The organism is Ensifer adhaerens (genome assembly GCF_002940685.1).
Classification (GTDB): Bacteria; Pseudomonadota; Alphaproteobacteria; order Rhizobiales; family Rhizobiaceae; genus Ensifer; species Ensifer adhaerens_E.
Genome location: NZ_PNFP01000004.1, coordinates 113,041 through 168,994 on the forward strand (window position 1 = coordinate 113,041; position 55,954 = coordinate 168,994).

Annotated in this window: 55 protein-coding genes, 1 tRNA gene and 1 riboswitch (1 of these 57 cut by a window edge); of the genes, 28 read left to right on the top strand and 28 right to left on the bottom strand. The window is 62.6% G+C overall.

Features of this window, described 5'->3' with window-relative positions; all coding sequences use genetic code 11:
• Positions 1-283 precede the first annotated feature (283 nt).
• Together C1A35_RS09160 and trxB are read right to left on the bottom strand one after the other, a co-directional pair.
• Positions 284-1,180 carry a LysR family transcriptional regulator VtlR gene (locus C1A35_RS09160; protein WP_104664357.1) on the bottom strand — a complete coding sequence of 299 codons (897 nt, stop codon included), beginning with the start codon at positions 1,178-1,180 and terminating at the stop codon, positions 284-286.
• A 116-nt stretch (positions 1,181-1,296) separates the two neighbouring features.
• Positions 1,297-2,271 (bottom strand): thioredoxin-disulfide reductase, encoded by a 975-nt coding sequence (gene trxB, locus C1A35_RS09165; protein WP_104664032.1) that lies wholly within the window; start codon positions 2,269-2,271, stop codon positions 1,297-1,299.
• Positions 2,272-2,908: 637 nt separating this feature from the next.
• Between trxB and C1A35_RS09170 the strand changes: the two genes are divergently transcribed.
• The 3 genes from C1A35_RS09170 to C1A35_RS09180 are packed head-to-tail and all read left to right on the top strand — an operon-like array spanning position 2,909 to position 5,240.
• Entirely contained in the window at positions 2,909-3,379 is a 471-nt protein-coding gene (locus tag C1A35_RS09170; protein ID WP_043614306.1) for an Lrp/AsnC family transcriptional regulator, read from the top strand.
• Positions 3,380-3,388: 9 nt separating this feature from the next.
• The gene (locus C1A35_RS09175; RefSeq protein WP_104664033.1) at positions 3,389-4,210 is read left to right on the top strand and encodes a glycosyltransferase family 2 protein; all 822 of its coding nucleotides are present in this window, start codon (positions 3,389-3,391) and stop codon (positions 4,208-4,210) included.
• Between the two features lie 7 nt (positions 4,211-4,217).
• Positions 4,218-5,240, top strand: a complete 1,023-nt coding sequence (locus C1A35_RS09180; RefSeq protein WP_104664358.1) for a glycosyltransferase — start codon at positions 4,218-4,220, stop codon at positions 5,238-5,240.
• A gap of 43 nt (positions 5,241-5,283) precedes the next feature.
• Here C1A35_RS09180 and C1A35_RS09185 read toward each other — a convergent pair whose 3' ends face one another.
• Entirely contained in the window at positions 5,284-6,342 is a 1,059-nt protein-coding gene (locus C1A35_RS09185) for a glycosyltransferase family 4 protein (protein WP_104664034.1), read from the bottom strand.
• Positions 6,343-6,427: 85 nt separating this feature from the next.
• Positions 6,428-6,904: a transcription elongation factor GreA gene (greA, locus tag C1A35_RS09190; protein ID WP_104664035.1), complete on the bottom strand. Its 477-nt coding sequence runs from the start codon at positions 6,902-6,904 to the stop codon at positions 6,428-6,430.
• A gap of 294 nt (positions 6,905-7,198) precedes the next feature.
• Here greA and C1A35_RS09195 point away from each other — a divergent pair, with 294 nt between their 5' ends.
• Positions 7,199-8,692, top strand: coding sequence for an MFS transporter (locus tag C1A35_RS09195; RefSeq protein ID WP_104664036.1), 1,494 nt, complete (start codon positions 7,199-7,201; stop codon positions 8,690-8,692).
• A 56-nt stretch (positions 8,693-8,748) separates the two neighbouring features.
• Here the strand turns inward: C1A35_RS09195 and C1A35_RS09200 are convergent, their stop codons facing one another.
• Positions 8,749-9,084, bottom strand: coding sequence for a hypothetical protein (locus C1A35_RS09200; protein ID WP_199772896.1), 336 nt, complete (start codon positions 9,082-9,084; stop codon positions 8,749-8,751).
• A 135-nt stretch (positions 9,085-9,219) separates the two neighbouring features.
• Positions 9,220-12,711 carry a carbamoyl-phosphate synthase large subunit gene (carB, locus tag C1A35_RS09205; RefSeq protein ID WP_104664037.1) on the bottom strand — a complete coding sequence of 1,164 codons (3,492 nt, stop codon included), beginning with the start codon at positions 12,709-12,711 and terminating at the stop codon, positions 9,220-9,222.
• A gap of 521 nt (positions 12,712-13,232) precedes the next feature.
• Here carB and ypfJ point away from each other — a divergent pair.
• The gene (gene ypfJ, locus C1A35_RS09210) at positions 13,233-14,168 is read left to right on the top strand and encodes a KPN_02809 family neutral zinc metallopeptidase (RefSeq protein WP_104664038.1); all 936 of its coding nucleotides are present in this window, start codon (positions 13,233-13,235) and stop codon (positions 14,166-14,168) included.
• 59 nt (positions 14,169-14,227) lie between these two features.
• Here the strand turns inward: ypfJ and C1A35_RS09215 are convergent, their stop codons facing one another.
• Positions 14,228-15,220, bottom strand: a complete 993-nt coding sequence (locus C1A35_RS09215) for an aldo/keto reductase (RefSeq protein ID WP_104664039.1) — start codon at positions 15,218-15,220, stop codon at positions 14,228-14,230.
• Positions 15,221-15,340: 120 nt separating this feature from the next.
• Here C1A35_RS09215 and C1A35_RS09220 point away from each other — a divergent pair, with 120 nt between their 5' ends.
• The 3 genes from C1A35_RS09220 to C1A35_RS09230 all read left to right on the top strand — a co-directional run bounded on the left by C1A35_RS09220 (position 15,341) and on the right by C1A35_RS09230 (position 19,288).
• Positions 15,341-16,249, top strand: coding sequence for a LysR family transcriptional regulator (locus tag C1A35_RS09220; protein WP_104664040.1), 909 nt, complete (start codon positions 15,341-15,343; stop codon positions 16,247-16,249).
• A 168-nt stretch (positions 16,250-16,417) separates the two neighbouring features.
• Positions 16,418-17,731 (top strand): TCR/Tet family MFS transporter, encoded by a 1,314-nt coding sequence (locus C1A35_RS09225; protein WP_104664041.1) that lies wholly within the window; start codon positions 16,418-16,420, stop codon positions 17,729-17,731.
• A 144-nt stretch (positions 17,732-17,875) separates the two neighbouring features.
• Entirely contained in the window at positions 17,876-19,288 is a 1,413-nt protein-coding gene (locus C1A35_RS09230) for an MATE family efflux transporter (protein ID WP_104664042.1), read from the top strand.
• Between the two features lie 140 nt (positions 19,289-19,428).
• On the opposite strand, the gene C1A35_RS37075 is transcribed toward C1A35_RS09230, so the two are convergent.
• Both C1A35_RS37075 and C1A35_RS37080 read right to left on the bottom strand, forming a co-directional pair.
• Positions 19,429-19,557, bottom strand: coding sequence for a hypothetical protein (locus tag C1A35_RS37075; RefSeq protein WP_255380878.1), 129 nt, complete (start codon positions 19,555-19,557; stop codon positions 19,429-19,431).
• A gap of 11 nt (positions 19,558-19,568) precedes the next feature.
• Positions 19,569-19,691, bottom strand: coding sequence for a hypothetical protein (locus C1A35_RS37080; RefSeq protein ID WP_272939258.1), 123 nt, complete (start codon positions 19,689-19,691; stop codon positions 19,569-19,571).
• Positions 19,692-19,918: 227 nt separating this feature from the next.
• On the opposite strand from C1A35_RS37080, the gene coaD reads away from it, so the two are divergent.
• From coaD to tgt, 5 genes are all read left to right on the top strand, one after another.
• A complete protein-coding gene (gene coaD, locus C1A35_RS09235; RefSeq protein ID WP_104664043.1) occupies positions 19,919-20,413 on the top strand; it encodes a pantetheine-phosphate adenylyltransferase in 495 nt (164 codons plus the stop codon).
• Positions 20,414-20,447: 34 nt separating this feature from the next.
• Entirely contained in the window at positions 20,448-21,020 is a 573-nt protein-coding gene (locus C1A35_RS09240; RefSeq protein WP_104664044.1) for a peptidylprolyl isomerase, read from the top strand.
• Positions 21,021-21,042: 22 nt separating this feature from the next.
• The gene (locus C1A35_RS09245; protein ID WP_034791362.1) at positions 21,043-21,552 is read left to right on the top strand and encodes a peptidylprolyl isomerase; all 510 of its coding nucleotides are present in this window, start codon (positions 21,043-21,045) and stop codon (positions 21,550-21,552) included.
• A gap of 73 nt (positions 21,553-21,625) precedes the next feature.
• On the top strand, positions 21,626-22,708 hold the full coding sequence (gene queA, locus C1A35_RS09250) for a tRNA preQ1(34) S-adenosylmethionine ribosyltransferase-isomerase QueA (protein ID WP_104664045.1): 1,083 nt from the start codon (positions 21,626-21,628) through the stop codon (positions 22,706-22,708).
• Entirely contained in the window at positions 22,709-23,839 is a 1,131-nt protein-coding gene (tgt, locus tag C1A35_RS09255) for a tRNA guanosine(34) transglycosylase Tgt (protein ID WP_104664046.1), read from the top strand.
• Positions 23,840-23,864: 25 nt separating this feature from the next.
• Here tgt and C1A35_RS09260 read toward each other — a convergent pair whose 3' ends face one another.
• From C1A35_RS09260 to C1A35_RS09270, 3 genes are all read right to left on the bottom strand, one after another.
• Positions 23,865-24,287 (bottom strand): DUF4864 domain-containing protein, encoded by a 423-nt coding sequence (locus tag C1A35_RS09260; protein WP_104664047.1) that lies wholly within the window; start codon positions 24,285-24,287, stop codon positions 23,865-23,867.
• Between the two features lie 280 nt (positions 24,288-24,567).
• On the bottom strand, positions 24,568-25,365 hold the full coding sequence (locus tag C1A35_RS09265) for an SRPBCC family protein (RefSeq protein ID WP_104664048.1): 798 nt from the start codon (positions 25,363-25,365) through the stop codon (positions 24,568-24,570).
• Positions 25,366-25,376: 11 nt separating this feature from the next.
• Entirely contained in the window at positions 25,377-25,997 is a 621-nt protein-coding gene (locus tag C1A35_RS09270; protein WP_104664049.1) for a helix-turn-helix domain-containing protein, read from the bottom strand.
• A 167-nt stretch (positions 25,998-26,164) separates the two neighbouring features.
• Here C1A35_RS09270 and C1A35_RS37260 point away from each other — a divergent pair, with 167 nt between their 5' ends.
• The 3 genes from C1A35_RS37260 to C1A35_RS09285 all read left to right on the top strand — a co-directional run bounded on the left by C1A35_RS37260 (position 26,165) and on the right by C1A35_RS09285 (position 28,659).
• Entirely contained in the window at positions 26,165-26,647 is a 483-nt protein-coding gene (locus C1A35_RS37260; RefSeq protein WP_158665029.1) for a GNAT family N-acetyltransferase, read from the top strand.
• A 114-nt stretch (positions 26,648-26,761) separates the two neighbouring features.
• Positions 26,762-27,232, top strand: a complete 471-nt coding sequence (locus tag C1A35_RS09280; protein WP_104664051.1) for a hypothetical protein — start codon at positions 26,762-26,764, stop codon at positions 27,230-27,232.
• A 479-nt stretch (positions 27,233-27,711) separates the two neighbouring features.
• Positions 27,712-28,659, top strand: coding sequence for a phosphoribosylaminoimidazolesuccinocarboxamide synthase (locus tag C1A35_RS09285; protein ID WP_104664360.1), 948 nt, complete (start codon positions 27,712-27,714; stop codon positions 28,657-28,659).
• A 32-nt stretch (positions 28,660-28,691) separates the two neighbouring features.
• Here C1A35_RS09285 and C1A35_RS09290 read toward each other — a convergent pair whose 3' ends face one another.
• Genes C1A35_RS09290 through metG form a run of 3 tightly spaced genes read right to left on the bottom strand, consistent with a single transcriptional unit; the run spans position 28,692 to position 31,875 of the window.
• Positions 28,692-29,525, bottom strand: a complete 834-nt coding sequence (locus C1A35_RS09290; RefSeq protein ID WP_104664361.1) for an MBL fold metallo-hydrolase — start codon at positions 29,523-29,525, stop codon at positions 28,692-28,694.
• Between the two features lie 4 nt (positions 29,526-29,529).
• Positions 29,530-30,309, bottom strand: coding sequence for a TatD family hydrolase (locus tag C1A35_RS09295; RefSeq protein ID WP_104664052.1), 780 nt, complete (start codon positions 30,307-30,309; stop codon positions 29,530-29,532).
• A gap of 12 nt (positions 30,310-30,321) precedes the next feature.
• Positions 30,322-31,875, bottom strand: coding sequence for a methionine--tRNA ligase (gene metG / locus C1A35_RS09300; RefSeq protein WP_104664053.1), 1,554 nt, complete (start codon positions 31,873-31,875; stop codon positions 30,322-30,324).
• 178 nt (positions 31,876-32,053) lie between these two features.
• Between metG and C1A35_RS09305 the strand changes: the two genes are divergently transcribed.
• Complete coding sequence (locus C1A35_RS09305; RefSeq protein WP_104664054.1) at positions 32,054-32,359, top strand: pyrophosphatase; 306 nt, start codon at positions 32,054-32,056, stop codon at positions 32,357-32,359.
• Here the strand turns inward: C1A35_RS09305 and C1A35_RS09310 are convergent.
• From C1A35_RS09310 to C1A35_RS09325, 4 genes are all read right to left on the bottom strand, one after another.
• The gene (locus tag C1A35_RS09310; protein ID WP_440271513.1) at positions 32,354-33,382 is read right to left on the bottom strand and encodes a DNA polymerase III subunit delta'; all 1,029 of its coding nucleotides are present in this window, start codon (positions 33,380-33,382) and stop codon (positions 32,354-32,356) included. The two genes, C1A35_RS09305 and C1A35_RS09310, sit on opposite strands and share 6 nt — an antisense overlap.
• Positions 33,379-34,059: a dTMP kinase gene (gene tmk / locus C1A35_RS09315; RefSeq protein WP_440271516.1), complete on the bottom strand. Its 681-nt coding sequence runs from the start codon at positions 34,057-34,059 to the stop codon at positions 33,379-33,381. The genes C1A35_RS09310 and tmk overlap by 4 nt, the downstream gene beginning before the upstream one ends.
• Positions 34,060-34,273: 214 nt before the next feature.
• Positions 34,274-35,434 carry a D-alanyl-D-alanine carboxypeptidase family protein gene (locus tag C1A35_RS09320; RefSeq protein ID WP_104664056.1) on the bottom strand — a complete coding sequence of 387 codons (1,161 nt, stop codon included), beginning with the start codon at positions 35,432-35,434 and terminating at the stop codon, positions 34,274-34,276.
• 63 nt (positions 35,435-35,497) lie between these two features.
• Positions 35,498-36,532 (bottom strand): septal ring lytic transglycosylase RlpA family protein, encoded by a 1,035-nt coding sequence (locus C1A35_RS09325; RefSeq protein ID WP_104664363.1) that lies wholly within the window; start codon positions 36,530-36,532, stop codon positions 35,498-35,500.
• Between the two features lie 310 nt (positions 36,533-36,842).
• On the opposite strand from C1A35_RS09325, the gene C1A35_RS09330 reads away from it, so the two are divergent.
• From C1A35_RS09330 to C1A35_RS09350, 5 genes are all read left to right on the top strand, one after another.
• Positions 36,843-36,932, top strand: a tRNA-Ser gene (locus tag C1A35_RS09330).
• 98 nt (positions 36,933-37,030) lie between these two features.
• A complete protein-coding gene (locus tag C1A35_RS09335) occupies positions 37,031-37,699 on the top strand; it encodes a CBS domain-containing protein (protein WP_104664057.1) in 669 nt (222 codons plus the stop codon).
• Between the two features lie 217 nt (positions 37,700-37,916).
• Positions 37,917-40,373 carry a phosphoketolase family protein gene (locus tag C1A35_RS09340; RefSeq protein WP_199772897.1) on the top strand — a complete coding sequence of 819 codons (2,457 nt, stop codon included), beginning with the start codon at positions 37,917-37,919 and terminating at the stop codon, positions 40,371-40,373.
• Between the two features lie 119 nt (positions 40,374-40,492).
• On the top strand, positions 40,493-41,812 hold the full coding sequence (locus C1A35_RS09345) for a glucoamylase family protein (protein ID WP_104664059.1): 1,320 nt from the start codon (positions 40,493-40,495) through the stop codon (positions 41,810-41,812).
• 25 nt (positions 41,813-41,837) lie between these two features.
• Positions 41,838-43,511: an ABC transporter ATP-binding protein/permease gene (locus tag C1A35_RS09350; RefSeq protein WP_104664060.1), complete on the top strand. Its 1,674-nt coding sequence runs from the start codon at positions 41,838-41,840 to the stop codon at positions 43,509-43,511.
• A gap of 205 nt (positions 43,512-43,716) precedes the next feature.
• Here the strand turns inward: C1A35_RS09350 and C1A35_RS37085 are convergent, their stop codons facing one another.
• Positions 43,717-43,842, bottom strand: coding sequence for a hypothetical protein (locus C1A35_RS37085; RefSeq protein ID WP_256364280.1), 126 nt, complete (start codon positions 43,840-43,842; stop codon positions 43,717-43,719).
• Between the two features lie 197 nt (positions 43,843-44,039).
• Positions 44,040-44,282 (bottom strand): hypothetical protein, encoded by a 243-nt coding sequence (locus C1A35_RS09355; RefSeq protein WP_104664061.1) that lies wholly within the window; start codon positions 44,280-44,282, stop codon positions 44,040-44,042.
• Between the two features lie 233 nt (positions 44,283-44,515).
• Here C1A35_RS09355 and C1A35_RS09360 point away from each other — a divergent pair, with 233 nt between their 5' ends.
• Positions 44,516-45,427 carry a DnaJ C-terminal domain-containing protein gene (locus C1A35_RS09360; protein ID WP_104664364.1) on the top strand — a complete coding sequence of 304 codons (912 nt, stop codon included), beginning with the start codon at positions 44,516-44,518 and terminating at the stop codon, positions 45,425-45,427.
• Positions 45,428-45,430: 3 nt separating this feature from the next.
• Positions 45,431-45,745 carry a chaperone modulator CbpM gene (locus tag C1A35_RS09365; protein ID WP_104664062.1) on the top strand — a complete coding sequence of 105 codons (315 nt, stop codon included), beginning with the start codon at positions 45,431-45,433 and terminating at the stop codon, positions 45,743-45,745.
• Here C1A35_RS09365 and C1A35_RS09370 read toward each other — a convergent pair.
• Positions 45,742-46,170, bottom strand: a complete 429-nt coding sequence (locus tag C1A35_RS09370) for a nuclear transport factor 2 family protein (protein WP_104664063.1) — start codon at positions 46,168-46,170, stop codon at positions 45,742-45,744. The two genes, C1A35_RS09365 and C1A35_RS09370, sit on opposite strands and share 4 nt — an antisense overlap.
• Before the next feature lie 206 nt (positions 46,171-46,376).
• On the opposite strand from C1A35_RS09370, the gene C1A35_RS09375 reads away from it, so the two are divergent.
• Positions 46,377-46,736 (top strand): hypothetical protein, encoded by a 360-nt coding sequence (locus tag C1A35_RS09375; RefSeq protein ID WP_104664064.1) that lies wholly within the window; start codon positions 46,377-46,379, stop codon positions 46,734-46,736.
• A gap of 21 nt (positions 46,737-46,757) precedes the next feature.
• Here the strand turns inward: C1A35_RS09375 and C1A35_RS09380 are convergent, their stop codons facing one another.
• Together C1A35_RS09380 and C1A35_RS09385 are read right to left on the bottom strand one after the other, a co-directional pair.
• Positions 46,758-47,735 (bottom strand): DUF1775 domain-containing protein, encoded by a 978-nt coding sequence (locus tag C1A35_RS09380; protein WP_104664065.1) that lies wholly within the window; start codon positions 47,733-47,735, stop codon positions 46,758-46,760.
• Between the two features lie 96 nt (positions 47,736-47,831).
• Positions 47,832-48,221: a hypothetical protein gene (locus C1A35_RS09385; protein WP_104664066.1), complete on the bottom strand. Its 390-nt coding sequence runs from the start codon at positions 48,219-48,221 to the stop codon at positions 47,832-47,834.
• Between the two features lie 163 nt (positions 48,222-48,384).
• A riboswitch (glycine riboswitch) is annotated at positions 48,385-48,472 on the top strand.
• Between the two features lie 141 nt (positions 48,473-48,613).
• Between C1A35_RS09385 and gcvT the strand changes: the two genes are divergently transcribed.
• The 3 genes from gcvT to gcvP are packed head-to-tail and all read left to right on the top strand — an operon-like array spanning position 48,614 to position 52,996.
• On the top strand, positions 48,614-49,753 hold the full coding sequence (gene gcvT, locus C1A35_RS09390) for a glycine cleavage system aminomethyltransferase GcvT (RefSeq protein ID WP_104664067.1): 1,140 nt from the start codon (positions 48,614-48,616) through the stop codon (positions 49,751-49,753).
• A 16-nt stretch (positions 49,754-49,769) separates the two neighbouring features.
• Entirely contained in the window at positions 49,770-50,132 is a 363-nt protein-coding gene (gcvH, locus tag C1A35_RS09395; protein ID WP_065777164.1) for a glycine cleavage system protein GcvH, read from the top strand.
• Positions 50,132-52,996: an aminomethyl-transferring glycine dehydrogenase gene (gcvP, locus tag C1A35_RS09400; RefSeq protein WP_104664068.1), complete on the top strand. Its 2,865-nt coding sequence runs from the start codon at positions 50,132-50,134 to the stop codon at positions 52,994-52,996. The genes gcvH and gcvP overlap by 1 nt, the downstream gene beginning before the upstream one ends.
• 140 nt (positions 52,997-53,136) lie before the next feature.
• Here gcvP and C1A35_RS09405 read toward each other — a convergent pair whose 3' ends face one another.
• The 4 genes from C1A35_RS09405 to C1A35_RS09420 form a co-directional block, all read right to left on the bottom strand.
• Positions 53,137-53,565: a response regulator gene (locus tag C1A35_RS09405; RefSeq protein WP_337441993.1), complete on the bottom strand. Its 429-nt coding sequence runs from the start codon at positions 53,563-53,565 to the stop codon at positions 53,137-53,139.
• 11 nt (positions 53,566-53,576) lie between these two features.
• Positions 53,577-55,082, bottom strand: a complete 1,506-nt coding sequence (locus C1A35_RS09410; RefSeq protein WP_158665030.1) for a sensor histidine kinase — start codon at positions 55,080-55,082, stop codon at positions 53,577-53,579.
• Between the two features lie 95 nt (positions 55,083-55,177).
• The gene (gene sufA / locus C1A35_RS09415) at positions 55,178-55,570 is read right to left on the bottom strand and encodes a Fe-S cluster assembly scaffold SufA (RefSeq protein ID WP_104664071.1); all 393 of its coding nucleotides are present in this window, start codon (positions 55,568-55,570) and stop codon (positions 55,178-55,180) included.
• Positions 55,571-55,669: 99 nt separating this feature from the next.
• A protein-coding gene (locus C1A35_RS09420) for an SUF system Fe-S cluster assembly protein (RefSeq protein WP_104664072.1) crosses the window boundary here: on the bottom strand, positions 55,670-55,954 show its 3' portion. 96 nt of this gene lie beyond the right edge of the window; 285 of the gene's 381 nt are visible here — the last part of the coding sequence; the start codon falls outside the window, past its right edge; the stop codon is at positions 55,670-55,672.

The following is a 55,954-nucleotide window of genomic DNA, read 5'->3' on the forward strand; positions in this document are numbered from 1 at the left end:
AAGGTAATTAAACCTCCAGAGGGGAACAGCTGCTGCGGTGGCACTGGGAGGAGAAGCCACCAAAGATGCATCAGCTGAGTTTGGTATGCTGCTTTTTTGGGCGCGCAACAATCATTTTCTGTGCATGACAGCCATGCCATGCGCGCATCCCTGCCTATTTCTGCATCGCACAATAAAAATGCGCCGCACAACAAAGGCGGCGCATTCGTGATATCACAGTAAAAACAGACAGTTGGTGGCTTTTCGGAGAAATGCTCAGAAAATGAGCATTCGCCAGAGTGGCCTAGAAGTTCCAGTTCCGGGCCTTGGCGACGATGTAGTCGCGGAAGACCTTGAGCTTGGCGGCGTTCTTCATCTCGTCCGGATAGCAGAAATAGGTATCGAACGACGGGATGTCGGCGCTGATCGGCAACTGGATGAGTCCCGGGTCGCGGCCGACGATATAGTCGGGCAGCATGGCGACGCCGATGCCGAGCAGGCAGGCGCGCTTGATCGATGTCTGGCTGTTGATCTGCAGATGCGAGATGCGCGGATTGTCGGAATCGCGGCCGGCGATTTCGAGCCAGTTCACGTCGAGCAGATAGTTCGGCGCCGGCTCGCCGAAGGTGATGATGCGGTGGTTGTCGAGGTCCTCGACCGATTGCGGCTCGCCATATTTGTTGATGTAGGAGGGCGCGGCGTAGACGTGCATGTGCACGGTAAACAGCTTGCGCTGGATGAGATCCGACTGTTGCGGCTGGCGCAGGCGGATCGCACAGTCTGCGTGGCGCATGTTCACGTCCAGTTCCTCGTTGTCGAGGATGAGCTGAACCTGCACATCCGGGTGCAGCGACATGAATTCCTGGATCTTGTCGGTGAGCCAGCCCTGGCCGAGACCGACCGTGGTGGTGATGCGCAGCTTGCCGCTCGGCTTGTCGGTGGTCTCGCTGAGCTGGACCTTGACGCTTTCGAGCTTCATCAGCACTTCATGCGCGGTGCGGTAGAGGATCTCGCCCTGTTCGGTGAGGATCAGGCCGCGCGCATGGCGGTGGAACAGCTTGATGCCGACATCCTGCTCCAGCGAGCTCACCTGCCGGCTGATCGCAGACTGCGAAAGATGAAGCTTGTCTGCCGCATGGGTGAACGACCCAGCCTCCGCCGCCGCGTGAAAGATGCGCAGTTTGTCCCAGTCCAGCGACATGAAGTCCCCCATATGAAACCACTCCGGGAGACGGGGCTTTGTCTTCCGGGCGTGGCTGATGCATCTGTTCCCACACGGGCGAGGTGCCTGAGCGGCACCACCCCGATTCGCAGCTTCTATTCGGCTGCAATTGCGACGGGCATATGACCCGCCAGGTATTTCTCGGCCTCGAGCGCCGCCATGCAGCCCATGCCGGCGGCCGTAACCGCTTGACGGTAAATGTCGTCCGTCACGTCACCTGCGGCAAAAACGCCGGGCACGTCGGTCGCCGTCGAATCGGCCGCGGTCCACAGATAGCCGTTGGACTTCTGCCGAAGCTTGCCTTTGAAAAGCTCGACCGCCGGCGCATGGCCGATCGCGACGAACACGCCGTCGGTGACCATGTCGGAGGTTTCGCCGGTCTTGGTGTTGCGCAGCTTCACGCCGTTGACCGAAGCGGGCATCGGCGGCTTGGCCGGAGCGCCCAGATATTCGATGACCTCGTGGTCCCAGATCACCTTGACGTTCGGTTTGGCGAACAGGCGCTCCTGCAGGATCTTCTCGGCACGGAAGGAATCGCGGCGATGAACGACCGTGACCGTCTTGGCGAGATTGGCGAGGTACAGAGCCTCTTCCACGGCCGAGTTGCCGCCGCCGACGACGATCACGTCCTTGTTGCGATAGAAGAAGCCGTCGCAGGTGGCACAGGCCGAGACGCCGAAGCCCATGAAGGTCGGCTCTGTCTCGATGCCGAGCCACTTGGCCTTCGCGCCGGTGGCGATGATGAGCGCGTCCGCCGTCCAGTCCGTACCGCTATCGGTCTTGATACGGAACGGACGGACCGACAGGTCGACATCGGTGACGAGGTCGTTGACGATCTCGGCGCCGACATGGGTCGCCTGCTTCAGCATCTGTTCCATCATCCACGGGCCCTGGACCGGATCGGCATAGCCCGGGTAATTTTCGACGTCCGTGGTGATCATCAACTGGCCGCCCTGTTCCATGCCGGCAATCAGCACTGGCTCGAGCATGGCGCGCGCCGTGTAGATGGCAGCCGTATAGCCAGCCGGGCCGGAGCCGATGATCAGCACTTTCACGTGACGGGCAGTCATAGTCTTGTCCTTCGCTCACGGGGAGAGGAAACGCTCTCGTCCGATTCCATTGCGTCAATGGGAAATAGTTCCATAGTTTAGGTATTCCCTACCACGACTTTCAAGGGCGTCCGCCCTGATACACACAAGTGCTTGAGCGCCGAGCCCAGTTTTGCCACCAGATGACGCGTTTGTGCACCACGTTCGGCAATCGGTTCCGTTTTGCCGAGCCACGCGCCGTAACCGTTGCCGCAGCGCCGCAGCGGGCCGCTTCTGGCGGTGGCGGATGATTTTTGCGGCCCGCTGGGCACGGGCCATGCCATTTTCCCGCGAATAGTCGGCGGGACTGCTTGTTGTCCAGCGGGTTTGGCGATATTTCACGCGGATTCACTTTGCTGGAGAAGCATATGGGGTTGAATGCCGGCCGTGCTTGGTTCCACTGCGAACGCACTGCGCTCGGCCACGCACCGACTGGGGACGACCTTGCCCTCGAAGAGCGCGCCTTGCCGAGAATCTCGACCGAGATGATCGCGGCTGCGCCGGGATAGGGACGCATCAGTCGACGTGCCCGCCATCGGAGCAACCTCACCATCAGCAGACACAGGTTTTCGACTTTGCCCTCGCGCACAAAGTCACCACGCAAAAAGGACGAACGTTCATGACGAAACAAGTCGAGCTCGACGCAATCGATCTCAAGATCCTTCGCGAGCTCCAGCGTGATGGCCGGATGACCAATGTCGATCTCGCCCAAAGGGTCGGCATCTCCGCGCCGCCGTGCCTGCGCCGTGTACGCAAGCTCGAAGAGACCGGGGTCATCAAGGGCTACCACGCGCTCCTGAACGCACCGGCCCTCGGCTTCGATCTCGTCGCTTTCTGCATGGTCGGCCTGAAGCGCCAGTCGGAGGCCGATCTCAAGGCTTTCGCGGCCGCGACCGCCGAATGGCAGATCGTCCGGCAGGCCTGGACGGTTTCCGGCGAAAGCGACTTCCTCTTGCATTGTGTCGCCGAGAACCTGACGACTTTCCAGGATTTCGTCATCGAGGTGCTGACGGCCAACGAACGGGTCGACACGGTGCGCACGATGCTGACCATTCGCCAGGTCAAGGACATCGGCCTCGTTCAGATCTGAGGCCCGCCCATGAGCAAGCTGCCGCTGTCCGCCTTCATCATCTGCCAGAACGAAGAAGCCTATCTCGGCAATTGCATCGAGAGCCTCGAGCAATGCGCGGAAATCGTCATCGTCGATTCCGGTTCGACCGACGGGACGCCGGCGCTCGTCCAGTCCTATATCGACAAGGGCTGGCCGATCCGCTTCCTCCATGAACCCTGGCGCGGCTACGCCGGCCAGAAGCAGTTCGCCCTCGATCAGTGCACGCAGCCCTGGTGTTTCAACATCGATTCCGACGAGCGTCTCGATGAACCGCTGAAGGCATTGCTGCCGTCGTTGCTCGATGCCCCGGCGGAGACGGTCGGCTGGCGCGTTGCGCGCAGGCCCTACCTCATCGGCTATGGCTATACGCCGGAGCGGGCGCATGAACGGCGGAACCTCCGGTTGATCCGCCAGGGCAGGGGTCGCTACGACCTCAATCAGAAGGTCCATGAGGGGATCGTGCCGGACGGCGCCGTCGGGGCGGCAGCCAAGGGAAGTCTGCTGCACTATCGGCCGCTGGTCATCGACGAGCAAATCCTCAAGGAAAACAAGTATTCGACGCTCAAGGCCGACCAGCAGTTTGCCGCCGGCAAGTCCGCGCGCCCCTACAAGATGCTGTTCAGCCCGCCGCTCTATTTTCTGCGGCTCTACTTCCGCAACGGCCTGTGGCGCTGCGGTTTTCCAGGTTTCATTGAGGCGATGACGGGAGCAGTGTACGCTTTCCTCACCGCCGCCAAGATCTATCAGAGGCACGCGCTGAAACGCCGTCCGAACCATGACGACATGGATCGGCGGCAGAACCAGCGGTGAGATTTCCATGAAAGTCATGCATTTTCACTTCGGCAAGGACGGCGGCGCAGAGCGCTTCTTCGTCCATCTTGTCAACGCGCTCGGCGAGCGCGGCGTCGAGCAGACCTCCGTCATCCGCCACGGCCGCATCTGGAAGAAGGACATCGAGGGCGCGACGCGCATCATCGAAAGCAATTTCCGCAACCTGTCGCTCGACCGGATCCTCCTGCCGATGAAAGTCAGCAGCATGGCGCGCCGCGAAAAGCCGGACGCGCTTTTCGCGTGGATGCCGCGCGCGAGCCGGCTGCTGCCGAACTACAAGGGCTGCATCAAGATCTCGCGTCTTGGCGATTATCCGCTGCGCCTCGACTATTTCCGCAACACCGATTGCCTTGTCTGCAACACGCCCGGCATTGCCGAGCATGTGCGCAAGATCGGCTGGACCCGCGATGTCGAAGTCATCTCGAATTTTACGGGAACCGAACGGGTCGCGCCGATCAGCCGTGCCACGCTCGACACCCCTGAGAACGCGCCGGTCGTCATGTCGATGGGACGCTTCGTTCCGCGCAAGGGCTTTCACACCTTGATCCAGGCGATCGCCAAGGTGCCGGACGCCTATCTCTGGCTGGTTGGCGACGGCGAGGAACGCGCAAACCTGGAGAAGCTCGCAGCCGATCTCGGCGTGGCCAAGCGCGTGCGTTTTGCCGGCTGGCAGAAGGATACGCGGCCTTTCCTCGCCGCCTCGGACATTTTCGTCATGGCCTCGAGCCATGAGCCGCTCGGCAACGTCGTTCTCGAGGCCTGGGCCCAAGGGACGCCGGTGGTTTCCAGCCGTTCGGAAGGGCCGCAATGGTTCATGCGCGACGGCGAGAACGGCTTGCTGGTGGATATCGGCGACGCCGACGGCTTCGCCCAGGCGATCGACCGCATCGCCGGCGACGCGTCGCTGGGGGAACGTCTTGCCGAACGCGGCCACGAGACGCTGATGAGCCAGTTCTCCAAGCAGGCAATTACCGACGCCTACCTCAAGCTTTTCGCCTCGAAGCGCTGAGGCGAGCTCGAACCTGCGGCTGCCATGGCTTAATGGCAGCCGGTCAAGAGCGCATCAGGCGTTCATAGACGGCGTTGATGGCGCGAGCTTCGCCCTCGATCGCAAACGATGCGCAGGTCAGTCCCAGGCCGTTGGCGCCGGCAATTGCCCGGCGACGATCATCGTCCATGAAGCCGGCCGTCGCCTCGACCATGGCCTGCAGGTCGTTGGCGGCGATGATCGTTCCGGTTTCCTGCTCGCCGACGACGACCAGTTCCGAAAATGCGCCGACATCGGTCGCGACAACCGGCACGCCCGTTGCCATCGCCTCGAGCGGCGTCAGGCCAAAGCCCTCCCAGCGCTGCGGCGCGATGAAGAGGTCGAGCCCGCGGTACCAGTCCGGAATATTGGTGTGTTCGCCGACGAAGCGGATGCGATCCGTCAGGCCGGCCTTGGCGACCCGCTCCTTCAGTTCGTTCTCGAACGCCACATGCGGGCCGGTCGCGCGACCGGCAACGATGGCGCTCCAGCCCGGCCGGCATGGCAGAAGCGCGATCATGCTGTCGACGAAGAGGTCGGTACCCTTCTGCTTGCGGACCCGTCCGAAGCAGCCGACGTATTTTTGGGTAGGGTCGAGCCCGAGTGCGGCCTTGGCCGCCGCTGTATCGGCCGGCGGCTGGAAGCGCTTGGTGTCGATACCGTGCAGGATGACGGTGTTCGGTACCTCAAGATATGCGGCGGTCTTGCCGCTGGTCGCGATCACCGCATCCATCCTGGAAATCAGGAACTTGCTCCAGCCGGTATGGCGGCGCTGCGATGCGGAGGTGAAGACGATCTTCAGCTTCATGCCGATCAGATCGCGCAGCACGATCGCCGGCAGCATCTCGACATTGCGGCGCGCATGCCAGACACGGCATGGCCGACCATCCGGCGCGTTCCACAGGTGCCAAAGGTCGCGGAAGCGGATCGAGGGCAGGGTGTCCGGCAGGCCCGGACCGAGCACGGCGATTTTTTCGCCGAGCGCGCGCTGGATCGGAATCAACTGGATGATGGTGGACGTCACGCCCGAGAGGCGGCGCTTGAAATTGGGAGCGATGACCTCGACGTTCCGGATATCGGCCACGACAGCGCACTCCTTGCGCGAGCAACGATCGTCTTTTGAAAAGGAGAAACGGGGCGAAGGCAGGCTTCGCCCCGGCCGGGGCTGATCAGCCCCAGTTGACGGCGAGAATTTCGTAGGCCTTGGAACCGCCAGGGGCGTTCACTTCGATGGAATCGCCGACTTCCTTGCCGATCAGCGCGCGCGCGATCGGCGACGAGATCGAGATGCGGCCAGCCTTCACGTCGGCTTCCTGGTCGCCGACGATCTGGTAGGTCTTTTCCTCTTCGGTATCTTCGTCGACGAGCTTGACCTTGGCGCCGAACTTGATCTTCGAACCGGACATCTTCGTGAGATCAATGACTTCCGCGCGGGCGATCAAGTCTTCGAGCTCGGTGATCCGGCCCTCATTGTGGCTCTGCGCTTCCTTGGCAGCGTGGTACTCGGCATTTTCCGACAGGTCGCCATGTGCACGGGCTTCGGCAATCGCCTCGATGATTCGCGGTCGTTCTTCCTGCTGGCGCCAGCGCAGCTCCTCCTGCAGGTTGACGAATCCGCCCTGTGTCATCGGCACTTTTTCGACCATTTCAATGTCCTTCATCAAGCACGAGGCGCCGCCCTTTGGGCGGCGCCAACGCAAAAGAAAACGGTCTCCGGCGAGCAAACGCCGGAACCGTCCGAAACTTCGAACCTTCGTTATAGCAGAAACGGAAGCGCGAAAGCCAGATATTTCGCCATCGTCCACCGAACCCTGCAAGGCGGTTACAACTTGCGGAGGAGGCGCGCGGCTGGCAATCTCGGGAGAAAGGGCTTTACCTCAACCGTGGTTGAGGTCGTAACACAGGTGTTCCTGAAAGATGACAACGAGGGAACGTTAGGCATGGTTCTGGCGAAGGACGACACCAAGGCAAGCGAAAGCAAGACCGCGCCTGAGGAGGACGGCCGCTGGAGCGAACTGCTGCGGCCGGACTATCTTGCGACGACGGCGGCCCTCTGTCTCGGGGTCGCGCTCTTTGCCTTCAACGAATTTTTCGTCGCGACGGCGCTGCCCACGGCCGTCGAAGAGATCGGCGGCGCCACAATACTTTCCTGGGCCGTCACGCTCTATCTCGTCTTCGCCATTCTCGGTGGCGCCGTCGCCGCCAATCTCAAGGCGCGGTTCGGCGCGCGCACCACGCTTATCGCTGCGGCCATCGTCTTCGTCGTCGGCACCATCATCGCGACCGCCGCCGGCAGCATGCCGCAGGTTCTCGCCGGTCGCGTGTTCCAGGGGTTCGGAGAGGGCATCATTGCCGCGATCTGCTACGCGCTCATCCCGGAGCTCTTTCCTGCCCGGCTGGTGCCGAAGGTCTTCGGAGCGGAAGCGATCGTCTGGGCCACGGCCGCCTTCGGCGGGCCGCTGGTGTCCGGCTTCCTGACGGAGCATTGGTCGTGGCGGGCTGCTTTCGCCGTCAACATCCCCGCAACGGCCATCTTCGTTGCCCTCGTGCTGGCGATCGTGCCGGCCCGCAAGGCGGCAACGACCGTCAAGCCGCGTCCAATTCCGCTCATGCGCTTGACCGTCGTCGGCACCGGAATCCTGTTGATATCGGTGTCGAACACGGCGGGCAGCATTCCCCTGATGACCGCCGCGCTGGCGACAGCGCTGACGATCCTCTGGGCGGCCGTCGCCACCGATCGGCGGGCGGAGCATTCGATCCTGCCCGCCGGAGCGTTCGCACTGACCAAGCCACTCGGCACCGGCCTTTGGGTCGTCTTGCTGATGCCGCTCGCGCAGGCGTCCGGTTCGATCTATCTCATTTATGGCCTGCAACATGTCTGGAGCTTCAGCCCCACCGCCGCCGGCTTTGCCGGTGCGCTGATGGCGATCTCCTGGAGTTTGACCGCAATCCTCGTTGCAAGCCTGCGCTCGCACGATCTGCGCGTGAAACTGATCCCGACGGGACCTGCGCTTCTCAGCCTCGGGCTTGCCGGCCTGATGATCGCCTTCGCGATCGACGACTTCCGGCTGGTCTTCCCGAGCCAGATCGCGGTCGGGGCCGGCTTCGGCATATCCTGGGGAACGCTCAGCCAGCTGATGATGGACGTCTCATCGCGCGGCGAAAGGGACAAGACCTCGGCATTTCTGCCGACATTGCAATCGGCGGGCTACGCGATCGGTGCGGCGATCTGCGGACTGACCGCAAATCTTCGCGGGTTCGACGAAAATGCCGACATCGCGACGATGCGTGGCGCCTTGTTCACAGTCTTCGTCGTCGCTTGCCTGATCTCGACGGCATCGCTCTATCTCGGCCTCAGAACCGTGCGGCTGGCGGCCCGCCGATCGCGGCATGATCGGGCCAGAATTGCTGCCCAGGCGTTCGCGGGAGACTAGTCACGGAGCGAGCAAGCGCGCGGGAGGTTCGAGCGCTTTGCTCGGGGACGCCGCTTTCAGGCCGCAGCGGGGAGTGGCGCGCCAATGTGGCGGCGGCCGAGCAGCGCGCGCTGTTCGGCGCCCCGGCCGATGGAGGGCACGATTGTCGCCAGCAGCCTGCGGTTGCTGGAGCGGACCTGGACCTTCAGCGAGCCGTAGTCGGCATCGCGACCGATCTTGTCCGCGATCCGCTGACCGTAATAGAGGGCCGACCCTTCGTCGAAATGGCTGATACCGTCTTCATCGACGAAGTGCTCGTCGCCCCACAGCAGATCAAAGAAATAGAGTTGCACGATCTTGCCCCATGTCGCACCCGCCGGCGAAGTCGCCGTTCTCTCTGTGCGCAGGGTCATAGAAACATGTGCTGGGGGAACGCAGGCTGAACCGGCCGTTCATGCGGCGTTCAGCGGAGGGCGCCGGCTGTCGAAGCGCACGCCGGGAAAGAGGCAAGAGGCGGCGCGCGAGGTTTTCGCGCGCCGCAATTGTCGTTAGGCCTTGAAGTAGCTCTGCAGCGGGCGCACCTCGAGGCTGCCGGCCTTCAGCGCCTTGATCGCATGGGCGGCGGCTTCGGCACCGGACATGGTGGTGTAGTAGGGCACCTTCTGCATTAGCGTCGCGCGGCGCAGAGACTTGGAGTCCGAGATCGCCTTGTTGCCGTCGGTCGTGTTGATCACGAGCTGGACATGACGATTGCGGATCGCGTCCTCGACGTGCGGACGGCCTTCCTGGACCTTGTTGATCTTGGTGGCGGCAATGCCGTGTTCACCGAGGAAGCGGGCCGTGCCGCCCGTCGCCATGACCTTGAAGCCGATGTCGACGAGAATGCGGATCGCCGGCAGCACCCGGGTCTTGTCCTCGTCGCGCACCGAAACGAACACCGTTCCGTCACGCGGCAGGTCGACGCCGGCGCCGAGCTGCGACTTGGCGAAGGCCAGTGCATAGTCAGTGTCGAGGCCGATGACTTCACCGGTCGAGCGCATCTCCGGGCCGAGCAGCGTGTCGACGCCCGGGAAACGCGCGAACGGGAACACCGCTTCCTTGACGGCGATGTGCTTGAGGTTGCGCGGATCAGGCTTTTCGCCATAGGCGGCGATCGCCACGTCGAGCGCTTCACCGGTCATCACGCGGGCGGCGATCTTGGCGATCGGCGCGCCGATGGTCTTGGCGACGAAGGGAACGGTACGTGAGGCACGCGGGTTGACTTCGAGCACGTAGATTGTGCCGTCCTTGATCGCGAACTGCACGTTCATCAGGCCGCCGACATTGAGCGCCTTGGCAAGGGCTGCCGTCTGGCGTTCGAGTTCATCGACCATGGCCGTGTCGAGCGTATGCACCGGCAGCGAGCAGGCGCTGTCGCCCGAGTGAATGCCGGCTTCCTCGATGTGCTCCATGATGCCCGAGACGAAGACGTCCTTGCCGTCGCACAGGCAATCGACGTCCACTTCCGTGGCGTTCGTCAGGTAGCTGTCGAAGAGCAGCGGGTTCTTGCCGAGCAGCGTGTTGATCTGGCCGGTCTTGTCGTTCGGGTAGCGCTGCTTGATGTCCTCGGGAACGAGTTCCGGCACGGTGTCGAGCAGGTAGGTCTGCAGCATGCTTTCCGAATGGATGATCTGCATGGCGCGGCCGCCGAGAACGTAGGACGGGCGCACGACCAGCGGGAAGCCGATCTCGGCAGCGACGAGGCGGGCCTGCTCGACCGAATAGGCGATGCCGTTGTTCGGCTGGTTGAGATCGAGCTTCATCAGAAGCTTCTGGAAGCGGTCGCGGTCTTCGGCAAGGTCGATCGCGTCGGGCGCGGTGCCAAGGATCGGGATGCCGTTCTTTTCCAGCGCTTCTGCGAGCTTCAGCGGCGTCTGGCCACCGAACTGCACGATGACGCCGACGAGTTCGCCCTTTTCCTGCTCGGCACGCATGATCTCGATCACGTCTTCGGCCGTCAGCGGCTCAAAGTAGAGGCGATCGGAGGTGTCGTAGTCGGTGGAAACCGTCTCCGGGTTGCAGTTGATCATGATCGCTTCATATCCGGCATCCTTCAGCGCGAAGGCGGCATGGCAGCAGCAATAGTCGAACTCGATGCCCTGACCGATGCGGTTCGGGCCACCGCCGAGGATGACGACCTTCTTGCGGTCGGAGACTTCGGCCTCGGAACGGGCTGCGCCGACGAAGGGGGTCTCGTAGGTCGAGTACATATAGGCGGTCGGCGAGGCGAATTCGGCAGCACAGGTGTCGATGCGCTTGTAGACCGGGCGGACGTTCAGCGCATTGCGCAGTTCGGCCACTTCCTTCGGGCGCTTGCCGCCGAGCGTGGCGAGACGCGCGTCGGAGAAGCCCATCGCCTTCAGCATGCGCAGGTTCTCGGCATCCTGTGGCAGACCGTGCTCGCGGATGCGCGCTTCCATGTCGACGATCGCCTTGAACTGGGCGATGAACCACGGGTCGATCTTGCTCGCCTCGTGAACATCCGCCTCGCTCATGCCGAGGCGCAGCGCCTGTGCAACCATGCGCAAGCGGTCCGGCGTCGGCGTGCCGATCGCGGCGCGGATGGCGTTGCGGCCGTCGCCGTTCTCGTCCATGCCGGGGATTTCGATCTCATCGAGGCCGGTAAGGCCGGTTTCCAGGCCACGCAGCGCCTTCTGCAGCGATTCGGCAAAAGTACGGCCGATCGCCATGACTTCGCCGACCGACTTCATTGCGGTCGTCAGGACCGGCGAGGCGCCCGGGAACTTTTCAAAGGCAAAGCGCGGGATCTTGGTGACGACATAGTCGATTGACGGTTCGAAGGACGCAGGCGTCGCACCGCCGGTGATGTCGTTGTCGAGCTCGTCGAGCGTGTAGCCGATCGCGAGCTTCGCCGCGATCTTGGCGATCGGGAAGCCGGTCGCCTTGGAGGCCAGCGCCGATGAACGCGACACGCGCGGGTTCATTTCGATGACGACGAGGCGGCCATCCTTCGGGTTGACGGCGAACTGCACGTTCGAACCACCGGTCTCGACGCCGATCTCGCGCAGCACCGCGATCGAGGCGTTGCGCATGATCTGGTATTCCTTGTCCGTCAGCGTCAGCGCCGGAGCAACGGTGATCGAATCACCCGTATGCACGCCCATCGGGTCGATGTTTTCGATCGAGCAGATGATGATGCAGTTGTCCGCGGTGTCGCGGACCACTTCCATCTCGTATTCCTTCCAGCCGAGAACCGATTCTTCGATCAGAACTTCGGTGGTCGGCGAGGCGTCGAGGCCGCTGCCGACGATGTCGAAGAATTCGGTGCGGTTGTAGGCGATGCCGCCGCCGGTACCGCCGAGCGTGAAGGACGGGCGGATGATCGCGGGCAGGCCGACATCGTCGAGCGCCTGGGCTGCAATCGCCATCGCATGGTTCATGTAGCGCTGCTTGCGATCGCCTTCGCCGAGGTTCCACTGGTTTTCGAGGTCGTCGAGGGCCTTGTCGAGATCGGCACCGGAGAGGCGGCTCTTCAGTTCGGCGCGCTCGGCCTCGTGCACCTTGCGGTCATGATCCTTGATGTCGGTGGCATTGGCGAGCCGCGACTTCGGCGTCTCGAGACCGATCTTCGCCATGGCTTCGCGGAAGAGGGCGCGGTCCTCGGCCTTGTCGATGGCGTCGGGCTTGGCGCCGATCATCTCGACATTGTAGCGGTCGAGAACGCCCATGCGGCGCAGCGACAGGGCCGTGTTGAGCGCCGTCTGGCCGCCCATGGTCGGAAGCAGCGCGTCCGGGCGTTCCTTGGCGATGATCTTGGCGACGACCTCAGGGGTGATCGGCTCGACATAGGTGGCGTCGGCAAGGCCCGGGTCGGTCATGATCGTTGCCGGGTTGGAGTTGACGAGGATGACCCGGTAGCCTTCCTCCTTCAGCGCCTTACAGGCCTGGGTGCCGGAATAGTCGAATTCGCAAGCCTGACCGATGACGATCGGCCCCGCGCCGATGATAAGAATGGACTTGATATCTTGGCGCTTCGGCATGGTCGATCATCCGTTTCTAGCTGCGCGAAAAACCGGCCGAGGTGGGAGGTCACCGGCCGGGCACGCATTGATGGGTCTTTTCAGGCTAGAAGCGGCTTATAGGCAAATGTTTCTGCAAGCGAAACCCCGAAAATTCCGGAATCGACAGGAACCCGGCATATTTGCGCGCCTCTGGCCGCGTCGCGAGGCTTGCGCGCACCGCGACATTGCTTCCAACTACAGGCGCGGCCGGGGATGAGGGGCCGCGTCGACTGCATGACGGCTTCGGCAAACAGGCGCCTGTCCGCCTGTCGCGTCGGCAGGGTGATCCGTCGTTGCGTCTAGGCGGGCGCGACTGTTCCAGGCGCGTGATCGATCGCGCGGGGCCTGGTTTCCGCCAGCGCTTCGCAATCCGTCCATTGCGGCAAAAAGATTGGTGAGATCGCGAACTTAAGGCTGGCGATTGCGTTTTACAACGACGTTAGGGCCGTCTTATAAAAGAGCAAACCGACAATGCCTTTCAGAGGCCGGGAGGACAGATCATGGAATGGAAGGGCCGCCGCCAATCCGACAATATCGAAGACCAGCGCGGCGCGAGCCCGGGTGGCAACCCGTTCGGGCGCGGCGGCGGTTTCCGCCTGCCCAGCGGTGGCGGAGGCATGCGGCGCGCCGGCGGCGGCATGAGCTTCGGCACGATCATCTTCCTCGTCGTCCTCTACTTCATCCTGAAGGCCATGGGCATCGACATGCTGCAGGTGCTGGAAGGCGGCGGCGGGCAGGTGCAGATGCCGGGATTCGAACAGAGCGACGGGTCTCCGGCGCCGCGCGGCTCCGCCCAGGAAGAGGAAATGAAGCAGTTCATGGCGACGGTGCTCGCCGAAACCGAAGACACCTGGAACGGCATCTTCCAGGCGAGCGGTCAGCAATACGAAGAGCCGAAGATGGTGCTCTTCCGCGGCCAGGTGCGTTCTGCCTGCGGTTTCGCTTCGGCTGCCTCCGGGCCGTTCTATTGCCCGGGCGACCGCAAGGTCTATCTCGACATGAGCTTCTTTGACGAACTGGCGCAGAAGTTCGATGCATCGGGCGATTTCGCCCAGGCCTATGTGGTCGCGCATGAAGTCGGCCATCACGTCCAGAACCTGATCGGCGTCCTGCCGAAATTCAACCAGATGCGCCAGTCGATGAGCGAGGCCGAGGCCAACCAGATGTCGGTGCGCGTCGAGTTGCAGGCCGATTGCTTCGCCGGCGTCTGGGGCAAGTACACCCAGCAGAAGGGCCTGCTCGAACAGGGCGATCTTGAAGAGGCGCTCAACGCTGCCACCCAGATCGGCGACGACACGCTGCAAAAGCGCATGCAGGGCTATGTCGTTCCGGAAAGCTTCAACCACGGCACGTCCGAACAGCGCATGCGCTGGTTCAAGCGCGGCTTCGACAGCGGCAAGATGACGTCCTGCGACACGTTCTCGGGCGCCGTCTGACCGCTTTAACCCGACAAATCATCAGGGCCGGCGTAATTGCCGGCCCTTTCGTTTGTGGATCAGCGTTCGCTGTCCATATGGGCGAGCTGCGCCTCGGGGTAGCGCGCGCCGGCAGCGGCACCTTTCGGAACTGCCGCTTCGATCGTCGCCATTTCGCCTTCACTGAGATGGACGTCGCGCGATGCCAGCGCTTCCGCCAGCCGATCGCGCCGTCGCGCACCGACGAGCGGAACGATGTCCTTGCCCTTGGCCGCCACCCAGGCGATCGCAATCTGCGCCACCGACACGCCCTTTTCTTCGGCAATCTGCCGCAGCGCTTCGACGAGGGCGAGGTTGCGGTCGATGTTGCCCTCCTGGAACCGCGGGCTCATGGCGCGGAAATCGCCTTTTCCGGCCGCCCCTTTCTGCCAATGGCCGCTGATCAGCCCGCGTGACAGGACGCCGTAGGCGGTGATGCCGATGCCGAGTTCGCGGCAGGTCGGCAGGATCTCGTCCTCGATGCCGCGCGAAATCAACGAATACTCGATCTGCAGATCCACGATCGGATGCACGGCTGCCGCACGCCGGATGGTCTCGGACCCGACTTCCGAGAGGCCGACATGCCTGACGTATCCCGCCTTCACCAGATCCGCGATCGCCCCGACCGTGTCCTCGATCGGCACATCCGGATCGAGCCGTGCCGGCCGGTAGATGTCGACGTGATCGACGCCGAGCCGCTGCAGCGTGTAGGCGAGGAAATTGCGGATGGCCTTTGGGCGGCTGTCATAACCCGACCAGTTGCCGGCCGGGTCGCGCAGAGCGCCGAACTTGACGCTCAGCAATGCCCTGTCACGCTTGCCACCCTTCAGTGCTTCGCCGATCAGCATCTCGTTGTGGCCCATGCCATAGAAATCGCCGGTATCGAGCAGCGTGATGCCGGCATCCAGCGCTGCATGGATCGTAGCGATGCTTTCGGCCCGGTCCGCGGGGCCGTACATGCCCGACATGCCCATGCAGCCGAGACCGAGCGCCGAGACCAAGGGGCCGGTCTTTCCGAGTGAAACGTAATCCATCTTCGTTCTCCTTCGACAAGGCCGAATACCTGCCGGTCGCTTGCCCGCCCTCTGTTTACTTCCCCGGCTTGCGTGCGATAATCCGATCTGAACCGAACGACTTGTACGAAATTCCGCACAATGGACGACCTGCCACTCGCCGATCTCGATGCCTTCACCGCAGTTGCAGTGGCACGCAGCTTCCGTGCGGCTGCAAAGAAGCGCGGCGTTTCCGCGTCGTCGCTGAGCGAGGCGCTTCGCCGCCTCGAGGCGAGGCTGCAGGTCCGCCTGCTCAACCGCACGACCCGCAGCGTCACCCTGACGGAGGCCGGCACGCGGCTGCTCGATCGGCTGACGCCGGCACTTGGCGAAATTGCCGGTGCGCTCGACCAGGTCAACGAGATGCGTGACAGTCCGGCGGGAACGTTGAAGCTGAATGTTCCGACCATCGTCGCCCGCGAAATACTGCCACCGATCGTCGGTTGGTTCCTGCGCGAACACCCGGCAATCACCCTGGAGGTGACGGCCGAAGACGGCTTCGTCGATGTTCTGGCCGCCGGCTTCGACGCCGGCGTCCGCTACGAGGAGCGCGTCGAACGGGACATGATCGCAATCCCGATCGGGCCCGGCCGGCAGCGCTACGTCACCGCCGCGTCCCCGGATTATATCGCCAGGCGCGGCATGCCCGGCCACCCGCATGATCTGCTTGGGCACGCCTGTATTCGCCACCGCTTCGCCAGCGGCTTTTCGCTTCCCTGGGAGTTCGGCGAGGGTGAGGCGACGCTTACGATCGCGCCGCCGGCGGTCGTGACCGCCAATACGATTGATCTCGAACTCGGCGCTGCGATCGACGGCCTCGGCGTCATCAGGACCTTCGAGGAGTTTGTCGCCCCCGCGATCGCCGCAGGATCCCTGGTGCCGATCCTTGAAGATTGGACGACGAGTTTCTCCGGCCCGTTTCTCTATTACGCAAGCCGCCGGCACATGCCGGCGGCGCTGCGCGCCTTCGTCGATTTCCTGAAGCGCGAGCAGCGGCGGGATCACAGGTGAAACGCGGGCTGTACGCCGCTCCGACGCATCAACCATAGCGATAGTTCCATCAGATAATTTGAGACGTTCACGGATTGTTTCGTGCGAAATGATCCGTTACACCTAAATTGGTAGCGTTGTTCACGTTCTGTCTCTCATCCCGGGGCAGGCCGCTCGGGGAGGGTTCGCATGCGCGACGAGAAATTTGTGCGACGCGGCCTGTTCCTCGTCTTCCTCATTCTGTTTCTGGATATCCTTGGCATCGCGATCATCGTGCCGGTGCTGCCGGCCTATCTCGAGGAATTGACCGGCGCCAATGTCAGTGAGGCGGCGATCGACGGTGGTTGGCTGCTGCTCGTCTATGCGGCGATGCAGTTTCTCTTTGCCCCGCTGATCGGCAACCTCAGCGATCGATTCGGCCGCCGTCCGGTCCTGCTCGCGTCGGTCTTCACTTTCGCGCTCGACAATCTGATCTGCGCGCTCGCCACCAGCTACTGGATGCTGTTCATCGGCCGTGTTCTCGCCGGCATCAGCGGCGCGAGCTTCGGGACCGCAGCCGCCTACATCGCCGACATCAGCAATGACGGCAACCGCGCCAAGAACTTCGGACTGATCGGTATCGCCTTCGGCACGGGCTTTGCGCTCGGGCCGGTGCTTGGCGGTCTGCTCGGCGAGCTCGGTCCGCGGGTGCCGTTCTACGGCGCGGCGGCGCTTTCCTTCGTCAACTTCATCCTCGGCGTATTTTTGCTGCCGGAGACGCTCGATGGCGCCAATCGCCGACGGTTCGAGTGGAAGCGCGCCAACCCGCTCGGCGCCCTCAAGCAGATGCGCAACTATCCAGGCATCGGCTGGGTGGGGCTGGTGTTCTTTCTCTTCTGGCTCGCCCACTCCGTTTATCCGGCTGTCTGGTCCTTCGTCTCGAGTTACCGCTATGGCTGGAGCGAGGGCCAGATCGGGCTTTCGCTCGGGATCTTCGGCATCGGCGGCGCTTTCGTCATGGCCGTCATCCTGCCGCGTGTGGTGCCCCGGCTCGGCGAGTGGCGCACGGCCGTGCTCGGCCTGACCTTCACCACGCTCGGGGCCATCGGCTATGCCAGCGCCTGGCAGGGGTGGATGATTTACGCCGTGATCATCGCCACCGCGCTTGAAAGCCTTGCCGATCCGCCGCTGCGCAGCATCGCCGCCGCCCACGTTCCGCCGTCGGCGCAGGGAGAGCTTCAGGGTGCGCTGACCAGCATCGGCAGCATCACCACGATCATCGGTCCGCTGATCTTCACCCAGGCCTTCGGGTACTTTACCAGCCCCAGCGCCCCGGTCGCCTTCGCCGGCGCGCCCTATGCGCTCGCCAGTTGCTTCCTCGTCGGCGCGCTTGTCGTTTTCTTCCTGAAGATACCGAGAAACAGGGCGGTCGGACCGCAGGTTGACGAAAATGTCGGGCCGGGCGAGGTCGCAGTGGCGGAGCAGGGCGAAGAGGTGGGGCGGTCGCGACTGCACGGAAATTGATCAATTTCCGTGATCTATCGATGAAAGTTTGAGCAACCTCGCCCTTGCGGCTGGCTCTTTGGCCGCAGGTCATCTATTCCCGGCTTTCCTCCCCCCGATTTTTCGTTGCGGCCCGAGGCCCGCCTTGACTGCCAGGAATCTGCCATGCTGACCGCGAATGCGAGCCCGACTCCGTTGACGACCGACAATTCCTGGCGGACGCACTATCGCGCGAGCTTCTATCTGGGCGTGCCGTTCATCGGCGCGCAGCTTGCGCAGCTGGCCATCAACACGACAGACGTCCTGATGGTCGGCAAGCTCGGCGCCACCGAACTCGCGGCGATCATTCTTGCGACCCAGATGTATTTCACGGTCTACGTTTTCGGCAACGGCTTTGCCAATGCGGTGGTGCCGATGGCGGCGCAGGCCGTCGGCCGAGGCGACAAGGTCTCGGTACGCCGCTCGGTGCGCATGGGCATGTGGGTGGTCATGCTCTACGGCCTTTTGACCGCGCCGATCCTCTGGATGGCCGAGCCGATCCTGCTTTTTGCCGGCCAGCAGCCCGAGGTCGCGGCCCTCGCCGGAGAATATGTCCGCATCGCGCAATGGGCGATCTTCCCGGGCCTCATCTTCATGGTGCTGCGGGCCTTTCTGAGCGGCCTGGAGCGGGCAGGGATCATTCTTTATGTGACGCTGGCGACGCTCGTGCTCAATGCTGCGCTCTGCTACGTGCTGATCTTCGGGCATTTCGGCTTCCCGCGCCTCGGTATCTTCGGTGCGGCGGTCGCCGCACTCGGCGTTGCGGTGCTCGGTGCGGCGCTGACGATCGGCTACATCAAGAGCAAGCCTGAGCTCAACCAATACGAGCTCTTCGTTCGCTTCTGGCGACCCGACTGGGTGGCGTTTCGCGAAGTCGTCTTTCTCGGCATACCGATCTCGCTGACCATCCTTGCCGAAGTCAGCCTCTTCACGGTCGCGTCGCTGCTGATGGGCACGATCGGCACGGTTGAGCTTGCCGCCCACGGCATCGCCCTGCAGTTCGCCTCGATCGCCTTCATGATCCCGCTCGGGCTTGCGCAGGCAGCCACCGTGCGCGTCGGACTTGCCTATGGCCGCGGCGATCTGCTGGGCGTTCGGCGCGCGGCGATCGCCTCGCTGGTGCTCGGCGCCGGCTTCGCCATTGTCGGAAGCGCCATCTTTGCGTTCTTCCCGAGCCAGCTGGCCGCTCTCTATCTCGACACTGGCCGTCCGGATGCCGTAGCGGTACTCGCCTTTGCTGCCCCGCTCATTGTCATTGCCGGCGCGTTCCAGCTCGTCGATGGCATGCAGGCGATTGCCGCCGGCATGCTGCGCGGGCTGAAGGACACCAAGGTGCCAATGCTCCTGGCTTTGATTTCCTACTGGCCGATTGGCTTCGTCTGCGCCTGGGCCTTCGCCTTCCCCTTCAATTTCGGCGGGATCGGCGTCTGGTTCGGTTTCGTGCTTGGCCTTGCAGCCGCAGCAGTGCTCTTGAACTGGCGCTTCTTCCGAATGCTTGGCGCACTTTCCGCAAAGGCGGAAGCCAAGGCAGCCGCGTAAGGCGGAGCGGCCGAGGCTGCGTGCAGGCAAAGAAAAGCCGGACGGGCAGGGGATGCCGTCCGGCTTGAAATGGCGACCGCCTCAGGGGAAGGGAATGGCGTCGCCTACTACCAAGCTTCGGTTACGAAGCCTCGAAACCGCTAGACGTTAAAGCCGTCGAGCCGTTCCGAACCCTGGCGATCGCGCTGGAGGTCGCGTATCGTCCGGGCAAAATCGATCAAGAATACGAGACTGATGACCGCTGCTGCGATCATGAACAGGGTGGCCATAGTGCCCTCCATCAACGGAAGATCTTCTGCGTCGCGTAGCGCTCGCGCCGGTCACGGGACTCGTTGCGCAGTCCATGTATCGTCGCAAAGAGCATCGCGAAAAACATCGCCATCGAAAACAGAGCAAGTCCCATAGCCGTAATCCTTTCGCATCCTAAACGGCAGTACGTTCGAAAAAGTTCCGTTGTTACTGGCGCTACACTTAACGTCTTTGGTGTGAAGCACCGTTGAACATGGCATTCATCTAGCATTCATTCTTTCTGTCCCGCTGTTTCCCAGGGAACAGGGGGCAAGCGGCGTACAACTCTTGCGATCCGTCGCCGTCCGTGACAAAAGGCTTCACCAAACGGAAACAGGTGCGATGACCACGGCATTTTATCCCGGCTCCTTCGATCCGATGACGAACGGGCATCTCGACGTGCTCGTCCAGGCACTGAACGTGGCGGCGAAGGTCATCGTCGCAATCGGTATCCATCCGGGTAAGGCGCCGCTTTTTTCCTTCGACGAACGCGCCGATCTCATCCGCCGGTCGCTTCTGGAGTTTCTGCCGGACAGGGCAGGCGACATCGATGTCGTTGCCTTCGACAATCTGGTGGTGGATGCGGCGCGCGAGCGCGGGGCGAAACTGCTGGTGCGTGGCCTTCGCGACGGAACCGACCTCGACTACGAGATGCAGATGGCCGGTATGAACCGGCAGATGGCGCCGGATATCCAGACCTTGTTCTTGCCGGCCGGCACGGCCTCACGGCCCATTACGGCCACATTGGTCCGCCAGATCGCGGCCATGGGCGGCGACGTCAGTGCCTTCGTGCCCAGGTCCGTTTACGAAGCACTGCAGGCCAAACGCCGGCCCTGACGGGCCGCCCCAATTCACCACGCAGGGAGAAATCATGAAAATCCTCCACCTCGCTTTAGCCGGCGCCATCGCGCTTGCTTCCTTTACGGGAACGGCGCTTGCACAATCGGCCGACAACTTCCTGACGATCACGCTCAAGGACGGCCCGGTCGTCGTCGAGCTGCGCCCCGACATCGCGCCCAAGCATGTCGAGCAGATCAAGGCGCTGGCCGCCGCCGGTGAATACGACAACGTCGCTTTCCACCGCGTGATCAAGGGCTTCATGGCCCAGACCGGCGACGTGCAGTATGGCGACATGGAAAACGGCTACCAGCCGCAGGCTGCCGGCACCGGCGGCTCGTCGCGTCCGGACGTCCCGGCCGAGTTCTCCGACGTCCCGTTTGAACGCGGCACGGTCGGCATGGCCCGCTCGCAGGACCCGAACAGCGCCAACTCGCAGTTCTTCATCATGTTCGCCCCGGGCGACTTCCTCAACGGCCAGTACACGGTCGTCGGCAAGGTCGTGTCGGGCATGGAGAACGTCGACAAGATCAAGCTCGGCGACGATGCCAACAACGGTTCCGTCACCGACCCCGACCGCATGATCAGCGTGAAGGTCGGCAAGTAAGTTAACAGCAAGGAGAAAACCCATGGCCGAGATCAAGGATCCGGAAAACACGATCATCCTGGAGACCACCAAGGGCAAGGTCGTCATCGAGCTTCTGCCTGACGTCGCTCCGGGGCACGTCGCCCGCATCAAGGAACTGGCCCGCGAAGGCGCCTATGACGGCGTGGTGTTCCACCGCGTGATCGAGGACTTCATGGCGCAGACCGGTGACGTCCAGTACGGCAAGACCGGCGGCGAGCACTTCAACCCGGCCCGCGCCGGCATGGGCGGCTCCTCCAAGCCGGACCTGAAGGCCGAATTCTCGAATGTCAGCCACGTTCGCGGCACCTGCTCGATGGCCCGCAGCCAGATGCCGAACTCGGCCAACTCGCAGTTCTTCATCTGCTTCACCGATGCCCCGTGGCTCAACAAGCAGTATTCTGTCTGGGGCCAGGTCATCGAAGGCATGGACAACATCGACAAGATCAAGCGCGGCGAACCGGTGCGCGATCCCGATACGATCGTCACGATGCGGGTTGCCGCAGACGCCTGATTTGCGCTAATGCACGGACCCGCCCCGGTCGCCAAATGCGCCGGGGCGGGTTTGCTTTTGTCTGAAGGTAACGATGCGCGTAGACCTGTTCGACTTCGACCTGCCGGAAACTTCGATTGCGCTGAGGCCGGCAAGCCCGCGCGACAGCGCCCGCATGCTCGTCGTTCGCCCCGATGATGCCGCGGTGCTCTCGGATCACGGCGTGCTCGATCTGCCCTCGTTCCTCAGAAAAGGCGATGCGCTGGTCTTCAACGATACCAAGGTGATCCCGGCGCAGCTCGAGGGCATTCGCCGCCGCGCCGAAGAGATTGTCACGCAGGTTTCGCTGACGCTGCATATGCGGGTCGCACCTGATTGCTGGAAGGCTTTCGCCCGCCCGGCCCGTCGCCTCAAGGTCGGCGACCGCATTGCCTTCGGCCACGGCGGCTCGAGCTGCCTTCTCGGAACGCTCGACGCAACCGTCGAGGAAAAGGGCGATGCCGGCGAAGTGACGCTGCGTTTCGATCTCTCCGGTCCCGCGCTCGACGAGGCGATCATGGCGGTCGGTCACATTCCGTTGCCGCCCTACATCGCCTCCAAGCGTGCCGAGGATGCGCAGGACCGCGCCGACTACCAGACCATGTATGCCCGCGAGGAGGGCGCCGTTGCGGCGCCGACCGCCGGTCTGCATTTCACCGACCGTCTTTTCGCCAAGCTCGACGAGGCCGGCATCGAGCGACACTTCGTGACGCTGCATGTGGGCGCCGGCACCTTCCTGCCGGTCAAGGCGGATGACACCGACGATCACGTGATGCATCAGGAGATCGGCCATGTCGACGCCCGCACCGCCGAGAAGCTCAATGCCGTCAAGGCGAGGGGCGGGCGCATCGTCTGCGTCGGCACGACCTCGCTGCGGCTGATCGAAAGCGCCACGTCGGAAGACGGCGTGGTCAAGCAATGGTCCGGCCCGACTGGCATTTTCATCACGCCCGGCTACCGCTTCCGCGCCGTCGACATGCTGATGACGAACTTCCATCTGCCGAAATCGACGCTGTTCATGCTGGTTTCGGCCTTCTCAGGCCTGGAGACGATGCGTGATGCCTATAGGCACGCGATCGAGACCGGCTACCGCTTCTATTCCTATGGCGACGCCAGCCTGCTTTTCCGGAAAAACTAGATGACCGAGACCTTCCAGTTCAAGCTACACAAGACCGACGGCAAGGCCCGCCGCGGCGAGGTTTCCATGCCGCGCGGCACGATCCGGACGCCGGCCTTCATGCCCGTCGGCACGGTCGGCACGGTCAAGGCGATGTATCTCGACCAGGTGAAGGATCTCGGCGCCGACATCATTCTCGGCAACACCTACCATCTGATGCTGCGCCCGGGTGCCGAGCGCGTCGCGCGGCTCGGTGGCCTGCATGGCCTGATCCGTTGGCAGGGACCGATCCTGACCGATAGCGGCGGTTTCCAGGTCATGTCGCTCGCCGGTCTGCGCAAGCTCGACGAACAGGGCGTCACCTTCAAGAGCCATGTCGACGGCGCGCTCTTCCATATGTCGCCGGAGCGCTCGATCGAGATTCAAGGGTTGCTCGACAGCGATATCCAGATGCAGCTCGACGAATGCGTGGCGCTGCCGGCGGAGCCTAAGGAAATCGAACGCGCGATGGAAATGTCGCTGCGCTGGGCCGAACGCTGCAAGGTCGCCTTCGGCGACCAGCCGGGCAAGGCGATGTTCGGCATCGTCCAGGGCGGCGACATTCCGAAGCTGCGCGAACGCTCGGCCGAAGCGCTGAAGGGCCTCGACCTCAAGGGTTATGCGGTCGGCGGCCTTGCCGTCGGCGAGCCGCAGGAGGTGATGTTGCGCATGCTCGACATTACCTGCCCGATCATGCCCGTGGACAAGCCGCGCTATCTGATGGGCGTCGGTACGCCCGACGACATCCTGCGCTCGGTGGCCGAAGGCATCGACATGTTCGACTGCGTGATGCCGACCCGCTCGGGACGCCATGGTCTCGCATTTACCCGCCACGGCCGCATCAATCTGCGCAATGCCCGCCACGCCGAAGACATGCGGCCGCTCGACGAGCAGTCCTCGTGCCCGGCGACGCGCGACTATTCGCGTGCCTACCTGCACCACCTGATCCGCTCGAACGAATCGCTCGGCGGCATGCTCCTGAGCTGGAACAACCTGGCCTACTATCAGGAACTGATGGCCGGCATTCGCCTGGCGATCGACGAGGGCCGCTTCGCCGACTTCATGGCCGAGACCCAGGAGACCTGGCGGCGAGGGGACCTGCCGCCAGTCTGAGGCGGGGCAACCCCTTACGAGTGGCTCAGATCGCCGGACCCGGCGCTTGCTGCAGGATCATCACGCCATTGATCTTGTAGCTGCCATCCGGCTGCTTCAGGAGCTCGTAGACCGCCGTCCAGTCCTTGCCGTCGGGGGCGGAAATCAGCACTTCCTGTAGCACCTGATCCCCCACCACTTTCGACCGGCCAAAGGCGAAGTTGCCGGGCCGGTAGACGGGTTGATAGCCACGCTTGACCATGTCGAAGAAGGTCGCCTTGTCGGGAAATTTTCCGCGGATGGCCGGCGAGGCGAAAGAATAGGCAGCCTCCGCATCGTCGTGCAGGAACGCCGCGATCTGCTGCTGGATGATCGCCCGCGCCGTATCGACGGGCTCGTCTGCGAAGGCGGCCCCGCCGCCGGCCAACGGAGCCACCAGGCCAAACGCAACAACAAAGCTCCTGAACATCGCCGTCCTCCCTTATTGCAATCAACGACCATAGGGCAGCCATGCCGCTTGGAAACGGGGGTCTTCGGCAGAGAAATGGTTACGGGTTCTCTTTCCTTGAAAGAGTTGTGTTTAAATTCAATGCGATGATAGAAATTCATAATAAACTGAATTAAATATCATAAGTTAGTGATATTCGTGAATATGGGCGCGCCGGCCGACAGGCGGCAAGTCGAAGAGACCCCGCCGCTCCTGGAACAGCGGGTCGAACTGAAAGCCGGCCGTTTCGATCGCGCGGGGTTCACCGGAACGTTGCGTCAAGCCAGTCGCGCCATTTCGGTTCGCTGTTGGCCGCACGCGCCCTTGCGTCATCTCCGTAGAAATAGAGCGCAATGCTCGCATTGGTGCCATCGCCGCGAGAATAGGTTCCGATCAGCGCGATGCCGGCGGCGGGGGCGTTCAAACGCAAGAGCAGATAGCGCTGCCTGGCGTCCTGTTGAACACGCTCGACGATGCCGGCAAGGCGCTCCGGCTGTGGCGGCGTGGTCCGCTCTTCGCCGACATTCGCGGCGGCAAGCCCCAGTGCTTCGGTCAGGCGCGCCCAGACCCCGGTCTCCGGTTCCTTGGTTCGCGCCATGGCGAAGCAGCTTGCTGCATTCTCGCCGGCAAAGTGCGCAAGATAGATCTGCAAGACCTCGAAGAACGCCGGCCAGCCGCCCTCGAAGCCTTCCAGCTGGTCGTCCCAGTCGTCGGTCGAGGAAAACAGCGAGTGCACCATGCGCAGCACGCAGCGATCGCCGGAGCGCGCCGTGACGGTGATTTCCGTTGCAACCGGCGGCGCGCCTTCGCTCCATTCACGCTCGACATAGGCAAAGCGGGCAGGTGGTTCCCAGTGCGTTACCTCGCCGGACGAACCACCGTTCGGCCCGAAGTCGAAGGCGATCTTGCCGCCGACCCGCTCGTCGATCTCCGTCTTGGTGAACCAGGCACTGTTGCCGTTGCCGGTCGCGATCGCCTGCCAGGCCTCTTCGGGCGAGCCCGGTACGATCAGTTCCATTTCCACCCAGCGCTTTCCGCTGCCATCCTTCTTGATCGGCATGAGATATCCTTTCAGGAGTTGGTGTCGTCGGGGTCGCCGTTGCCTTCTGTCACGTCATTTGGTGCAGGATAGGAGGCGATGATGAGCCGATGCGGTCGTGCGGCAGGCGTGCTTTCGTCGTGGTAGCGCGCGGCAAGCGCGGTCACCGCCTGGGCGAGATCGGCGGTAAAGGCGGTACGCTCTGTCGGCGACCGAAATTTGATCACGGTGTCGATCGACAGTGTCGCCAGCCGCTTGTCCTGTTGGCGGGCCTTGCGGAGCAGGCTGCCGACCTCACGGATCATGCGGGCCGCCAGTGCGACCAGATAGCTCGCAGACAGGCGATCGTTGCTCCGTCCTGGATCGGCCGCGATCGGTCCCAGCGCTGCGGGCGAAACCACATAGGACGTGGCCGTCGCAACCATCAGCCGCTCGGTCAGGCCGCCCCAGCGGCGTTCCTCCGCCGGTTCGATCAGCTTGTGTTCTTCAAGCGCCCGCAGGTGATAGTTGACCTTCTGACGCGTCAGCCCCACACGGCCAGCCAGCGCCGCTGCAGAAGCAGGCGTGGCAAGTTCCGCCAGCAAGCGGGCCTTGATCGGCTCCAGGGCAAGGGCTGCGGCAGCCGGTGCGTCTATGACATCGAGATCGAGCATGGCGTGATTGTCGCCTTGACAATTTTTTTTGTCAAGGCGACAAATGCCCGTCATGAGGGTAGGGGCGGTGTGTTCAGCACGGAGAAGCCGCAAAGTTCTCATCGATTGAGCCGGACGAATGCTCAGAGTTTGACTGTGAGCACTTCGCGCATCATGTGATGGAAACCATGCAGCCAACGATCCGCCGCGCCACCGCCGCCGACCATGAGCGCCTGGAGGCGCTCCAGCGCCTCGCATCGTTGGCGACCGGCGAACACCATCAGGAACTGCTCGACAATCCTGCCGTCTTCGGCATCGCGGCCGAAAACATTGCCCATTCGCTCGTCGCCGAACTGGACGGCGAGGTGGTCGGATTTTGCACCGTGTTGCCGACATCGGCCGATGTTGCGGAAGTCGATGCCGTCTTCATAGATCCCAAAACCTGGCGACGGGGCATCGGGCGCATGCTGCTGATTGAGGCGGAACGACGGGCCGCACAGTCCGGCATCCGCACTTTGGGCGTAACATCCGGTGGCCATGCGGTTTCGTTCTACCAAGCTCTCGGTTTCCGGTTGTCGGGAACAGAGATGACGGATTTCGGGCCCGCGGATCGGTTGACGAAGGACATCGGGGAAACGAATCCCGGCCAGGTTGCGCATAGAGCCGGCTGAAAGCCGCTGAAAACCGGGCAGGGGTCTTCGGTGCGGCCTGGCAACCACCGCTATAGTCCAGATAGTATTGATCCATTCAGGGTGGTGTTCACGGGCGAGGATCGGAATGCGCCGATGACGACAAAGACGATCGATGTCTATCATCCCCGAACCGTCTCACATCTGGGTCAGTGGGAGATCGGCGATCTCAAGCTCAAAATCTATGGCCTTCTTGCTGGAGGTGCGACCATCGATGGGCCGATGGTGCTGTTGGCTCAATCGATCGTGCGCCAGGACGTGCTTCAGCGCGTTCGCGACGAGGGTGACAGCAATGGCATGGGTTTTGTGATCATTCACCCCGGCACACTTGGCCTTTCCATCTCTGTTCACTGGTGGATCCAGGGCTCGGTTCTGTGTCAGCACAACTACCTGAGGCTGTATTCGTCCTCTGAGCCGATGGATGCGGCAAGGAGGCCGGTCATCGCCTGTGTTTGGGAATTGGCTCTGATCAATGCCGAGCAGGAAACCTGGCGAAAGACAATGATGAAAAGTGCTCCTGATCCATCGGCTTACATGGGAGAGCATTTTGCGCTTGAGACGGTCTGACAGCCGGATGCGGATGCTGTTGAGGATGGCGTTGATCTGAACCATTACGTTTTCATCGACGGTCCTGTGATGAAAGCGTTTCGTCGAAGCTGCACTCGAAAACCAGCCGCGCATCTTTCTTTCGAGAAAGGCAAAGTCGCGAGGACGGAAATAAACCGTGTCCAGAAGATGTTGCAGTTCCATGCGCGCTACGGAACGAGTTCTCCGTGCGGCGAAAATCGCTAGAGAGCAATTCTGTCCGCAAGTTCGCTGGTCATCAGAATCCGGGGAGAGTGACATTCCAACTTTGCAGGATCAGGACACTTTAACTTTGCGGCTACACAGAACGATCGCATAAGATAGATTATGGAACTATCGTATGCGCCGGAAAAGATGGATTGCGGCTGATCCTTGGTTTGCCGACCTTGACCCGGCCTGTCCAGCCTGCTTAGCGTTCCCGCATCGAAGCACCACTTTCAAGGCCAGATGTGATGAGCGAATTGCGCGTTCTTTCAGATGCTTTCATTCCGGAACTGCCAAACCGCTACAAAGGCAAGGTTCGCGAAAACTACGACCTGCCCGACGGCAACCGCATCATCATCGCGACGGACAGGCTCAGCGCCTTCGACGTCATCCTGACCTCGATCCCGAACAAGGGTCACGTCTTGACCCAGACGGCGCGCTACTGGTTCGAGGAAACCGCCGACATCTGCCCGAACCACGTCGTCAGCTACCCGGACCCCAATGTCGTCATCGGCAAGCGGCTCGACATCTTACCGGTAGAGGTCGTCGTGCGCGGCTATCTGGCCGGTACCACCAACACCTCGATCCTGACGAAGTACCGCAACGGCGAGCGCGAGATGTACGGCATCACCTTGCCGGACGGCATGCGCGACAATGAGAAGCTGCCGCAGCCGATCATCACGCCCACGAGCAAGGCGTTCGACGGCGGCCACGACGAGCCGCTGTCGGCCGAAGCGATCCTCGAGCAAGGACTGCTGACGAAGGAACAGCTTGACACGGTCTGGGCCTATGCGCTGGCTCTCTTCGCCCGCGGCCAGCAGCGCGCCGCCGAGCGCGGTCTGATCCTCGTCGACACCAAGTACGAGTTCGGAACGGACGAAAACGGCACGATCATTCTCGCCGACGAGATCCATACGCCCGACAGCAGCCGCTATTGGATCGCCGACAGCTACGAAGAGAGTTTCAAGCGTGGCGAACGCCCCAGGAGTTTCGACAAGGATTTCGTGCGCGCTTGGGTCACTGAGCGCTGCGACCCTTACAAGGATCCGATCCCGGAAATCCCGGTCGATCTCATCGAGCAGACCTCGGCGGTCTACATCGAAGCCTTCGAGAAGATTACCGGCCAGCGCTTCGTTGCGGATCTTTCGGGTGCCACGGTGCTCGACCGCATCCGCGCCAATCTTGCACCATATTTCTCCAAGTAAGTCAGTATATTAGAGATAAATTCTAATCTGAATTACGAGTTGGAATTCCGGACTTCGACGTCGAATTCGAGCCGCATCAGGTCGTATGCCGGCTCGATATGATCGGGTGTTTCGCCTTGCACCGTGTCGTAGTCGAGCGGCACATGCATGTGCGTCAGCACCGCCCGCTTCGGGTCGAAGCGCTTTATCCAGCCGAGCGACTGGACCAGCGACAGATGGCTTGGGTGGAACTTGTACTGCAGCGTGTCGATCACCAAAAGGTCGAGACCGCCGAGCTTGGCGATGGTCTCAGTGGGAAAATCGCTGACATCGCTGCAATAGGCAAAGTCGCCGACGCGAAATCCGAGCGAGTGGATATTGCCGTGGAACTGCATCAGCGGCTGGAACACGATCGGCCCGCCGGCGCCCGATATCACCACCGGCGACAGGTCGTCGGCAATGATGTGCGGCTCGACGATCGGCGGATAGCCGCTGCCCGGTGGTGATTCCAGGCAATAGCCAAACCCCTCGCGAATACGGCCCATCGTATAGGCATCGGCCCAGATCGGCACGCGCCTGCGGTTCTCGATGACGAAGCCCCTGAGGTCGTCGATGCCATGCAGGTGGTCGGCATGGGAATGGGTGTAGATCACTGCATCGATGTGACGGACATTGGCCGCGACCATCTGCGCGCGAAAATCCGGACCCGTGTCGATGACGACGGTGGTCTTGCCGCCATCGGGCCCCGTCTGCTCGACGAGTAGTGCTGCGCGCATGCGCCTGTTTTTCGGATTTTCGGGATTGCAGGCGCCCCAGTCGCCGGTGATGCGCGGGACGCCGGGCGACGAGCCGCAGCCGAGAATGGTGAAGGTGCGCCGGAACGCCACCACGTCAGAGCCTCGGCATCTTCGAGAAGACGCGGAACGCGTTGTCCGTCGTGATCGTCGCGATTTCCTCTGTGCTGACGCCGATCGTCTCGGCGAGCACGGCGGCCGTATGGGCCACGTAAGCCGGCTCGTTGCGCTTGCCTCGGAACGGCTTCGGCGCGAGATAGGGCGCGTCGGTCTCGACGATCATCCGGTCGTGCGGCACGGTCTTGGCGATTTCACGCAACTCTTCGGATTTCGGGAAAGTCAGGATGCCCGAAAAGGAGACGTAGCCGCCGAGTTCCACGCCGATACGGGCAAGCTCGGGACCGGAAGAGAAGCAGTGCAGAAGGAAAGGGAAGGCCCCCTTCCCTGTCTCCTCGGTCAGGATCGCCGCCATGTCCTCGTCGGCCGAGCGGCTGTGAATGACAAGCGGGAGCCCGGTCACGCGGGCAGCGGCAATGTGACGACGCAGGCCCTCGACCTGGGCCTCGCGCGGCGCATTGTCATAGAAGTAATCAAGACCCGCCTCCCCGATCGCCACCACTTTCGGATGGGCCGAAAGCCGCACGAGATCTTCGGTGGTGATATCAAGCTCCTCGTCCGCATTGTGCGGATGAGTGCCGACGGAACAGAAGACGTTCGGATAGGCCTCGGCGATCGCAAGGATCGTCTCGAACCGCTTCACCCGGGTCGAGATAGTGATCATCTGCTCGACACCGGCCTCGTGCGCCCGCGCGACGATGGCGTCACGCTCCGCTTCGAAATCGGGGAAGTCCAGATGGCAATGGGTATCGATCAGCATGCTCAAAATGCCTTACTGCGCTTCCGGTGCCACATAGCGCGGGAAGACCGGCTTCGGCGCCTCGAGCGGCGTGCCCGAGACGAGGCGTCCTGCCTCGCCAAGCGCTGCGAAGTCGCGCTTGTCGGCGGGTGCGGCCACGAGGTCGAGCAGCTTTGCCGAGGATTCCGGCATGAACGGCTGCAGCAGGATGGCGATCTGGCGCACGACTTCCGCGGTCACATAAAGCACCGTGCCCATGCGCGCCGGATCGGTCTTCTTCAGAGCCCAGGGCTCCTGGCCGGCGAAGTAGCGGTCCGTCTCCGAGACGACGGCGATGATCGCCGCCAGCGCCCGGTGGATCATCTGCTTGCCCATCTCGTCACGGGTGATTTCGTGCAGCGCGTCGGCGGCAGCCAGCATCGCCTTGTCCTCGTCGGTCAAGGGACCGCAGACCGGGACCTGGCCGTCGCAGTTCTTGACGATCATCGACAGCGAGCGGCTCGCCAGGTTGCCGATGCCGTTGGCAAGGTCGGAGTTGATGCGGGTCGCGATCCCCTCCTCGCTGTAGCTGCCGTCCTGGCCGAAGGAGACTTCGCGCAGGAAGAAGTAGCGAATCTGGTCGAGGCCGAAATGTTCGACGAGATTGAACGGATCGACGACGTTGCCGAGCGACTTCGACATCTTCTCGCCCTTGTTGAGCAGGAAGCCGTGGGCAAAGACGCGCTTGGGCAGCGGCAGGCCGGCCGACATCAGGAAGGCCGGCCAGTAGACCGCGTGGAAGCGGATGATGTCCTTGCCGATCACATGGATGTTTGCCGGCCAGAACTTGGCGCGCGGCCCTTGCGGATTGTCGAGATAGCCGGTCGCGGTGATGTAGTTGGTGAGTGCGTCGACCCAGACATACATGACGTGCGCCGGATCGTTCGGAACCTTGATGCCCCAGTCGAAGGTCGTGCGCGAGACCGATAGATCCTTGAGGCCGGACTTCACGAAGGAAATCACCTCGTTGCGGCGCTCGGCCGGACCGATGAAGTCAGGGTTTTCCTCGTAGTGTTTCAAGAGCTTGTCCTGATACTCGGACAGCTTGAAGAAGTAGCTCTGCTCCTCCACCCACTCGACCGGCGTTCCCTGCGGGCCATAGCGCACGCCATCGTCGCGCAGCTCGGTCTCGTTTTCCTGGTAGTAGGCCTCGTCGCGCACCGAATACCAGCCGGCGTAGGAGTCCTTGTAGAGGTCGCCCGCCTCGCCCATGCGGATCCAGATGTCCTGCGACGCTTGATGGTGGCGCGGCTCGGTCGTGCGGATGAAATCGTCGTTGGACGCGTTGAGCACCACGGCCATCTTCTGAAATTCCGCCGAATTGCGGTCGGCAAGCTCCTGCGGCGTCACGCCTTCCTTGCGCGCCGTCTGCTGCATCTTCTGGCCGTGCTCGTCCGTGCCGGTCAGGAAGAACACGTCACGCCCATCGAGGCGCTGGTAGCGCGCCATGGCATCCGTCGCGATCAGTTCATAGGCGTGGCCGATATGCGGCTTGCCGTTCGGGTAGGAAATCGCTGTCGTGATGTAGAAGGGGGACGTGTCTCTCATAGGCGGATTCGATCTATCTCGGATTAAGCTACGCACGCTCTTAGCGCATACGCTCCAAGGAAGAAACATGCGATCCGTGAAAAGCCCGGCTGGAGCGGTCTCCGCCATGGCCCTCCTCCTTGCGCGAACTTCGGGCTCGGACTAGAACAAAACGGAAACAATGAAGAGGGAATGAGTCGTGCTGGATCGACTTGGCAGCCAATTTGAAACCGCGTCTGCCGGCTATGCCGCCACGCATGGGATCGAGCGTGATCCCGACTGGTTCATTCTGAAGATGCAGGAGGAGATGGGTGAGCTGACCCAGGCCTGGAACAAGCTCAGCGGTCGCGGGCGGTCCCAGGGGAAATCGCCGGACGACCTCCGGGCCCAGATGGCCGACGAGACAGCAGACCTTCTCGGACATGTCCTGCTCTTCGCCCAGCATCACAAGCTCGACCTCCACGCGGCGATCGAGCGCAAGTGGCGCTTCCGGCCGGCGCTATAGCGCCGCCTTCATGTCGTCGAGCAACGACAGGATGGTTTGTTTCCGGTCCAGATTATAAGCGTCGCTGACGGTCAGTCGCTCGCTCACGGAGGCCGAAAGCCGCGCGAAGCGTTCGGCGCGCATGATATCGCCGGAAACGGCCGCCTCCCGCGCCTCGCGCATGATGCGGTCGCTGGCAAGCGCCTGGAAAAAATCGAAGATCGTTTCGCTGTCCTTGCCGGCGAGGACGTCTGCGAGCTTGTGCATGTCCTTGCGGACAGCCGGTCCCTGCCCTGCAAGGATCCCCTCGAACGTCGCCGCGATTTCCAGGCCGCCGTAATTGATCAGTTTCAGGGCCTCGGCGACGCTGCCGCTGGCGGCAGCGATGATGCGCCCGGCCTCTTCGCCCGCAAGATCGAAGCCGAGATGCGCCAATGCCTGGCCGAGCGGTGCTGCGTCGAGCGGCTTCAGCCGCAGCGGCAGGCAACGCGAGCGGATCGTCGGCAGCAATTTTCCGGGCGCATGCGTCAGCACCAGGAACAGCGATCGGCGCGGCGGCTCCTCGAGGATCTTCAGGATCGCGTTGGCCGCGTTGCGGTTGAGGTCGTCGGCCGGATCGATGATGACGATGCGCCAGTTGCCGGTGCCCGATGTCTGGCTGAAGAACTTGCCGGCGCGGCGCACTTCGTCGACGGTGATCGCCCCCTTCGCCCGTCCAGTCTTTTCATCGATCGGACGGGTGAGGTGCAGGAGATTGTGCGAGGCGCCCGAGGCGAGCTGCCTGCCGATCGCAGAGCTCGGGTCCGGGTCGGCAAGCGTTTCAGGCGCATCGGCCGGTTCGGGATGGTTGAGGATGTGGTGGGCAAAGCGGAAGGCAAGCGTCGCCTTGCCGATCCCCTCCGGCCCTTCGATCAGGATCGCGTGGTGGCCCTTGCCGGAGCGATAGCTCTGCGCCAGGAAGGCTTCCGCCTGCTCGTGGCCGAACAGGCGATTGTTCTCCACGGGCGCGATGGCGCCATCGAGGACCCCGGCTCTTTCGCTCATGATACGACTTCCTTGGTTGAGGCGTTCGTACCGTCGCCCTGCGGCAGGAGGCCTTCGACCAGCGAAAGCACCGCGGCGGCAATCGCCTCGACCGGTTGCGTCGCGTCCACCACTCGGCACCGCTCGGAATCGCGCCTGGCGATGTCGAGGAAGGCATCGCGCCGCTTCTCGTGGGTCTCCAGTTGTTCCTTTTCGAAACGATCGGGATTGTCGTCGCCGGCACGGCGTTGCGCCCGCTCGAGGCCGACGCTGGCCGGCAGGTCGAAAATGACCGTCCGGTCCGGAACCACGCCATTGATCGCCACGCGCTCCAGGGTCTCGACGAAGCTCGGTTCCAGATTGCCGGTGATGCCCTGGTAGACGCGCGAGGAATCCATGAAGCGGTCGCACAGCACGATGATGCCCTTCTCCAGCGACGGCCGGATGACCTCTTCGACATGGTCGCTGCGGGCCGCGGCAAAGAGAATCGCCTCCATCCTGACCCCGAAGGCCTCCGCCGCACCGGACAGCAGGACGTGGCGTACCGCTTCGGCGCCGGGCGATCCGCCAGGCTCGCGCGTCGTCAGCACGTCATAGCCGCGGGCGCGCAGGGAATCGGCCAGCAGGCGGAGCTGCGTCGACTTGCCGGCACCTTCCCCACCTTCAAATGTTACGAACAGACCTTTTTTCAGCGACACCATGCTTTCCCGTATCGGCATGCGACCCCGGTCAAGATGATCTCAGATCGAATCGACCTGAGGTCACCGTGACCGGTTCCAATAAGCTAGAGCGGGATGCGGGCGGAAAACCGCAAACACTTTTCCTCATTCCGCTCCGGTTCTGTTTAACCGATTGGTCCTCCGGGCGAAACCATCAGGTGGCGATTTGAAGAGGCATTCAAGGGCTTGCTGCTCAGAGCCAGAAGAAAAGCAGTTCCTGCAGCGCGTCGACCGCGCGGCTCGTCAGCGTCCCCTGCCCGACCGCACTGGCCGTCTTGACCGGAACCTCGCGCAACAGCTTCTCGCCATTCCACAATTTAACGACGCCGACCTCGGTTCCGGCCGTGACGGGTGCGCGCAGGGGCCACTTGTAGACGATGCGCGCCGTCAGCCGTTCGGGATTGTTGACCGGCAGCAGCACGTCGACCGGTCCGCTGGCCACCAGCGCGACGTGGGATGCATCGCCGCCATAGACGGCCGCCTCGCCGATCGATTCGCCGTCGGTGAAGATCCGCTTCCTTTCGAAAGCCGTCATCGCCCAATCGAGGACCCTGCGGCTCTCTTCGATGCGATCCTTGTCGGTTTCAAGACCACCCATCGCCAGGTAGACGCGGCGGTCACCACGCTGCAACGACGCGGCGAGCGAGAAGCCGAAGCCTTCGGCAAAGCCCGTCGCCAGACCGTCCACGCCGATATTGGCTGAAATCAGCGGGTTCTTGTTGCGTTGGAGGATCTTGTTCCATTCGAATTCCGGCTGCGAATAGAGCCGGTAGAGATCCGGATGCGCCTCGTGCAGATGGCGGACGAGCGTCACCAGCTCGCTCATCGTGATCTTGTTGCCCGGGTCGGGCAGCCCAGTCGCGTTGCGGAACGTCGCAACCGGCATGCCGAGTTCGCGCGCCCGCGCCGTCATGCGCTCGGCAAAGGCGCCTTCGCTGCCGGTCATGCCTTCGGCGAGAATGATGCAGGCGTCATTGGCAAGCTGAACCGCCACGCCCTGCAGGAGATCGGCGACCCTGATGCGCGATTTCAGTGCGGCAAACATCGTCGAGGTGCCGGCCGGCGCGCCGCCGGTCCTCCAGGCGTGCTCGGACACGTCGTACAGGGTTTCGGGCGAAATCTCGCCCTTGCCGAGCGCCTCGGCGACGACTTCCATCGTCATCAGCTTGGCAAGCGAGGCTGGCGGGATCGGCTGGTTTTCGGCGCGCGAGAAAAGCACCGTGCCGGTTTCGGCATCGACAAGCAGGACCTGTTTTGCCTTGGTGTCGAAGGTGGCAGCCGGCGTTTGCGCGAATGCGGCGCCGGCAAACAACGCAACGCCCAGGAAAGCGGCCGAAAGCATCTTCATGCGCATGGGAAACTCCGGTTTCCCCTCGGGCATAGCAGCGTGGTCATTTTGGCACAACGCCGAGAACTGTTAACGGGCCGAACCGCTTGTCTTCTGGCGCTTGGCGTAGTCGACGATCACCTGTGGTGTCAGTTGCTTCCTGTCGACCATGATCGCTTCGAACGGCGATTCGGCGTCGCTGACGCGAACTTCGTAGTAGGCGGCTGCGTAGCCCATGTTGCCGCCGGGCATCGGAATGTACTCCGGACGCTCGCGCGGGATCGGGCCGATTTCCGGCAGCATGACGAATTCGTTGAACGACGCCGGCTGCTGGGCAAACTGCGGCACGGGCGCTGCCATCGCCGTCACCGGTTCGTTGACGTCGAGCGACGCCTTTGCCGGAACGGTGATGGTGCCGAGGCTCTGATTGCGGAACGGCTCGTTCGAGGCGACCATCACGCCGGTCGCGATCTGCCCTTCGGGCATCACGCTCGGGCCGCGCTGGCCCTTCTCGACATAGGACGCCATCAGATAAGGCATGTCGTTGCCTTCGAGCGGCGCGCGGCCGACATATTGCACCCGCACATTGGCGCTGCCCTTGCGCTTGATGTCGAGCATGTCCGCCGTCTTCGAGGAAACGTCGATGATGCGGCCGTATTCGTAGGGGCCGCGATCGTTGACGCGCACGATGACCGAGGTGCCGTTTTCCATGTTGGTAACGCGGGCATAGCTCGGCAGCGGGAAGGTCGGATGGGCGGCCGAAAGATGCGCCTTGTCGTAGACTTCGCCATTGGCGGTCAGGCGCCCGTGAAAGGCCGAGCCGTACCAGGAAGCCATGCCCGTCTTGTTGTAGCCGAAATCTTCCTTCGGCTGGTACCACTTGCCCTTGACCTGATAGGCCTTGCCGACCTGAAAGCGGCCACCGCCCTTGGGGATATTGTTGCCGGTGGCAACGCGCGGGCTCGCCTTCACGCCATAGACGGATTCAGGAAAGTACTCCTTGCTCCGCGCGGTTTTTTTGGTGTTCGATGTCGATCCACAGGCCGCAAGCGTTACGCAAAGCGCCGGAATCACTGCAAGGCGCAGTCCCTTGACCAGATATGCCGCATTTTTACTGGAGGTCATCTGTCCCACAACATCGATCGAATAAGCCGTACTCGAAACCTTCCGCTTACCCCCAGCGGAAATCTCGGCGTCCCGAAACGGAACAGTGTGTATTCATGACATCATCAAGGCGAAAATGCGAACTCATCCACAGGTCCGCGCCGCATTTCGCGCGTTATGGTTTATGAATGGTTACCATTGCGGGCGCCGCCGGCGGCCCTCCGATGCGGCCGAGAAAATCGCGTCGGGGCGCATGTTAGGTGTTGCCAAGAGCCTGGGCTTCGCGCAATAACGCCCTGCCCGGCAGGCGCGCTTGCGCCGCTTCAGGCAAGGACAGGTGGCCGAGTGGTTTAAGGCTCTGGTCTTGAAAACCAGCGTACGGGAAACCGTACCGTGGGTTCGAATCCCACCCTGTCCGCCACTCTTCCTTTTCTTAACCCACCAGTTGTCGAACCGACGAGATGGGACTACCTTACGCGGCGTAATGGCGGTGCCAAGTCCTTTGGGAGCGGGATCGACATGCGCGTCAAAGATGTAATGACGACTGTTGTCGTCAAGCTGTCCCCTGACAACAGTGTCAGACAAGCAGCCCGGATCATGCTCGATAATCATGTCAGCGGCCTCCCCGTCGTCGACGATGCGGGTGTTCTCGTCGGCATTCTCAGTGAGGGGGATCTCATCCGGCGCACGGAGCTCGGTTGGGGTGGCCCGACTGCGGCCGATGCGACGCTCGCCGCAGATGAACGCGCTCACGCCTATGTACGGCGCTCCTCCTGGCGCGTTGGCGACGCCATGACGGCCAATCCCGTGACAATTGACGAGCATGCGCCGATCGGGCGGGTTGCGGCACTGATGCAGGATCGTGGGATCAAGCGCGTTCCGGTGCTTCGCGACGGCCGACTGATCGGGATCGTCAGCCGCGCCGACCTGTTGCAGGCGATCTTGTCAGCCAAGCAAGACGACACGGCTGCCGGCGATGATGCGATCCGCCGCAGCATTCTCATTCGACTTGGCGAGAACACAGGCCTCGAAGGACTGGATATCAAGGTCGCGGTGTCCGACGGCGTGGTGCATCTGTGGGGCAATGTCGAGACCGACGATTGCCGCAGGGCTGCACGGATCCTGGCCGAGGGGGTGCGTGGCGTCAGGGGGGTGGTGGAGCACTATTCGGAACCCTACCCGCAATAGCATCGAAGCGAGACGATCGCGGGTCGCGCGTCTCCTCGACGCCTTGCCCGCGATCTTGAACCGGCACGAATGATCCCTGTTGTTGCCGAGCGTAGGAGCGGCGCTTCGAGCGCCGGGCAACTGCGGCGACCTTGCAAACGGACGGCATGAATGCGGCGTGCAGGACAGCAAGCCGGGAACATTCTCAGAGACAAGTCTTTTCGATCGGGAGGCCCAGATGGTTACGCCTGAAACAGCATCGATGAACGAGACAGCATCCGCCAAATCGACTTCACCGTTGTCCTCGGACGAGCTCCGCCTGATAGACGCCTATTGGCGTGCTTCGAACTATCTGTCCGTCGGGCAGATCTACCTGCTCGACAATCCGCTTCTGCGCCAGCCGCTGAAGCGCGAGCACATCAAGCCGCGTCTGCTCGGCCATTGGGGAACGTCGCCGGGCCTCAACATGCTCTACGTGCATCTCAACCGCGTGATCAAGCGCGACGATCTCAATATGGTCTATGTGATCGGTCCGGGGCACGGTGGGCCGTCGCTGGTGGCGCATGCCTATCTGGAAGGCACCTATAGCGAGGTCTATCCGAACATCGCCGAGGACGCCGAGGGCATGCAGAAGCTCTTCAAGCAGTTCAGTTTCCCCGGCGGCATTCCGAGCCACGTGGCGCCGGAAACGCCAGGCAGCTTCCATGAGGGTGGCGAACTGGGCTATGCGCTCAGCCACGCCTACGGCGCCGCCTTCGACAATCCCGATCTGGTCGTCGCCTGCATCGTCGGCGATGGCGAGGCCGAGACCGGGCCGCTTGCGACCAGCTGGCAGAGCAACAAGTTCTTGAACCCTGCCCGCGACGGCTGCGTGCTGCCGATCCTGCATCTGAACGGCTACAAGATCGCCAATCCCTGTTTCCTCGCCCGCATTCCGCACGAAGAGCTCAAGAAGTTCTTCGAGGGCATGGGCTACAAGCCCTATTTCGTCGAAGGGCATGACCCGCAAGCGGTGCACCAGCAACTGGCCGGCGTGCTCGATACGGCGATGGCCGAGATCCGGCAGATCTGGGACGACGCTCGCGTCAGGGGCAATCTCAAGCGGCCCGCCTGGCCGATGATCGTCTTTCGTACGCCCAAGGGCTGGACCTGCCCCGCGGAAATCGACGGCAAGAAATGCGAGGACTACTGGCGCTCGCACCAGGTGCCGATGGGCGAGATGGACAAGCCCGAGCACATTCGCATCCTGGAACAATGGATGAAGAGCTACCGGCCCGACGAGCTCTTCAGCAACGAAGGTCGGTTGAAGCCCGAGATCGCAGCGCTCGCGCCATCAGGCCATCGCCGCATGAGCGACAATCCGCACGCCAATGGCGGGCTGCTGCTACGCGACCTGAAGATGCCGGCGTTCCGGGACTATGCCGTCGACGTGCCGCGTCCCGGCGCAACGACGGTGGAAGCGGCCCGGGTGATGGGCAAGTTCCTGCGCGACGTGATGAAAAACAACATGGATGCGAAGAACTTCCGCCTGTTCAGCCCGGACGAAAACAACTCCAACCGCTGGCAGGATGTGCTCGAGGTCACCAATCGCTGCTACATGGCCGAGATCTATCCGGAGGACGACCACCTGTCACCGGACGGGCGGATCATGGAGGTCTTGAGTGAACACCAGTGCCAGGGCTGGCTCGAAGGCTATCTCTTGACCGGGCGTCACGGCTTCTTCTCCTGTTACGAAGCCTTCATCCACATCATCGATTCCATGTTCAACCAGCACGCCAAATGGCTGAAGGTCTGCAACGAAATCCCCTGGCGCCGGCCGGTGGCGTCGCTGAACTACTTCCTCAGCTCCCATGTCTGGCGACAGGACCATAACGGCTTCAGCCACCAGGATCCGGGCTTCATCGACCACGTCGTCAACAAGAAGGCAGAGGTGGTTCGCGTCTACCTGCCACCGGATGCCAACACGCTGCTGTCTGTCACCGACCATTGCCTGCGCAGCCGCAACTACATCAACGTCGTCGTCGCCGGCAAACAGCCCGGGCCGCAATGGCTGACGATGGAGCAGGCCGTGCGTCATTGCAGCATGGGCGTGAGCATATGGGACTGGGCAAGCAACGATGCCAACAGCGAGCCGGATGTCGTCATGGCCTGCTGCGGCGACGTTCCGACGCTGGAAACACTGGCTGCGGTGCAATTGCTGCGCGAGCACCTGCCGGAGGTGAAGGTGCGCGTCGTCAACGTCGTCAACCTGATGAAGCTGCAGCCGGCGGAAGAGCACCCGCATGGTCTCTCCGACCGGGATTTCGATGGCATCTTCACGCGCGACAAGCCGATCATCTTCGCCTTCCACGGCTATCCCTGGCTGATCCATCGCCTCACCTACCGGCGCACCAACCACGGCAACCTGCATGTTCGCGGCTACAAGGAAGAAGGCACGACGACGACGCCCTTCGACATGGTGGTGCTCAACGAGCTCGACCGATTCCATCTCGCCGGCGATGCTATTGACCGCCTGCCGCAGCTCGGCGCCCGCGCTGCCTATTTCAAGCAGGCGATCCAGGCCAAGCTGATCGAGCATCGGGAGTATATCGAGAAGCACGGCGACGACATGCCGTCGATCAGCGGCTGGAAGTGGGGCCTCAAGGACGCGCAGCAGGCGAAGCCGACGACGTCGACCGAAGGCGACAATGTCTAGGGACCGTATCGCGTCGGGGTGATCGCCCTGCCCCGGTCTCCCGGGCATGCGAGCCGCTCCGCAAGGAGCGTCTCGCTCCATTCGTTTTCGGAGCCAACTCGCAACTGCGGCGCGCTGCCATGTCGGAATTGCTGTCGACAGATCCCGAACTGAACCGGATGCCGACCGAGCAGGATCTTGCCCGGTTGCAGTTCACGACGCTGCTCTATTATCTCCACTGCACCAACCCGGACAACGGCTTGGTGCGTGACAAGACGCAGGAAGACGCACCCGCAAGCATCGCCGCGGTCGGCATGGCGCTCGCGACGATCCCGGTGCTGGTCGAGCGCGGCATCGTCATTCGCAAGTTCGCCGCAAAGATCGCGCGTCGGCGGCTGCAGTTTCTCCTTGAGTGCCCGCAAGGGCCGGAGCCCGACGCCTCCGGCTACAAGGGCTTCTTCTACCACTTTCTCGACATCGAGACCGGCCGGCGCGTGTGGGAGTGCGAGCTTTCGACGATCGACTCCGCCTTCCTGTTTGCGGGTGCCCTGACCGTCGCCGCCTATTTTGACGGCGATGGCGCCGAGGAAGCCGAAATCCGCCGACTGGCCAACGCGCTTTATGAGCGCGCCGACTGGAACTGGGCCTGCGACCACGGGCTGACGCTCACCCATGGCTGGCGGCCGGAAAACGGCTTCATCCCCTATCGTTGGCGTGGCTACGACGAGGGACTGCTGCTCTATATCCTCGGTCTCGGCTCGCCCACCCATCCGCTGCCGCCGGAGGCCTATGCCGCCTATACCGAGAGTTACGACTGGCGGAACCTCTACGGGCGCGAGCTGCTCTATTCGGGACCGCTTTTCACCCACCAGCTCTCGCATATGTGGATCGATTTCCGCGGCATCCGCGACGAATTCATGCGCGAGCACAACAGCGACTACTTCCAAAACAGCCGGCACGCGACCTTCGTCCAGCAGGAATATGCCATTCGCAATCCGCTGAATTTCGTCGGCTATGGCGAACATTGCTGGGGTTTCACGGCAAGCGACGGTCCGGGCTGGACCAAGCGTACCGTGAACGGCGTCGAGCGGGAGTTCTTCGACTATATCGCCCGCGGAGCGCCCTTCGGTCCAGATGACGGCACCGTGTCGCCCTGGGCGGTCGTCGCTTCCCTGCCGTTTGCACCAGAGATCGTCATCCCGACAGTCTGGAACTGCGCCCGCATGAATCTCGGCATGACCCGGCTTTACGGCTTCAAGCCCTCCTTCAATCGGAGCTTTCCGGTGGAAGGAACCGATTCCGGCTGGTGGGTCAGCCCCTACCATTTCGGCATCGACCAGGGGCCCGTGGTGCTGATGATCGAGAACTACAGGACCGGTTTGCTCTGGAACATCATGCGCCGCTGCGAGCCGCTGGTGGTGGGTTTGCGGCGGGCAGGCTTTTCCGGCGGTTGGCTCTGACGGCCACAGCAACAAAGGTGCTCTGATGGACAACCAGCCAGTGCCGATCAGAACAACCGCACTTCGCTTCGCACGGGCTGTCCGGATGCTGTTGACCTCCGAAGTCGGCGGCCGGGCCAGGTTGATGTTTGCCGGGCTCGTGGGCCTGCTCTTCGGCCTGAATGGGCTGAACGTCGTCAACAACTACGTCGGCCGAAATTTCATGACGGCGATCGCCGAGCGCCAGATGAACGAGTTCATCCGGCAAGCGGTTTTCTACGTCTGTGTCTTTGCGGTGCTCACCGTCACCGGCGTTATCGCACGTTTTGTCGAAGAACGACTGGCGCTGCTGTGGCGTGAATTCATGACGAGACGCGCCGTCGATCTCTATCTGGAGGATGAGACCTATTATCGCGTGGAAGTCTCGGGGACGCTAAGCAATCCGGACCAGCGAATATCCGAAGACATCCAGGCGTTCACCGTCACCACGCTCTCCTACATCATCATGCTGTTCAGCAGCACGCTGACGGTGGTGACGTTCTCAGGCGTGCTCTGGTCGATCAGCCCGCTGCTGTTTGCCGTCGCCGTTTTCTATGCCGCCTGCGGCTCGTACATGACGATCGTGCTGGGTCGCCCGCTGATCGGCCTGAACTATGAGCGGCTCGACAAGGAGGCGAACCTCCGATCCAGCCTCATGCACCTGCGCGAAAACGCAGAAGCGGTGATGGTGGCCGGCGTCGAAGGACAGCAGAAGACAAGATTGCTACATCGCCTCGACGCATTGGTCGTCAACATCCTGACGATTACTGCCGTCAACCGGAACCTGGCCTACTTTACCAGCGGCTATAACTGGATGATCCAGATCATCCCGGACTTGATCATCGCTCCGGCCTTCATGCGCGGCGAAATCGAATTCGGGGTGATTACCCAATCGGGTGCTGCCTTTGCGATGCTTGTCGGCGCATTCTCGCTGATCGTCCGGCAATTCAACTCGATCTCGAATTTCGCCGCCGTCGTTTCCCGGCTGAGCGCCTTGCTGGAGGCGATCGAGCAGAGCCGAAAACACAGCGTCTCCGGTATCGAGCTGGTGAAGCAAGATGGCGATCTGGTCTTCGACCAGGTGACGTTCGGATCAACGGGTGGACAGCCATTGCTTCGCGATCTGTCGCTCGCGCTCCCGACGGGAACGCCTGCGCTGATCTCAGGGCCGCACGCGGCTGCGGGTGCTGCCCTCTTCCGGGCAACCGCGGGAATTCCGACCGCTGGCACCGGGCGGATCGAGCGCCCGGAAAATCTGATGTTTCTGCCGCAGCGACCCTATCTGCCACCGGGTTCGGTGCGGCAATACCTTCTGCCACCTGAAAACTCCGACGGCATCTCCGATCGTCAGGTGCTCGAGGTCTTGCGCAGCCTCGGCCTCGATGGACTCGCCGACGGTGCCGAGGGACTGGAGAAGGAGCCGGACCGGGACATGTCCTTGCGCGACCAGCAACTGCTGGCGGTCGCGAAGGTGCTGCTCGCCCGTCCACGATATGTCTTTCTCGACCGGATCGAGGCAACGCTTGGTCGTGAAGCCTTCCGCAGCGCCCTGAGGCTTTTCTGTGAGAGTTCGATCACCTGCATCAACAACGGCGAGGAAGGCGATACGCGCGACCTTTACTGTGCCTTGCTGGATTGCCGGGAGGATGGCAGCTGGACGTGGACAGACGATCGGACTTGATCAGCCCTTAAAGCGCGTCGCGATCTTTCAGATTCGCTCCGTGCGCTTTAAGTTATTGATTTATCGCATGTCGTTATCGCAGAACCGCTGTGCACTTTTGCGCGACATGCTCCAAGTCACCGATCTCGGCGCCCCCTCAAGAGCGCCGTCCGACCGCATACCCGGCTTGAGCCATCGCCCGAGTGATCGATCGGAACGATCGAACTTACCGCGGAGCAACAATACCCTGGTAATAGTCGCCATCGCCGCCGACGACACGCGGCGGACCACCGGCGGTTTGCGAACAGGCGGCCAGCGTGGCGAGCGTGAGCAGCAATACGATCGTTCTCATGAAGTCGGTCCCCTTCTGGCCTGCGTTCCGGCTATGTCCTTGAGACTTGGGAGAATCTGCGGCGGAGCCGGTTGGAAAACAAGTACTAAAATGGTGGTATAACAAAAAGTATGATCGTTGAAGATGCAATCTGCATCGACCGCCGCCCGCTATGGGGCGGCAATCCGGACACGGTCAACAATGGATGAATGCGCCGCCTAGATCGGGTGCTGCCGGTTCGTCTGTTCGCGCTCTCTCCAGTACTGGAGCCGAAGTCGCGGCGCCATGATCCAGGCGATGAACGGCGTGATGAGGAAACAGCTGACGACCACGACCGGGATCGCATATTTCGCGTTGGCCGTCAGGGCCGGCACCGAGAGAACGATCAGGATCCCGATGGCGAACAGGATGGCATTGATCATCAAGCCGACCATGATCGCGAGTTGCAGGCGGACGGACATTTCGACCTCCCGAAGCTTCGGGGCGGTACGCCCCTTGAGCGTTTGTTTGCGCGGCTGATTGTAGCAGACTGCCTGGTTTCGCGAAATGGTGGAGCGCGCGTGGCCTCCCGCCCCTGTCGCGGGCGCAAATCTGCACTATGCTCTTAGGCGAGCGATTGAAGGTGCACGGGGTCAGGGCCGGCAAGGCTTGGCGCACGGTTTTCATCGATCCGCTCTCGTCTGAAGGAGATCGCATGACGAGCCCATACGAAACGCTCGGTGTCAGCCGCGACGCGACGCAGAAGGACATCCAGAGCGCCTATCGCAAGCTTGCCAAGAAGTTGCACCCGGACCTCAATCCGGGCGATAAGGGTGCCGAGGACCGCTTCAAGTCCGTTTCGGCGGCCTATGCCTTGCTTGGCGACGAAGACAAGCGCGGGAAATACGACCGCGGAGAGATCGACGAGACGGGTGCGGAAACCCCACCCCGGCACTATTATCGCGACTATGCCCAATCGGGGGATACGGGCGGACGGTACGAAAGCGCGCACGGCTTTTCCGATTTTGCCGAAGGCGACGATATCTTCTCCAGTTTCTTTTCGCGCCGCGCCGGCGGGCAGCAACGCCAGCGTGGTCGGGATGCGCATTTCTCGATGGAGATCGGTTTTCTCGATGCGGCCAACGGCACCAAGACGCAGATCAACCTGCCGGGCGGTGGTCCGGCGCTCGACCTCACCATTCCGCCCGGCACGCGCGACGGCCAGACCCTGAGGCTGCGCGGCAAGGGCGAGGCCGGCTTCAACGGCGCGCCGGCGGGCGATGCGCTGATCGACATTCGTGTCCGCCCTCACCCGCTGTTTTCAGCTGACGGCGACGATGTACGCTACGAGGTGCCGATCTCGCTCAGCGAGGCCGTGCTTGGCGGCAAGATCCGCGTTCCGACGATCGATGGCGCCGTCAACGTTACGATCCCGCCGCACTCAAACACTGGCAAGACGCTGCGTCTGAAGGGCAAGGGGCTCCACAAGACCGGCGGCGGCCATGGCGATGCCTATGTCAGCCTGAAGATCGTGCTGCCACAGGCGCCCGATCCGGCGCTTTCCGCCTTCGTCGAAGGCTGGGCTGCCGGAAAGGCGGAAGATCCGCGCAAGGGCATGGGAGGATAACCTATGAACGACCGTGAATTCTGCGAACATCTCGACATCGAGGTCAAGGTTCTGCGCATCTGGGTCGAGCAGCGCTGGCTGATGCCCCAGGAGGCGGAGGCCGGCTGGCTGTTCGAGGATGCCGATCTTGCACGCGCACGGCTGATCCAGGATCTGACGGGCCCCATGGGTGTCAATGACGACGGCGTCGACGTGGCCATGCGACTGCTCGACCAGGTCCACAGCCTGCGCGGCCGGCTGAGCGTGTTGATGAACGCCATACGCTCCCAGGAGCCGGCGGTTCAAAGGCTCATCCTGTCGAGCACCGAGGAGGATTAGACGACGACCGGTTCGTTCAGCAGTCCGATCGTTTCGGCGACGAACAGGGTGTCGACGAATTCCGTCAGATCGACGATCCGACCGTCTCGGAAGGTGAACTTGTCGATGATTTCCGTTCGCTCGCGGGCCTGCGTCGGGATGTATCGGACAAAGCCGGCGCGGTGGACGACGATGGTATCGCCATCGGCGAAACAGCCGAGCATCTCCATCTCGCTTAGATCCCAGTTCTCGACGAGTGCCGCGAAACTGCCGCGCACCGTTTCCGGTGTGTTGACCGCGAGCGCCATGGCACTGAGCCTGCCGGTACCGACGATGCGGAAGCTGAAGTCCGGATCGAGTTGCGCCATCATCGTGTCGAGATCGTTGACGTTGCGGGCGAGATAGAGGGCCCGCACCCTGGTTTCCAGCACGTTTCGCTCGGTCATAGCAGCCTCTCCGCTTCTATCTGGACGAGTGTGAGTGAACTTTAGCATTATTGCAAGTATAGGGTCCCGTTTCGAATTCTCTCGCCGCAAGTGCCAACAAATCAGCGGTCGTTAGGATTTTATTAAAAGGCAGGCGTCGGTTTTTACACGCCTGCAAGTGGAGTTGAGCGACAAGGATGGATTGACAACGGCAAGGCAGGAAAGACGTGACACAGGTCGTCACAGTATCCGCGACAACGGCGGCCTATGCAGCGGAAGCGCTGAAGCCGTCTGCGCGCGTGCGTGGCGACGGTCCGACCGATGAGGCCATCACGTTGCTTTCGACCAAGCGCACCGAACAACCGGCCCTGACGCCGGTGTCGATCCCGAAAACGAAGGGCGCCCTGCCCCTGAATTTCATGCTGACGACTGCGGATGGACGGCTGCCGGAGCGCTCGGAAGCGGAAGCCTTGCGCCGCTATCTGGAGTTCATGCGCGACGCAGACGACGACGGCTCCGAGAAGAGGGACGATGAAGGCCGGCAGGATGAACCGGCCGGCCAGGAGGATGAAAGCGACGCCGCCTGAGGCGGCACCGCGGTCACTCAATCAATGATGCTTCTGGCCGCCGGCCGCCTCGCCGCCCTTGGCCGAGCCGACCGGGAACGTCGCATCGACCTTGCCGGCCTTTTCGAAGGTAAGCGTAACCGGAACGGCATCGCCTTCCTTGAAGGGCGTCTTTACGTCCATGAACATCAGATGCAGGCCGCCGGCCTTGAGTTCGACCGTTTCGCCCGCCGGCAATGCAACGCCGTCATCGAGCTTGCGCATCCGCATGACGTCGTTTTCCATCTTCATTTCATGAATTTCGACGCGCGCAGCCGCGGCGCTTTCGACGGCCACGAGCCGGTCCTCACCGGCGCCGCCGTTCTTGATCGTCAGGAAGCCGCCACCGACCTTGGCGCCTGGCAGCATGGCCTTCACCGAGCCACCGGAGATATCGAGATCGCCGACCTTCGCCGAGCCGCCGGCTGCAGCCATATGGCCGGCGTGCGGATCGGCGGCATCGGCCATCGTCACAGTCACGGTCGGCGCCGGGCTTTTCAGGTCATGTGCGTTCTGGCCCTCGGCAGCAACCTGGTCCCAGACGACCTTACCTTCCGTGCCGCAAAGCTGCGTGGTCGGGAAGGCGAGCACTGTCTCCTTGTCGAAGCCCGAGACTTTGCCGCGCACGACGAAGGTGTCGTAGTATTCGTTGGGAAGATTGCCGCCCTTCCACCGGATCTCCAGTGGGCCGGACGAGACCTTCTTGCCGTGATTGTCATAGGTCTTCTGGTAATCGCCCTTGATGATCTCGATGTCCCAGCCGGGCTTCGGCTGCGGTTGGGCGAAGACGAAGCCTTCCGGCAGCTTGATCTGCACTTCGGTGGTCGCCTTGCCGTCGCAGCCATGCGGAACCTGCAGCACCGCCTTGAAGGTGGTCTCCACCGGCGCCGTGTCTTTCTCGAAGGTGGCATGGGCGTGGGCGATGCCGCTTGCAGCAAGGGTAAGGCCGAGCGAAAGCGAGGCGATTTTGATCTTGGTCATGTCGTAATCTCCTGACCACGTGCCGGAGCTTTGCCCGGTTTGCGGTGGTCCAAGCCGCTTGGACGCGGCAATTGTCATGGGAATGCGAGTGGAGAATTACGAACGCACCGGAGGCCCGTGCGAAGGCGGCAACAGCCGGAGTTGCCGATGCGGCGTCGCATTTTCAGCGACAACCGGCGAAACCTGCCATTCGCCCTTTTCGGCGCGAACGCTCTCGGTCGGTGGCGCCGGCAGGAGAATGGAGCCCGAAAGACGGCAGGCCTCGCAGACCGGAGCCATCGCCTGGCCCTTGCCACTGTCGTGGTCGACGCCGTCCATGCCGAAACAGATTTCGGCGACGGTTCCATCGGGTAGCTGATAGGCGGCGGCTTCGGCGGGGGGCAGCGTCTTGGCGACGAGCGGCTTGTGGGCAAAGGTGAGGAAAACGAGCGCAAATACGGCGATCAGCCGCATCGCTATCCCGAATTTGCCGTCGCGCCCTGTCATGGTTATCCCCGGTCTCTGTCCTTGGGTTATCCTCAACTGGAGAAGAATGCAAAGGCAGAATTGCCGCACCCGCTTTGGCTGCGTCTTATGGTCACGCGACAAAAATGTGTTTCAGCGCGACACCGCCCCCTTGCCAAGCTCCCGCCTTCGCCGTTATCTGGAGACGATCTTGTTGGGAGAAGCCGGTTCAAACCGGTGCCGAAGGAGCAACCGCCCCGGAAACTCTCAGGCCAAAGGACCAGCAAGGTGCCGGTAGGACTCTGGAGAGAAGCGTTTTTGCGCTCGCCGAAGGGATAACAATCTCAGGCAAAGGGACAGAGGGGGCTCGAATCGACGGCGATTGACGCCGGAAGTGTGAGCCGGCGCGGGAGCGCCTGACCTGGAGGCCGGATTTGGAAAACAATCCTCATTTGAAACATACGCCGCTGCATGCGCTGCACCTTTCTTTGGGCGCGCGCATGGTGCCCTTTGCCGGCTACGAGATGCCGGTGCAGTACCCCGACGGCGTGATGAAGGAACACCAGCACACCCGCGTCGCTGCCGGCCTCTTCGATGTCTCGCATATGGGTCAGGTCATCGTCCGGCCGAAGTCCGGCAAGATCGAGGATGCCGCACTGGCGCTCGAAAAGCTGGTACCGGTCGACGTGCTGGGCCTTGCCGAAGGACGCCAGCGTTATGGCCTCTTCACCAATGCCGAAGGCGGAATCCTCGACGACCTGATGATCACCAATCGCGGCGACCATCTCTTCCTCGTCGTCAACGCCGCCTGCAAGGACGCCGACTTCGAACTGCTGAAGGCTGGCCTTTCCGATACGTGCGATGTCACGATGCTCGATGACCGCGCGCTGATCGCGCTTCAGGGCCCGCACGCTGAAGCCGTGCTCGGCGAACTCTGGGCCGACGTTTCGGCCATGCGCTTCATGGACGTCGCCGAAGCCGATTTGCACGACGTCACCTGCATCATCTCGCGCTCGGGATATACCGGCGAGGACGGCTTCGAGATTTCCATTCCCGTCGCCTCCGCCGTCGATGTCACCCAGCGCCTGCTCGAACATCCCGATGTGAAGCCGATCGGTCTCGGTGCCCGCGATTCGTTGCGTCTCGAAGCCGGTCTTTGTCTCTATGGCAACGACATCGACACCACCACGACCCCGGTCGAAGGGGCACTCGAATGGGCACTGCAGAAGGCGCGCCGCGCCGGTGGCGCCCGCGAAGGCGGTTTCCCCGGTGCCGATCGTATCCTCGGCCAGTTCGCCGCTGGCGCCTCGCGCCGTCGCGTCGGGCTGAAGCCTGAGGGACGCGCGCCCGTTCGTGGCGGCGCCAATCTCTTTGCCGACCCCGAGGGCAAGACCCCGGTCGGCCAGGTAACCTCGGGCGGCTTCGGCCCCTCCGTCGATGGCCCGGTCGCCATGGGCTATGTCGATGCCGGCCACACCGAAAACGGCACCGCCCTTTTTGCGGAAGTGCGCGGCAAGTACCTGCCTGTCGCGGTCGCCGCCCTGCCCTTTGTCAAACAAACCTACAAACGCTGATCAGGAGAGAGCGAATATGTTGAAGTTCACTGAGGAACACGAGTGGCTGAAGATCGAAGCCGGTGTCGCAACCGTCGGCATCACCGAGCACGCCGCCGGCCAGCTGGGCGACCTCGTCTTCGTTGAATTGCCGGAAACCGGCTCGACCTTCTCGAAGGGCGATTCCGCCGCCACCGTCGAATCCGTCAAGGCGGCCTCCGACGTCTATTGTCCGCTTGACGGCGAAATCGTCGAAGTGAACCAGGCGATCGTCGACGACCCGTCGCTCGTCAACAGCGACCCGCAGGGTGCTGCCTGGTTCTTCAAGCTGAAGCTTGCCAACCCCAGCGAAGCCGACGCCCTTCTCGAGGAAGCGGCCTACAAGGAGCTCGTCGCCTGATGAGCATGCCCAAGGATTTCACCTTTACCGACTACAAGCCGTATGACTTCGCCAACCGGCGTCATATCGGCCCGTCGCCGGCCGAAATGGACGAGATGCTGAAGGTCGTCGGTTACCCCACGCTCGACGCACTCATCGACGACACGGTGCCGCCGTCGATCCGGCAGAAGACGCCGCTTGCCTGGGGCGCGCCGATGACCGAGCGCGAAGCGCTCGACAAGATGCGCGAAACTGCCAACCGCAACCAGAAGCTCGTCTCGCTGATCGGCCAGGGCTATTACGGCACGATCACGCCGCCGGTGATCCAGCGCAACATCCTGGAAAATCCGGCCTGGTACACGGCCTATACACCCTACCAGCCGGAAATCAGCCAGGGTCGCCTCGAAGCGCTGCTCAACTACCAGACCATGGTCTGCGACCTGACCGGCCTCGACGTTGCCAACGCGTCGCTGCTCGACGAGGCGACGGCTGCCGCCGAAGCGATGGCCATGGCCGAGCGCGTCTCGAAGTCGAAGGCCAAGGCCTTCTTCGTCGACGAAAACTGCCACCCGCAGACGATCGCTCTGCTCAAGACCCGCGCCGAGCCGCTCGGCTGGCAGATCGTCATCGGCAACCCCTTCACCGATCTCGATCCGGTCGACGTCTTCGGCGCGATCTTCCAGTATCCGGGCACCTACGGCCACGTGAACGATTTCACCGGCCTGATCGCCCGTCTGCACCAGACCGGCGCAATCGCAACGGTTGCGGCCGACCCGCTGGCGCTGGCGCTTCTGAAGTCGCCTGGCGAAATGGGCGCCGATATCGCCATCGGCTGCACCCAGCGCTTCGGCGTTCCGGTTGGCTATGGCGGTCCGCATGCCGCCTATATGGCCGTCAAGGACGTACACAAGCGCTCGATGCCCGGCCGTCTCGTCGGCGTCTCGGTCGATGCGCGCGGCAATCGCGCCTATCGCCTGTCGCTGCAGACCCGCGAACAGCATATCCGCCGCGAAAAGGCGACGTCGAACATCTGCACCGCACAGGTGCTGCTCGCCGTGATGGCCTCGATGTATGCCGTCTTCCATGGACCGAAGGGCATCAAGGCGATCGCCCAGAGCGTTCACCAGAAGACCGTTCGTCTCGCCATGGGCCTCGAGAAGCTCGGTTACACCGTGGAGCCGGGCGTGTTCTTCGACACGATCACCGTCGAAGTCGGCAAGCTGCAGGGCATCATCCTCAAGACTGCGGTCGCCGAGGAAGTGAACCTGCGCAAGATCGGCGAAACCAAGATCGGCATCAGCCTCGACGAGCGTTCGCGCCCCGTCACGCTCGAAGCCGTCTGGCGCGCCTTCGGTGGCGACTTCAAGGTTGAAGAGTTCGAGCCGGGTTACCGCCTGCCGGAGGCGCTGCTGCGCACCAGCGAGTACCTGACGCATCCGATCTTCCACATGAACCGCGCCGAAAGCGAGATGACGCGCTACATCCGCCGTCTGTCCGACCGCGACCTCGCGCTCGACCGTGCGATGATCCCGCTCGGCTCGTGCACGATGAAGCTCAACGCGACCGCGGAGATGCTGCCGATCACCTGGCCGGAATTCTCCGAGATCCATCCGTTCGTTCCGAAGGAACAGGCGGCCGGCTACCAGCACATGATCGAGGACCTGTCGGAAAAGCTCTGCGCCGTCACCGGCTATGACGCGATCTCGATGCAGCCGAACTCGGGTGCCCAGGGCGAATATGCCGGTCTCCTGACGATCCGGGCCTATCACCTGGCGCAGGGCAACGCCCATCGCGACGTCTGCCTGATCCCGACCTCGGCGCACGGCACCAACCCTGCCTCGGCCCAGATGGCCGGCATGAAGGTCGTCGTCGTCAAGGTCAGCGAAAACGGCGACATCGACATGGATGATTTCCGTGCAAAAGCCGAGCAGTACGCGGAAAACCTCTCCTGCTGCATGATCACCTATCCGTCGACCCACGGCGTGTTCGAAGAGAACGTGCGCGAAGTCTGCGAGATCGTGCACAAGCACGGTGGTCAGGTCTACATGGACGGCGCCAACATGAACGCCATGGTCGGCCTTGCCCGTCCCGGCGACATCGGCTCCGACGTCAGCCACCTGAACCTGCACAAGACCTTCTGCATCCCGCATGGCGGCGGCGGTCCGGGCATGGGCCCGATCGGCGTCAAGGCGCATCTGGCGCCGTACCTGCCCGGCCACCCGGAAACGGACGGCCAGGACGGTGCTGTGTCGGCGGCTCCCTTCGGTTCGGCTTCGATCCTGCCGATCTCCTGGAGCTACTGCCTGATGATGGGCGGCGAAGGCCTGACCCAGGCGACGAAGGTGGCGATCCTCAACGCCAACTACATCGCCGCGCGGCTGAAGGGCGCCTATGAGGTGCTCTACAAGTCGTCAAAGGGCCGTGTGGCGCATGAGTGCATCATCGACACCCGTCCGCTGGTCGAAAGCGCCGGCGTCACGGTTGACGACGTTGCCAAGCGCCTGATTGACTGCGGCTTCCACGCCCCGACCATGAGCTGGCCGGTTGCCGGCACGCTGATGATCGAGCCGACGGAATCCGAGACCAAGGCCGAGATCGACCGCTTCTGCGATGCGATGCTGGCAATCCGCGAGGAAGCCCGCGCCATCGAGGAAGGCCGGATGGACAAGGTCAACAACCCGCTGAAGAACGCTCCGCACACGGTCGAAGATCTGGTCGGCGATTGGGATCGTCCCTATTCGCGCGAACAGGCCTGCTTCCCGCCGGGCGCCTTCCGGGTCGACAAGTACTGGTCGCCGGTCAACCGCGTCGACAACGTCTATGGCGACCGCAATCTCGTCTGCACCTGCCCGCCGCTGGAAAGCTACGCGGAAGCTGCCGAGTAAAATCGCGAACCGGCGGGGCGCTTGTCCGCTCCGCCGGTTCCGAGCCGCAAGCGGCCTTTGTAATGACGTGGCCCGGCTGCGTCTCCTCACCAAACAACCTCTCAAGACATAGAAATTTCGGGGGCGCAGCCGTGCTCGCGCTATCGCCGCGTGCTCATGCCCGGCGGCAGGATCGCGCTTTCGACCCAGAAGCGGATGAAGGCCTCGGCAAAGTGGCGGTACTCGCCGACCGTGGAAGGCTTTGCGACATAGGCATTCGCGCCGGCACCGTAGCAGTGAAGCACGTCGGCAGGATTGATCGACGATGTCAGCACGATAATCGGGATGAGCGCCGTCGCGCGGCTCTTGCGCACGCGCCGGAGAAGCTCGATGCCGTCACTGCCGGGCAGCTTGATATCCATCAGGATGTAGTCGAAATGGCCGTGGCCGAGTTGCTCGACGGCCTGATCGGCGTCCGTGACCAGAATGATCTCGATGGCGTGGTCTACCTGAGCAAAGGCTCGCATTACGAAACGCGCGTCGTGCGCGTCGTCTTCCACCAAGAGCAATCGCTTTGGCGTCGAGACCACCTTGTTCCGCCCTATTTCGCCTTCCTCAGCCGCCTCGGAAGAAGCACGATGAAACGTGCGCCTTCACGAAAGGTTGTGTCAAGGCAGATTGAACCGTCATGGCTTTCGGCAATGCGTTTTGCGAGCGCCAGGCCGATACCGGTGCCGCCATAGACCGTTTCGTCCCTGTGCAGGCGTTGAAACACCTCGAAAATGCGCGTTGCAAAGCGCGGATCGATGCCGATGCCATTGTCCTCGACGGTGAGCTCCACGGTGTGGTCTGACACACTGCCGTCGATCCGGATCACCGGCGGTCGGTCGGCGTGGCGATACTTGATCGCATTGCCGACCAGGTTCTGGACGAGACGTCGCAGCAGCTCCGGATCACCCTCCACGTCCGGCAGCGCACCAACCTCGAACGTGGCATTGGCTTCGCGCGCGTCACTGGCAAGTATCGTCAGTGTCTCCGACACCACGTCGCCGAGCTTCACTTCCGTCCAGTCGGTGATGCGATGGGCGATCTGCGCGTAGTCGAGCAGGCTGTCGACCACCCGGTTCATCCGTCTGACACTGTCGCGCAGGTGACGGGCGTTGTCGGCAAGTTCGCTCGGATCCCCCGTCTTGATGTCGTCCTCGATCATCTCGGAGAACATCGAGATGTGCCTGAGCGGAGCCTTGAGGTCATGCGAGACCGTGGCGGTGAACTGATCGAGCGCTTCGTTCTTGTGCTCCAGTTCCTGTCGCTGCCGCTCGAGCGCCAGTTCGGCGCGCTTGAGGTCGGTGACATCGATGCGCGCGACAACCGTGTTGCCATCCTTTGTCCGGATGTTCTCCACCCTCAGCCAGCGGTCGTCGGCATAGCGGTAGATCTTCGGTTTTCCGTCCGGGTGGCGGAAATCGCGCAGCCGCGAGGCGATCCATTCGTCGCCTTCGCGTGTCCCCGGGATGGCGTCCGGGTAGTGCCCACCCTGCCGTGCAAGCAGCAGGATCTCTTCGGCTGTGATCCCCGGCTTCAGCGCCGGTCCGGCCGGGCCACAGATCGCCTGGTAGGCCTTGTTGTAGACGACCAGCCGCTCGTGGCGGTCGAAGATGGCAAAGCCCTCTGGCATGGCCTCGAGCGCTGCGTTCAGCATCCGGGACGCTTTCTCGCGCTCGCCGACGGCCTCGGTAAGATCCGAAATGTCTCTGATGATACCGATCAGCGCTAGCTCTTCGCCCTGATCGTCGATCAGGGGCGTCGTCCGCAGGTGGCCGGAGAAGGTTGAGCCGTCGCGCCTGACATAGAGATAGTTCGACGAACGGGGCGCGGTTTCGTCGACCCTCGCGGCGCGGTTCTTGAGCCGCTTGTCGTACTCGGCATCATTCGCATAGATCAGCCGAACCGACCTGCCGATGAAATCTTCGGCCGGGTAGCCGAACTGAACGAGGGCGGCATTGTTGGCGGAACGGATGATCCGCTCGGCGTCGATGATGATCACCGGATCGGGAAACGTCTCGTAGAGCGCCTTGAAGACGAGTTCCTCATCGAACGCCGCCATTGCCATAGTCTCCGTTCCAGCCCGGCCCCATCACAGCAGAAAAAAGGCCCGGCGAAAACCGGGCCGACCTCTTCGTCTGAACGAATGAAGGAAACTTAGTTAGCGCGCACCACCGCGTTGCCCTCGGCGGCCAGTGCCGCAAGGTCCGCCGGCTTCAGCTCGACCGATTCGCCGCAGCCGCAGGCGGACGTTTGGTTGGGGTTGTGGAATGTGAAGCCGGACCGCAATGTCGTGACCTCGAAATCCATCTGCGTGCCGAGCAGATAGAGCACGGCCTCGGGCGCGACCCAGACCTTGGCGCCCTGATGCTCGATCAGGTCGTCCTTCGAATTGGGTTCGGTTACGAGATCGACGGCGTATTCCATGCCGGCGCAACCGCCCTTCTTGATGCCGACACGAATGCCCTTGGCATCGGCGCCGGAATTCTCAACGATCGCGCGGACGCGGCCGGCTGCGGCATCGGTCAGGCTCATCACGGCAAAGCCCATCGGCTCATTCTCCTTGTCGTCACCGGGGTAAAGGCCCGGCGCCTTACAGAATCAAATGTAGTATCCGTGCCTTAACGGATCAATACGGGGGGCGCTCGATCAGTACCAGCCGACTGCGACCTGTGCTTCCTCCGACATGCGATCCGGCGTCCACGGCGGATCGAAGGTCATTTTAACCTCGACACCCGACACGCCCTCGACGGCGCCGACGGCATTTTCGACCCAGCCGGGCATCTCGCCGGCCACCGGGCAGCCCGGCGCGGTCAGCGTCATGTCGATCTTCACCATGCGGTCGTCTTCGATGTCGATCTTGTAGATGAGGCCGAGCTCGAAGATGTCGGCCGGGATTTCCGGGTCATAGACCGTCTTCAGCGCGGCTATGAT

Excerpts from the sequence above, each read along its gene's own strand:
- C1A35_RS09160 (WP_104664357.1), bottom strand. The coding sequence starts at position 1,180 with ATGTCGCTGGACTGGGACAAACTGCGCATCTTTCACGCGGCGGCGGAG.
- trxB (WP_104664032.1), bottom strand. The coding sequence starts at position 2,271 with ATGACTGCCCGTCACGTGAAAGTGCTGATCATCGGCTCCGGCCCGGCT.
- C1A35_RS09170 (WP_043614306.1), top strand. The coding sequence starts at position 2,909 with ATGACGAAACAAGTCGAGCTCGACGCAATCGATCTCAAGATCCTTCGC.
- C1A35_RS09175 (WP_104664033.1), top strand. The coding sequence starts at position 3,389 with ATGAGCAAGCTGCCGCTGTCCGCCTTCATCATCTGCCAGAACGAAGAA.
- C1A35_RS09180 (WP_104664358.1), top strand. The coding sequence starts at position 4,218 with ATGAAAGTCATGCATTTTCACTTCGGCAAGGACGGCGGCGCAGAGCGC.
- greA (WP_104664035.1), bottom strand. The coding sequence starts at position 6,904 with ATGGTCGAAAAAGTGCCGATGACACAGGGCGGATTCGTCAACCTGCAG.
- C1A35_RS09195 (WP_104664036.1), top strand. The coding sequence starts at position 7,199 with ATGGTTCTGGCGAAGGACGACACCAAGGCAAGCGAAAGCAAGACCGCG.
- C1A35_RS09200 (WP_199772896.1), bottom strand. The coding sequence starts at position 9,084 with ATGACCCTGCGCACAGAGAGAACGGCGACTTCGCCGGCGGGTGCGACA.
- carB (WP_104664037.1), bottom strand. The coding sequence starts at position 12,711 with ATGCCGAAGCGCCAAGATATCAAGTCCATTCTTATCATCGGCGCGGGG.
- ypfJ (WP_104664038.1), top strand. The coding sequence starts at position 13,233 with ATGGAATGGAAGGGCCGCCGCCAATCCGACAATATCGAAGACCAGCGC.
- C1A35_RS09215 (WP_104664039.1), bottom strand. The coding sequence starts at position 15,220 with ATGGATTACGTTTCACTCGGAAAGACCGGCCCCTTGGTCTCGGCGCTC.
- C1A35_RS09220 (WP_104664040.1), top strand. The coding sequence starts at position 15,341 with ATGGACGACCTGCCACTCGCCGATCTCGATGCCTTCACCGCAGTTGCA.
- C1A35_RS09225 (WP_104664041.1), top strand. The coding sequence starts at position 16,418 with ATGCGCGACGAGAAATTTGTGCGACGCGGCCTGTTCCTCGTCTTCCTC.
- C1A35_RS09230 (WP_104664042.1), top strand. The coding sequence starts at position 17,876 with ATGCTGACCGCGAATGCGAGCCCGACTCCGTTGACGACCGACAATTCC.
- C1A35_RS37075 (WP_255380878.1), bottom strand. The coding sequence starts at position 19,557 with ATGGCCACCCTGTTCATGATCGCAGCAGCGGTCATCAGTCTCGTATTC.
- C1A35_RS37080 (WP_272939258.1), bottom strand. The coding sequence starts at position 19,691 with ATGGGACTTGCTCTGTTTTCGATGGCGATGTTTTTCGCGATGCTCTTT.
- coaD (WP_104664043.1), top strand. The coding sequence starts at position 19,919 with ATGACCACGGCATTTTATCCCGGCTCCTTCGATCCGATGACGAACGGG.
- C1A35_RS09240 (WP_104664044.1), top strand. The coding sequence starts at position 20,448 with ATGAAAATCCTCCACCTCGCTTTAGCCGGCGCCATCGCGCTTGCTTCC.
- C1A35_RS09245 (WP_034791362.1), top strand. The coding sequence starts at position 21,043 with ATGGCCGAGATCAAGGATCCGGAAAACACGATCATCCTGGAGACCACC.
- queA (WP_104664045.1), top strand. The coding sequence starts at position 21,626 with ATGCGCGTAGACCTGTTCGACTTCGACCTGCCGGAAACTTCGATTGCG.
- tgt (WP_104664046.1), top strand. The coding sequence starts at position 22,709 with ATGACCGAGACCTTCCAGTTCAAGCTACACAAGACCGACGGCAAGGCC.
- C1A35_RS09260 (WP_104664047.1), bottom strand. The coding sequence starts at position 24,287 with ATGTTCAGGAGCTTTGTTGTTGCGTTTGGCCTGGTGGCTCCGTTGGCC.
- C1A35_RS09265 (WP_104664048.1), bottom strand. The coding sequence starts at position 25,365 with ATGCCGATCAAGAAGGATGGCAGCGGAAAGCGCTGGGTGGAAATGGAA.
- C1A35_RS09270 (WP_104664049.1), bottom strand. The coding sequence starts at position 25,997 with ATGCTCGATCTCGATGTCATAGACGCACCGGCTGCCGCAGCCCTTGCC.
- C1A35_RS37260 (WP_158665029.1), top strand. The coding sequence starts at position 26,165 with ATGCAGCCAACGATCCGCCGCGCCACCGCCGCCGACCATGAGCGCCTG.
- C1A35_RS09280 (WP_104664051.1), top strand. The coding sequence starts at position 26,762 with ATGACGACAAAGACGATCGATGTCTATCATCCCCGAACCGTCTCACAT.
- C1A35_RS09295 (WP_104664052.1), bottom strand. The coding sequence starts at position 30,309 with ATGCTGATCGATACCCATTGCCATCTGGACTTCCCCGATTTCGAAGCG.
- metG (WP_104664053.1), bottom strand. The coding sequence starts at position 31,875 with ATGAGAGACACGTCCCCCTTCTACATCACGACAGCGATTTCCTACCCG.
- C1A35_RS09310 (WP_440271513.1), bottom strand. The coding sequence starts at position 33,382 with ATGAGCGAAAGAGCCGGGGTCCTCGATGGCGCCATCGCGCCCGTGGAG.
- C1A35_RS09320 (WP_104664056.1), bottom strand. The coding sequence starts at position 35,434 with ATGCGCATGAAGATGCTTTCGGCCGCTTTCCTGGGCGTTGCGTTGTTT.
- C1A35_RS09325 (WP_104664363.1), bottom strand. The coding sequence starts at position 36,532 with ATGACCTCCAGTAAAAATGCGGCATATCTGGTCAAGGGACTGCGCCTT.
- C1A35_RS09335 (WP_104664057.1), top strand. The coding sequence starts at position 37,031 with ATGCGCGTCAAAGATGTAATGACGACTGTTGTCGTCAAGCTGTCCCCT.
- C1A35_RS09340 (WP_199772897.1), top strand. The coding sequence starts at position 37,917 with ATGGTTACGCCTGAAACAGCATCGATGAACGAGACAGCATCCGCCAAA.
- C1A35_RS09345 (WP_104664059.1), top strand. The coding sequence starts at position 40,493 with ATGTCGGAATTGCTGTCGACAGATCCCGAACTGAACCGGATGCCGACC.
- C1A35_RS09350 (WP_104664060.1), top strand. The coding sequence starts at position 41,838 with ATGGACAACCAGCCAGTGCCGATCAGAACAACCGCACTTCGCTTCGCA.
- C1A35_RS37085 (WP_256364280.1), bottom strand. The coding sequence starts at position 43,842 with ATGAGAACGATCGTATTGCTGCTCACGCTCGCCACGCTGGCCGCCTGT.
- C1A35_RS09355 (WP_104664061.1), bottom strand. The coding sequence starts at position 44,282 with ATGTCCGTCCGCCTGCAACTCGCGATCATGGTCGGCTTGATGATCAAT.
- C1A35_RS09360 (WP_104664364.1), top strand. The coding sequence starts at position 44,516 with ATGACGAGCCCATACGAAACGCTCGGTGTCAGCCGCGACGCGACGCAG.
- C1A35_RS09365 (WP_104664062.1), top strand. The coding sequence starts at position 45,431 with ATGAACGACCGTGAATTCTGCGAACATCTCGACATCGAGGTCAAGGTT.
- C1A35_RS09370 (WP_104664063.1), bottom strand. The coding sequence starts at position 46,170 with ATGACCGAGCGAAACGTGCTGGAAACCAGGGTGCGGGCCCTCTATCTC.
- C1A35_RS09380 (WP_104664065.1), bottom strand. The coding sequence starts at position 47,735 with ATGACCAAGATCAAAATCGCCTCGCTTTCGCTCGGCCTTACCCTTGCT.
- C1A35_RS09385 (WP_104664066.1), bottom strand. The coding sequence starts at position 48,221 with ATGACAGGGCGCGACGGCAAATTCGGGATAGCGATGCGGCTGATCGCC.
- gcvH (WP_065777164.1), top strand. The coding sequence starts at position 49,770 with ATGTTGAAGTTCACTGAGGAACACGAGTGGCTGAAGATCGAAGCCGGT.
- gcvP (WP_104664068.1), top strand. The coding sequence starts at position 50,132 with ATGAGCATGCCCAAGGATTTCACCTTTACCGACTACAAGCCGTATGAC.
- C1A35_RS09410 (WP_158665030.1), bottom strand. The coding sequence starts at position 55,082 with ATGGCGGCGTTCGATGAGGAACTCGTCTTCAAGGCGCTCTACGAGACG.
- sufA (WP_104664071.1), bottom strand. The coding sequence starts at position 55,570 with ATGGGCTTTGCCGTGATGAGCCTGACCGATGCCGCAGCCGGCCGCGTC.